Source organism: Silvanigrella paludirubra (assembly GCF_009208775.1).
In the GTDB taxonomy this organism is placed as follows: Bacteria; Bdellovibrionota_B; Oligoflexia; order Silvanigrellales; family Silvanigrellaceae; genus Silvanigrella; species Silvanigrella paludirubra.
The window spans coordinates 466,667-524,337 of sequence record NZ_WFLM01000001.1 but is presented as its reverse complement, the minus strand read 5'-3'; the positions used below and the strand labels follow the sequence as shown (position 1 = coordinate 524,337).

Sequence of the window (57,671 nt, the reverse complement as noted above, 5' to 3'; positions counted from 1 at the left end):
ATTCAATTAAATTATTTGAAAGAAAACTTTGATGATATATCAATATTTTTTAAAAATGTAGGACATGCTGTTTTTTGGGATAAACCTGAAGAAGTAAAAAAAATTATTTATACCTTCTTTAATGTCATTTTCTATATATAGTTTAAAAAAAGTTTATTTTTTTTCAAATAAATTTTAAATTTTTAACCAAATTATGGCATAATAAGTTTTATAAAAATGTATAAAATAGAATTTTGAAGAAACATTTTCAATTTTCTTCTTTTAAGTATTACTTATTTATTATAAGGAGAGTTTTAAAAATGAATATTTCATTTATAGGTTCAGGTAATGTAGGAGGTACTCTTGCAAAAAAACTTTTCCAAAAAGGTCATAAAGTATTTTTTGGAGTAAGAGATGTAAATTCAGATAAAAATATAAATTTAAAGAAAGAATTAGGAAGCTCTATAGAAATTAACAGTATTATTGATTCTATAATAAAAGCCGATATCATTTATTTAGCAACACCCTGGAGTGCTGTTGAAGAGTTGATAAAATCTATTTCAAGTCATCTTAAAAATAAAATTTTAATTGATTGCACAAATCCATTAAAAAAAGATTTGAGTGGATTAGAAGTAGGACACAATACATCTGGATCTGAAATAATTCAAAATTTAGCACCTGAATGCCTTGTATATAAATCATTTAATACAACTGGATTTAATATAATGGAAGATCCTATTTTGGAAAATAGAAAATCAATTATGTTTTTTTGTAGTAACGATCAAAAAAACAGAAGTGTTGTTGCAAAATTAATAGAAGATATTGGCTTTGAATCTTTAGATGTAGGTCCATTATCTAGTGCTCGATTATTAGAACCTTTTGCCTTATTATGGATACAATCTGCATATAAATTTGGAATGGGCAGAGATTTTTCTTTTGGAATTCTTAGAAGAAAATGAATTTAAAAAAAATAACATAAAGCCCAAACAATCTACAAATAAAAAAATGAAATCTACTCGTAGTTTAAAACTCTTTAAACTTGTTCAAACTTAAAACTTGATCAACTGAAAACCGTGGTTTGCGAGGCCAATTTCCAGGAGCTTCAGGGCCAACTGCAATTAACATTACAGGCACATAGCGATCTGAAATTCCAAGAACCTTTTTAACTCCTTCAGGATCAAAGCCCACCATTGCGCCACTGACAAAACCTTTTGCTTGAGCTGCAATCATAAGATTCATTCCAGCTAAAGAGGCTGAACGAATAGCTTCATCACGAACTAATTGTGGATTATCTTTATACATTCCCGTTGCCATTCCAAGCCAACCATCATGAGCTTTTTGATCTATAGCACCAGATTTAAGCATGGGAGAAATTGCTTCAGAAAGTTTATCTATTCCTTTGAGATCTCCCAACACCGCAAATGTAACAGCAGCATCAGATATTTTTTGTTGACCAAACGCAACAGCTTTTAATTTTTCCTTAACATCCTTTTCAGTTACTGCAACAAATCTCCAGTGTTGAATATTAAAAGAAGAGGGGGCTTCACAGGCATAACTAATAAGTTCTCGGATATCTGATTCGCTTATTTGTTTTGTATTATTAAAATTATTTGCTGATGTGCGTTTTTTTAAAATTTCTAATGTAGATGACATGGCAATCTCCTTTATTTCAAATTACGTAAAATATGATACCACTATTTTTTTTAAATTCTATTTTAGCCAATTAAATTTTAAAATATTTTGTATGCTTGAAATTATAAGCCTATTTTAAAAAATATTTTATTATTTATTAATGATGATTTGTTACTATAAGTTAAAATAACATTCAAATTATTAAGGATCAGCTCTATTTAAAATTTTAATTGCTGTTGAAGAATTTGCAGTAGATTTAGCAACCCCCAAAAAGTCATTGCTTGAGTTATTCCCCCAGCAATAGACATCATCATTAGATAATAAAACACAACTTACGGCATCACCAGAAGCAATATCAACAATGATTGCACCAGAAGGAAGTCCAACAACTTTTTGAGGAACACTATAGTTCGTTAAAGAAACACCAGCACCTAATTGTCCTGTCGAATTATCTCCCCAGCAATAAGCAGATTGATTATTGTTTGTAACAGCACACGTGTGATTATTTCCTGCAATAACCATACTCGCTCCAGTGAGATTTGACACAGTCACAGGGGTAGTGGAAGAGCCTCCTGTTGAACCATTTCCCAATTGTCCATTTGAATTGTTTCCAAAGCATTGGACGTTTTGAGCAGTGGTAATGAAACACATATGTCCTCCCTCTCCACTAGATACAAAAGTCGCATTTGATGAAACTAATGTTGGAGAAGTCGCAGATAAAATACCCCCCCAGCATTTTAATTGATTAGCAGTAGATACGGAGCAACTCGTAAAATCTGCGCATGAAAAAGAAAATGAAGTGCCACCCGTAACTGGAGTAACTCCACCTGATCTCACTGTTGTAGTCCCATCTCCTAATTGCCCGCTTGCATTATCACCCCAACATTTAATGCTACCATCATCAACAAAAAGCCCACATGAATGATTATCTCCAGCATTAAATTTCTTTAATTGCCTGCCAGATAAATTTGTTACGGAAACAGGTGTTAATTGATTTGTAGATGATGTAACGCCATTCCCTAGTTTACCATTTGTTTGATCACCCCAACATTTAAAACCTGTTTTAAAATAACCGCAAGAATGTTGATATTCAGAAGCAATAGCAACGGAAAAATCACCTCCCGTTACCGTAGTTGTTGGTAATGCTGAAGCAAGTGTAGGTGTTACTCTATTCACTAAATCACCTGTACCAAGTTGTCCATTTGCATTGTAGCCCCAGCATTTTACAGTTCCATTTCTCATAACAACACATCCACTCGTATCACCTAAACTAATTAAACCATATTCACCTCCATTTGTTGTATAGGAAGGAACATATCCAATTTTTATAGAATAGTTTACAAGTTCATCAAGAGAGTTAAATGTATTTTCTGATAACGGAATTGTAGGATCGTTTAAATCGTAAAGCTGATTGCAAGAAATGAAAACCACAAAAATATTTGAAAATATTAAAATACTTTTTATATTCACAGAAATTCCTTTATTTTAATATAACTTTATTTCATTTTAATATATTTTTAATAATATTTTAGCCAACTAAAAAACCTTCAATCTGATTTATAAAAATTTTATTTATATTAATATTATTATAGATTAAAAATTTTTAAATATTTTAAATTTGACAATTTAAATGCAATATTTTCCTAAAATTAAATCTTTTATTATGTCTATATTTTTATTATTTTTTATTTAAAATATTTGTATAATTAAAAATTATATTGTAATTATCTAATGGCTCAATTAAAATAAATCCTTTCATGGAATACTTATCAAATGATTTATAAACATACTATTGGTAATAAAATATTTCAATTTAAAGACTTAAAAACTTTACTTGCAAAAGCATCCCCTGAACGCTCTGGTGATAACCTTGCAGGTATTTCAGCAATTAATGCGGAAGAAAGAATGGCGGCTAAATTTGCTTTAGCTGAAATTCCATTAAAATATTTTTTAACTGAAAGTTTAGTTCCTTATGAAGAAGATGAGGTAACAAGACTGATAATAGATACCCATGATAAAAATTCATTTCAATATATTTCTCATTTGACTGTAGGTGACTTTCGAAATTGGTTATTATCTGACGAAGCAACATCAGAAAAATTAAACCATATTTCAAAAGGGATAACCCCTGAAATGGCTGCTGCCACTAGCAAACTTATGAGAAATCAGGATTTGATTACAGTAGCTAAAAAATGCCGCGTCGTTACAAAATTTAGAAATACGATTGGACTTCCAAATAGATTATCTGTTCGCTTGCAACCAAACCATCCTACAGATGATTTAAAAGGCATAACAGCTTCCCTTATTGACGGACTATTTTATGGAAGTGGAGATGCAGTTATTGGTATTAATCCTGTAAGTGATAACTTAACAACTTTAGCTACTATGAATGAATTATTAAACGATATAATTTTAAAATTTCAAATTCCAACTCAATCCTGTATTTTGACTCATGTAACAAATTCAATAAAATTAATAGAAAAAAATATTCCCATTGATCTTGTGTTTCAATCTATTGCTGGAACGCAAAAAGCAAATGAACATTTTGGAATTAATCTTTCTATTTTAAATGAGTCTTATCAAGCTGCTTTATCGCTAAATCGAGGATCGATTGGAAATAATGTAATGTATTTTGAAACAGGACAAGGTAGTGCACTTTCATCGGACGCTCATTTTGATATAGATCAGCAAACATGCGAAGCGAGAGCTTATGCAGTGGCAAGACATTTTTCACCTCTTTTGGTAAATACCGTTGTTGGATTTATAGGTCCTGAATATTTATTTGATGGAAAACAAATAATAAGAGCAGGTTTAGAAGATCATTTTTGTGGAAAATTACTAGGTCTCCCAATAGGTTGTGATATTTGTTACACAAATCATGCAGAAGCAGACCAAGATGATATGGATATTTTACTTACATTATTAGGGAATGCAGGCGTTACTTTTATCATGGGAATTCCGGGTGCTGATGATATTATGTTAAATTATCAGAGTACATCTTTTCATGATGCCCTCTATTTACGTGATCTTTTAAAGTTAAAAAGAGCTCCCGAATTTGAAAATTGGTTATCTAATATTGGTTTACTTGACACAATAGGTAACATTATTTCTCCTTCTTTAAAACATCCATTACTTCAAATATCATAAGGTAAAAATTGTGAATAAAAATAATATTATTAAAAAAGATGTTTGGAGTTCTTTTAAAGAACATACAGATGCAAGAATAGCTCTTGGTAGAACAGGAAATAGCATACCCACTGATGAATTATTAAAATTTGGCATGTCACACGCACTTGCAAAAGATGCAATATATAAAGAATTAGATATAAAAAATATTCAGAAATTATTATTAGAAAATAATTTTAAATCATTTATTGTAAATAGCAAAGCATTAAATAAAAAAGAATATTTAATGAATCCTAATTTAGGTAGACAGCTTTCAGAAAACTCATTGGAATTTTTAAAAGAAAAAAATATAGATAAAGGAAATATTACTATAATATTTGGTGATGGTCTTTCAGCAACAGCTATAAATATAAATGCTTGTCCCTTATTATTTGAATTAAATCATGCATTGAAAAATACAACATTTAAATTAAATCCTATTATTATTGCTCAACAGGCTCGAGTTGCATTAAGTGACGAAATAGGCGAAGCATTACAAAGTCAAGCCTCCATTATTTTTATTGGAGAGCGTCCTGGCCTTTCTTCTCCCGATAGTTTAGGAATTTATTTAACTTGGAATCCAAAAAAGGGAAAAAAAGAATCAGAAAGAAACTGCATTTCAAATGTTAGACTTCAAGGACTTTCATACAAAGAAGCTGCTTTTAAAACAGCATGGCTTTTAATTGAAGCTCAAAAAATAAATAGCAGTGGAGTTCTTTTAAAAGATGAAAGTATATTTATTGAAGATTCTGGGATTGTTACTTTAGAAACTTGATACATTTTTATCAACAAAAGCAGGAAAAAGACAATTAGAAATTTATTTTAATTGCCTTTTTTAAGTAAATTATCTTACTTCATTCCAAGAAGAAATTACTTTTGTAATTAGTCCATACTCTAGGGCTTCTTGAGCTGTCATCCAATAATCACGCTCTATATCTTTACGAACTCGCTCTATCGGTTGTTTTGTTTCTTTTGTATAAAGTTCCGCTATTTTTTCACGAGTTTTTAAAATTTCTTTTGCATGAATTTCAATATCAGATGCTTGGCCTTGGATACTTCCACCTATTAAAGGTTGATGAATTAATAGTCTTGAATTTGGCATAGAATAACGGTGTTTTGATTCTGCGGCAAGTAAAACAACAGTAGCAGCACTAGCGGCAAGCCCTGTTACAATAATTTTTACTTCTGGGCGCACAAAACGAATGGTATCATATATTCCAAAGCCTGAGTTGACTTCACCACCTGGGCTATTTAAGAATAACCAAATTTCCTTAGTTGCATCAGCGGCTTCTAAGGCAAATAATTGTTCAATAACTCTTTTTGCAGATGCTGCATGGATAGCTTCTGAAAGAATGACGATGCGCTGATCAAAAAGTTTTTTTTGAGTCGTGGCTTCAAAAATTGAGGTCAAATCATCATGGTTTGGCATTTGGGCTCCTTCTCATTTCAATTTTAGGAAATGATTTGATTTTAATTATAATTCAAACAAGAAAGTGGGACAAGCTTAGAAATGGCAAAAAAAATGCGCACAGGTAATGATCTGGTCCATATTCCTCGTTTTGAAAAATCGTTATCTGTAGGAAATTTCATTCAAAAAGTATTTCATCCCAATGAGATTGCCTACTGTGAAAGCAAACCCAAGGGCAGAACAGCGTCCTATGCCGCTCGTTTTGCTGCCAAAGAAGCTTTTGCTAAGGCTCTTGGTACTGGACTTTATGCAAATGGTGTAAGCCCAAAAGAAATATGGGTAGAAAATGAAACAAATGGAAGGCCTTTTATAAATATTACAGACAATATAAAAAAAATTTTAGCTTCCTTAGAGATAGAAGATTATGATGTTTCCTTAAGTCATCATGAAGAATATGCTATTGCCACAGTTATTCTTTTTAAAAATTGACTTCTTATAAAAGACAAATAGATTCTTATGTCAAAATTTTTTTTTGACTGTAAATTTTTAATTTAATATGATTTTCAAGAAAGACTTTTTTAAATATTAACATATATAAAATAAGTAATATGAATATTAAATTTCTTGAAGCAAAAATACCTCCTCCAATCATTTTCATTATTTCATTGTTAATAATGTATATATTAAATACATATTACTCAATAAAGAAGATTTTGATTTATCCTTGGAACTTATTAGGAATTATTTTTATTTTAAATGGTATTTTAATTATTTTTACCTCAATATTCCAACTCAAAAAAGCAAAAACTACAATAAGCCCAACAGAACTTGATTTGACAAGCAAGCTAGTCACTTCTGGTATTTTTCAATATACAAGAAATCCAATTTATTTAGGAAGTCTTGTTATTTTATTTGGATTCGCTTTTATTTTAGGAAATTTAAGTCCTTGGATCATGCCATTTATTTTTTATACTTATATAACTATTTTTCAAATAAAACCTGAAGAAAAGTTCTTATATTCAAAATTTGGTGACTTATACTCCGAATACAAAAAAAAAGTTCCAAGATGGGATATTACTATATTTCAAATTATCAAAATTTATAAAATAAAAAAGGATAAATAATGGTAAATTATATTTCTAAAATAATAAAACATAGAAATATAGTTTTAATTATGACAACTATTATTACATTATTTTTTATTTATCAACTAAAATCGCTAAATATTATAATAGATCCAGACTCAGTTCTTCCACAAACACATCCAATGATTGTAACGCAAAATTTAATAGAAAAAATTTTTGGTAACAAGGTTACAGTTGTTATTGGAATAAGACCTCAAAATGGTACTATTTTTCAAAAAAATGTTTTACAAAAAGTACAAAATATCACAAATAAAATTCAAAATTCGCCGCTTTCTGTAAGAACTAACATAACAAGTTTAACTTCTAAAAAAACAAAAAATATTGAAGGTAATTCTGAAGGTATGATCGTTAAACCTCTAATTCATAAAATTCCTACAAAGGATTCAGAATTTATTGAATTAAAAAAAGCAATCGATAATAATCCAGTTTATAAAAATCTTATTATTTCAAATGATGAAAAAACAACATTAATTATTGCTGAGTTTAAATTCCCAAAAAATGGCTTTTTAGAAATTAAAAATTTTGTAGAAGAAACTGTACAACCAGAGCGTGATGAAAATATTCAAATATATCTTTCAGGAATGGCGATGTATTTAGGTTTACTTGAAAAATATTCTTCGCGAATGATTTTTTTATTTCCCCTCTCTCTTTTTATTATTGGTTTGATCCACTATGAAGCTTTTCGAACAAAACAAGCTCTCATTTTACCTCTTGTTACAGCATTATTAGCAGTAGTTTGGTCTGCGGGTTTATTAGGAATGATGCATGAACCTTTTGATGTATTTAATGCCTGTACCCCAATTTTAATACTTGCCATTGCTGCAGGTCATGCTGTACAAATTTTAAAACGATATTATGAGGAATACTCTAAAATAAAAAATGATAAACCAAATAAAGATCCAAGAGAAATAAACAATATTGCTGTATTAAATTCACTATCAAAAGTAGGACCAACCATGTTTGTAGCTTGTTCTGTAGCTGCTCTTGGATTTTTTTCACTTACTATTTTTGAATTGCGATCCATAAGAACATTTGGAATATTTACAGGAGCAGGAATTATTTCAGCACTTATTCTAGAAATGACTTTTATTCCCGCACTTAGATCTTTATTAAAACCTCCAGGAGAGCGAGAACTTAGTAGAGAAGGATCTATTAGTATTTGGGATAATGCTACAGAATGGTTTTATAAAATTTCAATGTTTCATCGTAAATCTGTATTTTATTTTGTTGGAACACTTATTTTAATACTTTCTTTGGGTGGTTATTGGCTTAAAGTAGATAATTCACAAAAGCATGATATAGGTAAAAATGATCAATTTATTTTAGATGACAAAAAAATTAATGAATATATGGCGGGTACAAATCTATTTTATGCTGTTATTGAAGGTCCCACTCAAGATTCTATTAAAAGACCAGATGTGTTAGTAGCTATAGATAATTTACAAAATTATCTAAATAAAAATGAAAATATTGGAAAAACAATTTCTATTGTTGAATTTATTAAAAAAATGAACCAATCTATGAATAATAACAATTTAAAATATTTTAATATTCCAACAAGTCAAGATCTTGTTGCGCAATATTTGTTTCTTTATTCTAATTCAGGTGATCCTGGAGATTTTGATAGCTATGTAGATAATGATTACAAACGTGCACTTGTCACTGCTTTTGTTAAAACAGATTCCTCTCTTGTTCTTGCTGATCTTGTTAAAAATGTTAAAAAATTTGTTGCAGATAAATTTCCTAAGGACATTAAAATTTTATTTGGTGGAGGAAGTTTATCTACTGTAGCTATTAATGAGATTATTGTTCATGATAAAATTCTTAACATACTTCAAATTATCACCACTGTTTTTTTAATTACTTCCTTGGTTTTTCGTTCTTTTTTAGCAGGGTTTTTAATTTTAGTTCCACTTTTAGCAGCTGTTTTTGTTAACTTTGGAATTATGGGCTTATTTGGAATACCACTTGAAATATCTACTTCTTTAATTTCAGCAATGGCTGTTGGTATTGGCGCTGATTATGGTATTTATATGAGTTTTCGAATGCGAGAAGAATTGAGAAATTCAATAGATGAGTCTACAGCTATCAAAAAAGCATTTATGTCTGCTGGAAAAGCAGCACTTTTTGTATCTTCTGCTGTCGCAGGAGGATTTGGTGTTTTAATGTTATCTTATGGCTTTATGATTCATATTTGGATGGGTTTTTTAATTGCTACTGCGATGCTTGTAAGCTCTATCTCAACATTAACTATATTTCCATCACTAATATTTACTTTAAGACCAAAATTTATTTTTGAGGAAAGAAAATAATTTATGATTCAGAAAAATTCAATTTATTTTTTTATTTGTCTACATGGTATTTTTATAAACTCAAAAATAAGTGCACAAAATTTATCTGCAAATGATATTGCCAATCGGAATTATATTACCTCTAAAGTTATTGATTCTTCATCGGATTCAACATTTAAATTAATAAATAATTCAGGACAAGAGCGAATTAGAGATACAATTGGTCAAACTAAATTAATTAAAGGAACAAAAGACAATATGCGTTTAGTTACTTTTCTATCTCCAAGCGATGTGAAAGGAACAAAAACTTTAATGATTGAGCATACAGGAAAAGATGATGATATTTGGATTTACTTACCTGCTCTTAAAAAAGTAAGAAGACTTGTTTCAAATAATAAAAAAGATTCATTTGTGGGCACTGATTTTTCTTATGGTGATGTTATTGGTCATAAACCAGATAATTGGAATCATAAAATTTTAAAAGAAGAAAAGATAGATGATAAAAATTGTTGGGTAATTGAATCTACACCTAAAAATGAGGAAACAAAAGAAAACTCAGGTTATTCTAAGCAGATAAGTTGGATTGATAAAGAAAGTTTCGTTTCTATAAAAGGTGAATCTTATGATACTTCAGGCGAGCTATTAAAAAAATTTAAAGCAAAAGATATAAAAAAAGTAGATGATAAAAATTCAAAATGGCAACCTATGTATTTAGAAGCTGAAAATGTACAATCAAACCACAAAACTATCATTGAATTTAAAAATTATAAAGTAAATGTTGGGGTTTCTGATGACCTATTTACAACACGTTCTCTTGAAAAATAATATAAGAATTTTTCTTTTTTTAATTTCGTTGTTTCCTTTTTGTAATTTAAGTATTTTTGCTCAATCTATAGATAAAAGTTTATTAGATAAAATTGATTTAACTGGTTCTGTTCGTGGATCTTATTGGACTAATGATAAAAATTTTACAGACACAAGAAACTTTGCTGTAGGTTCTGCATGGTTAAATTTGCGTTCTGAAGAAATAATTGGAACAAAATTTTATTTAGAGACTTATTTACAAGATGAAAATATATTAGGAAATAAAATAAATAATATTGTTTTTAGAGAAGCTTATATTGATAATACTTTGGGAGACTTTGATTTTAGAAATGGTCGTCAGATTATTGTTTGGGGGAGAGCCGATAAAATAAATCCAACGGATAATCTTTCTGTTAAAAATTATAAAAAACTTTTTACAAATGATGATGATCAGCGTCTCGGGGTTTTTTCATCAAAAACTGTATTTAATTTGAATGGATTTCGATTTATTGGGATTTGGATTCCTGAATGGGTATCTCCTGTTTATCCTATTAAATCCCAACCTGGTATTTCTTTAAATAGTAAATCTCCATCTAATCCTGAAACCCAATTTGCATTAAAAATTGATAAATCAAGTGAAACTATTGATTATTCTTTTAGTTACTTTAATGGATTTTCAAAAATCCCTAATTTAACTCTTAGCTCAATTGATAGTAATGGATTAAATATTGATTTAACATTTGATCATATTCAATCTTTTGGTGGTGATTTTGCAATTAATTTAGGAGATTTTGGAATTCGCTCTGAGATAGCCTATACAATAACAACAAATAGCCAGGGAATTGATTATTTTAAACAAAATAATTTTTTATATGCTGTTATAGGAATTGATAGAAATATATTAGAAAATTTTAATTTAAATTTACAGGCTTTATATCGCCATATTTATAATTTTCAAGATCAAAATTCATTTACAAATTTATCTTTATTATCAATATTACAACAACAAAGAATACTTACACAACAAGAAGCACAAGATCAATATGGTTTTACATTTCGTCCAAACTATAAATTATGGAATCAATCGTTGGAAATTGAAGCTGCTATTGTTTATTGGTTTAATAAAAAAGATTATTTTATTAAACCTAAAGTAAACTATTCTATAAATGATAATTGGAAAGGGATTATCGGAGCAGAAATTTATGGAGGACCAAGTGACAGCTTTTTTGGAGAATTAAAAAATGCTTCCGCCTTTTTTACTGAAGTGCAGTACCTTTTTTAATTATAAAATAGATTTACTTTACAAATCCGGCACGTTCTAAAAAGCGAGTAGAATGTTTTCCTTGCATAAAGTCAGGATGTTTTAAAACTTCTAAATGAAAAGGAATATTTGTTCGTATTCCATCAATTATAAATTCTTTTAAAGCACATTCCATTTTTTTAATGGCAAGTTCTCTTGTATCAGCTGTAACAATTAATTTAGTTAACATGGAATCATAATAAGGTACCACAGTATATCCATGATAAACAAAACCATCTACACGTACACCTAATCCACCAGGGCTAGAATATGCTGTAATTTTTCCAGGCCATGGAGCAAAACTTTTTGGATCTTCCGCATTAATACGACATTCTATGGCATGGCCTTTAATTTGAATATCTTTTTGTGTAAAAGGAAGTTTTTCACCCATCGCAACAAGTATTTGTGTACGAACAAGATCGACACCCGTAATTTGTTCCGTTACTGGATGTTCAACTTGAATACGAGTATTCATTTCCATAAAATAAACGTTTTTATCGTCATCCATTAAAAATTCAACCGTACCCGCGCCATGATAACCAACTTCTTTGGCTAATGAAACAGCATAAGATCCAATTTTATTTCTTTCTTTTTCATTTAATAAATTACAAGGAGCTTCCTCGATCACCTTTTGATGACGGCGTTGAATACTACAATCACGTTCTCCCAAATGAACAATGTTGCCATGTTTATCTGCCATGATTTGAATTTCGACGTGTCTAGGGTTTTCAAGATATTTTTCTAAATATACTTCTGAATTTCCAAAGGCTGCAGCAGCTTCTTGGCGGCAAGTAAAATAGGCTTTTTCAAGGTCAGAGTCTTTGTGAACGATTTTCATGCCTCGTCCACCGCCCCCACCACTTGCTTTTAAAATAACAGGAAAACCAATTTCTTTTGCTGTTTTTTTGGCGACATCAATGCTTTCAATTGCAGATTTAGAACCTGGTAAAAAAGGAAGTCCTGCTTTACGCGCAACTTCGCGAGCTGCTACTTTTTCGCCAAGTTTTCTCATTTGCTCTGGAGTTGGTCCAATGAACTTAATATTACATTTTTCACAAACTTCAGCAAAATGTGCATTTTCAGATAAAAATCCATAACCAGGATGAATGGCATCGGCGCCACTTACTTCAGCCGCCGCAATAATAGCAGGGATATGAAGGTAACTTTTTTTGCTTTCTGCTGGTCCTATACAAATACTTTCATCAGCAAGTTTTGCGTGCAAACTATGTGCATCAGCTTGGGAGTAGATGGCAACACTTTTGATACCAAGCTCTCGACAAGCGCGGATAATTCGAACCGCAATTTCGCCTCTGTTAGCAATAAGAATTTTTTTCATGTTTATTTACTCACATTATTTTCTGTTTACTTAGCAGGAGCAACGATAAAAAGTGGAGTTCCAAATTCTACTGGTTTTGCGTTATCTACAAGAATCGCAACAATTTCACCGTCAATTTCAGATTCAATTTCATTCATGAGTTTCATTGCTTCTACAATGCAAAGTGATTGACCCTTTTTAATTCTTGAGCCTAACTCAACAAAAGGTGCTTGGTCAGGACCAGCGGAACGATAAAATGTACCTACAAAAGGACTTGTTATTGTTGTCCCTTCAGGTTGTTTTTTTGTTTCTTTTGGTGGTTCTGATTTTGAAGGAGCTGAAGAAGATACTTCATTTTCTTCAATGGACTCCATTGAAATATTTGCTGTATTTGAAGAACTTCTAGCATGAGAAATGTTTGGAGAATACCCAGCCACTTGTGGTTGAAATACTCCTGTATGAGAAACATTTCTTGCTAGTGATATTTTTTCGCCAGAAGATTCTGCCTGCACAACATCAAAACCATGCTTCGCCATTAAGGACATTAATTTTTCAATCTTATTTACATCAATCATTATTGTGGTTCCTCTAAATATATACCTTGTTTCACAATTTAGACAAAGGTACTTGTGTATAGATATACCCAAAAAAAGAACTTTTAAAGCTCTTAACTAAAACATCAACAGATTTCCATAATTCCTTAAGTAAAGTCAATACCTTGAAAAAGAAATCCCTTTTATTTTAAGAAAAAAACAAATTTTAATTCTTCAATGAATAATGAAAAAGCTGGTGGATTTAAATATCTACCAGCTTTAAAAACTCAATTCATTTATAAAAACTTATTTACGATTTACTCTATCTACATAAACAGCTTCTCTTGTATCTATGCGAAGAATATCACCCTCATTAATATGGAATGGCACGCTTACCACAAGCCCTGTTTCCAATTTTGCAGGTTTACTACCTCCCGTTGCGGTATCGCCACGAACTCCAGGAGATGTTTCTACAACTTTTAATTCAACAAATGTTTCTGTTTCAACACCAATAGGCTTGCTATTAAAAAACACGACCTTAATGATTGAATTTTCAATTAAGTAGTTTTTTGTGTCACCAACTTCGAGGTTGGTTAAAGATATTTGTTCATAATTTCCTGTATCCATAAAATGATAACCATCAGCATCATTATATAAAAACTGCATGTTTCTTTCTTCGACATCAGGTTTTTCGAGCTTGTCTCCACTTTTTATGTTGTGTTCGACAACTTGCCCTGTTCTTAAGTTTTTTACTTTTGTGCGCGTAAAAGCTGCGCCTTTTCCTGGACTAACATGTTGAAAATCAACAATAATCCAAGGATCATTATTCATAAGAACTTTTAGCCCACGGCGAAAGTCACGGGTATCGTACATACTACTCATAAAGAAAACTCCTTTTCATGCGAAATTGGAACTAACATCTTAATTATAAAATTGCAATGCAGCTTTTTCAGGATTTTGCTGATTATAAAGGAACGGAAAACAGGATTTTAGAGTTTTAGCCAACCTTTTAAGCCATAGCCTGCTATACCTATATATTCATTTAATAAACCAACAGTTGTTACAGCATTTGCAAAATTAAAAATCCCGCTTCCATTGGACTCAAAGGAGGTTACAGGAATAGGACAAACTTGAAAACCTTGTTTTTCAAAGGTACGTTTTGCTCTAAACATATGGGTACTACTTGTAAGCAGAATAATATTTTTATTATAATTATTTTTTTCAAATATTTCTCTTGAATATGCTGAATTTTGATAGGTATTTTTGCTTTCATTTTCAGTAATAATTTTATAATTTATTGCTGAATTTCCATAAGTATAATGTATAAACTCTTTCATAGCTTGAGCTTCACTTTGAGAAATATACTTATTTGTATAACCACCCGTAATAATTATTGGAGTTTTATTTGATTCCCATTGTTTTTTATAGTTTGACTCTTTTAATAATTCCGTTAATCCTAATAATCTTGTTTGTGAAATAATTGATGGCAAATCTTTTTGATATATACCAGCGCCAAGCACAATGATGGCATTCGCATTTTTTGCACAATTAGGAAGAGGATCAGGAATTAGCTCTATCTTTTGGCTTAAAAAATTTTGATTTTGCAGTTTTTTAGATTCAGGGGAAAGTAAAAAATTTGAAAGATAATCTGGGGTTTTTTTAAAGCATATTATGATAATAAAAAAACTTGCAAAGGTAAGTAAGATTTTCATTAATTTTCGAAAAATACAGAGCCATAATAACAAACAACACAAAAGCAGCATGATGCTAGGTAGTCCCGCATCAAAAGTGAATTCTTTTAAATAGTTTTTGAGATCTAAATTCCAATTCGAAATTTGTGTTGTTTCATTCATTTTCGAATTCCTTATTTTATTGATATAAACCTTTGAGCACTATTATTTGAAATATGTGCAAAAGGTTTATACCAAGTTTTTTTGTTTTTGCTAAGGAATTAAAATTGATTTTATTAATCACATTCTGTTAACTTATACTTTTTATCGTTTAAGTCATAACATTTTATATACGGTTGATTTACAGTATCACAAAATCCTGCATAAACTTTACGAAAATGCTCACAATGTTTTTTTGCCTCTGGCCCATAAAAAGATGCCAGTTTGTCTCTTCTTAATAACTCAGGTATATCTACCATTAAATCTACAGAGTCTTGTTTACTACAAGAACTCCACAAAAAGAAAGAAGCTATCATAATGAAAAAAGCTTTAATCAATTGGTTCCAATACATGTGATTAACCTCATTGAATTATTCTTCTTTAACGATAGCTTCTTTATTTATTTGGATCAATCTGTTAACTTATGTCATTTTTACCATTCTAAACCAAAACCTGTTTGATATTCTGTAACGCGTGTTTCAAAAAAGTTCTTTTCTTTTGGAAGATCCATAATTTCATTCATCCAAGGAAATGGAGTTTCTTCTTCACCATAAATGGGTTCTAAACCTATGCTTTCGATACGTCTATCTGCAATATAACGAATATATCTTGCAAATTGGGATCGAGAAAGCCCAAGAATATCACGAGGGAGAGAATCTGCAACAAACGCATCTTCTAACTCAACAACATGCTCAATATTTTTTCTTACTTCTTCTTTTAATTCTGGTGTCCAAATATCAATATTTTCTTCGATATATTGATTAATTAGTTTTGTACCAAATCGACAATGTAAGCTTTCATCACGAACAATATATTCTAGTTGTTCTGATGTACCAACAAGAAGATTACGACGTTTAAAGTTTAATAAAAGAACAAAGGCACTATAAAACTGCATACCTTCCATGCCAATATAATAAGCGCACAAATTCTTTAAAAACAGAGAACGGCCTTCAGCTGTTTTTGTAGAAAAGCTTTCATTTAAAATCCCTTCAAAAAACTGGGATTGAAAATCGTGTTTATCTTTAATTGTTCCTACTTTTTTAAATTCACCAAAAACTTCTTGTTGATCCATAGAGAGAGATTCCACAATATGGGAATAACTCCAAGAGTGGATACTTTCTTGAAATGCTTGTGCCGTTAAATACTGACGGCATTCTGGGTTGGTAATATGCTTATAAATTGCCATAATAATATTATCACCCACTAACACGTCTGTATTAGCAAAAAAACTTAATATTTTTTTAATAAGGTGACGCTCATCTTGAGTAAGGTAACCTTGATTTTTCCATTGAGCTATATCAGAAGCCATTGAAATTTCTTGTGGGAGCCAATGATTTTTACATAAATTTTTAAACTCATCCCATGCCCATGGGTATTTAAATGGCATAAGTTGAGGTCTAACTTCATTAATTAACATAAATGTTCTCCTTTAAGATGAAAGATTTTTATTGACAAGACTCACACTCTGGATTGTCTATCGAACAAGCTTTCACCTCGGGCGCTATAATTGCTTCTTTTTTTCTTGAAGATATACTTGATTTTTCTACACTTGTAGCTGCTTTTGTTCTTAAATAATAAGTTGTTTTCAAGCCAGAATGCCATGCATAGCGGTACATTTCATCAATTTTTTTCCCACTAGGAGCAGACATATATAAATTTAAGCTTTGAGCTTGATCTATATAAACTTGACGTAATGCGGCACAGCGAATCAATTGCTCTGGTTCAATATCAAAAGCTGTTTTATATAGCTCTTTGATGTTTTCAGGAATATTTAATTCACTCACAGCACCATCGCAAAGTTTTAATTCACGAGAAAGTTCTGTATTCCACAAGCCTAAGCTTTTAAGATCATCTATTAAATACTCATTAATAATTGTATATTCACCACCCATGTTACTTTTCACATAAAGATTTTTATAAGTCGGTTCAATAGATTGAGTACAATTTGAAATATTTGAAATTGTTGCCGTTGGTGCAACTGCTAAACAAAGACTATTTCTCATTCCTGCAGAAACAAGAGAACGAATTTCATCCCAGTCTAATAGAGTGTTAAAGCCATCTTGAGATAATAGCGTATCACAAGGTAACAACTCTCCCGATTTTGAGAGATAAGTTGAAGGCGCTTCTGGTACCTTAACATGTGAACCTAATTCGGTTATGGTGTCCTTTGGAACCTTACCCTTAGACCAAGTAGAGCCTTGAAAACTTGAGTAAGAGCCTCTTTCTTTTGCTAAAGTAGCAGATGCTTTAATTGCATGAAAACTTATTTGTTCTGCAATTTTTTCAGAAAGCCACATTGCTTCTGGTTTTGAATAAGGTATTTTTTTCATATATAAAACATCTTGAAAACCCATAAATCCCATTCCAACAGGACGATGGCGATGATTTGCCGTTTCTGCTGATTTTATAGGATAAAAATTTTCTGTGATCACATTGTCTAACATGCGCATTCCAACACGCACGGCATGCTCTAATGTTTTTCCAGGATTTTCAGATTGAAAGACTGCTTTTAAATTTATAGAACCTAAATTACAAACAGCTGTTTCTTCTGCATTTGTATTTAAAGTAATTTCTGTACATAAATTACTGCTATGAACTACGCCGATATGACGTTGTGCACTTCTTAAATTACAAGGATCTTTGAATGTAACCCAAGGATGTCCTGTTTCAAAAATCATCGTTAAAATTTTGCGCCACAGCTGAACAGCAGAAATTTTTCTGAAATTATGGATTTGACCGAGCGATGCTTTTTGCTCATAATCTTCATATAATTTTTTAAAGTGATCTCCATAGGCGTCATGAAGATCGGGAGTTTCTGAAGGACAAAATAGTGTCCATTCACTGTTACTTTCTACTCTTTCAAGAAAAAGATCAGGAATCCAATTTGCTGTATTCATATCATGAGTACGACGACGTTCATCGCCTGTATTTTTTCTTAATTCAAGAAAATCTTCAATGTCTAAATGCCATGTTTCTAAATAAGCACAAACAGCGCCTTTTCTTTTTCCACCTTGATTCACCGCTATTGTAGAGGAATCTTGTACCTTTATAAAAGGAATAACACCTTGAGAACGGCCGTTTGTTCCTTTAATCCAACTCCCACTTCCACGGATGTTACTCCAGTCGTTACCTAAACCTCCTGCATATTTTGATAACATCGCGTTATCAGAATACTGACGATAGATATCGAGAAGATCATCTTGTGTTGTTGTTAAAAAACACGAAGACATTTGAGAGTGGTTTGTACCTGAATTAAATAATGTTGGGGTACTTGGTACATAAAGCATTTGAGAAATGACTTCATAAAATTCTGCCGCATATTTTGTGGCTTCGGTTGCATTGCCTTCTGCTAAAGCAACACCCATAGCAACACGCATCCAAAAATGTTGCCAAGTTTCATATCTCATTCCCTTTTTATGCAAAAGGTAACGATCATAAAGAGTATGTGCGCCAATGTAATCAAATAAATAATTACGATCATGTTTTATGCAAGAATTTAAATATTCGAGATCTAATTCACGTAGACGATTCGATAATTGCCCTTGCTCTGTTCCATAGTGAACATATTGAGAAAGAGTGGGATAAACCTTTTCCTGCTCTGGTAAGTTTGAAACGGTAGCTTCTAACCCTATTGTTTTTAAGACTTCGAGCCTGAGTTGCTCAGAAAGTATACTTGCCGCTATGTAAGAATACTCTCTTCCTTGCTCTATAAGCGGACGGACATCGAGAATGATGTTCTGCAATGAAGAGTTAAAATCAACGCTAGAAAAATTTAACTCAGATAAATTCGCTTTAGGATGATGAGGTTTATAAGAGGACATCGCCATGAAATATTTCTCCAGATGGTGTACAAGTCGTTCCACTTTTTAAGTCAAGGAAAAGAGCAGTTAATACATAGCCATACAAATGAATGGTACCCAATGCCGCAAAAATTCATCTACCGCAAATCTTCTCTTAGCGAGGAATTGCGGCACTTCATTAAGTAGGATGAAAATGCCGACACTTGTTATATATAGTGTTAACGCATGTCAAAAGACGCTGTCAATAGTGTGAGCATAAAAGTTCCTGACACAAAAGTTATTCAAATTTTACGAGCATTAATACTTAAAAGCGTAGGAAATAAGCAGATAATTCAAATGAAAAAGATGTAATAAATGGCATCCAAGAAATGACAAGCTTTTGACAGCGCATATGGGCAAGGAGATAGGTCAATTGGATGACGAGGTCAAGCCTTGGGAAGAAGTTTTAGGACTCTGGGTATTTTTAGACCTTAGAAAAGCGATTAGATTATCACCTGCTTCATCTAAATCCTTTTTGGAAGACAAAAGAATACGTGTTTTTTTAACAACTGAAAAACTTTTCGGATCGACAAGTTGTGATTCCATATATTTATCGGAATGAGACCAATAGATAAGAATAATTGCAGAAGGCCTCAAAGATAAAATTTGCTCTTTAGGGAGAGAAGCGACGCTAGGCATTGAATAAAAAGAAGAAGGCATATAAGGGGAAATTTTGATACTTGAATATTTTTCCGCAATAAAAACTTGAGAAAAAGAACCATTTGAACAGCTAGCTGAAATTACACTTTGCATTTTAGGTGGTAACATAATTGCAGAAGATTTTAATTCTTGACCATCAATAAAAGTCGTACAATTTTTAGCATTTAAAATTTTTATTGATTTCTGTTTTGCAATATAGGGCATAGTTATTGATTTTAATTTATCAATTAATTTGGAATCAACCTGTGATTCTAAATTATCTTTAACACTAAAAGAAGAATATTTTTCATAAATAATTCCATAATCTCTAGCTAAAGAATTTGAAGTTTTTAAATTTGATATTGCAGACCAAAATGCTAGCGTTGCATAAGAAAAAGAAACAGAAGAAGGATTGTTTGATAATAATAAGACTGCATCTCTCATATAAATAACAGACAATTTTTGAGCTTTAGAAAAGTTTCCAGCCAAAATAAATCCACGCAATTTATTTGAATATAAAAGAAATTTATCTTCAACAAGAACATCTTCTTGATTACCTAAACTATTAATCATCCATTCTTTATTTAAATCACGATTTTGAACAGCATTATAGACTCCATCTTCAGAAATACGGCGTGTAAATGAATTGGAAAAATAAGGTAACCAAATGGGATCGTCAGAAGCGTAAAAAACGAGAGCTTTATCAAATTGAGATGACTTTTTTAATTTATTTTTATTTGTTGATTGGCAACCTATAAAAAAGAAAACAAATACAAAGAAAAAAATGATTTGTTTACTTAAGGAAAAAAGATACGGGACTTTAGGCATTGATTTAACCTCAATTATTATAATAAATCATTGAAAAATCTATTTTATAATAAAGAAAAAATCAATAAAAATATTACTTACTTCTTATACCACTTTCTTTTATAACTCTCTGATATTTTTCTTCTTTTTTCTTTTGGATGAGATCAACAACCTCACATGCTTTGAGATTCCCTTCATTACACATCTCATTGACAATCTCTTCGTCTGATTTTTTTGCTTGATCTTTAGAATCGCCGATGGATACTGTACAAGAGACTGCAAAAATACAAGTAATTAATATTAAAAGATTATTTTTCATATTTAGATGACTTTCATTAAAAATTTTACTTTAAACACTCTAAACTCAAAAAAAAAGGACTCTTCTTATTTAGTCTGAGATTCTTTAAGCTTCAACGACATTTCCTTAAATTTTTCAAGGGGGAATGAATAAGTGATATCATGTAAGATAAAAATGGTTCCACAACGTTTTTTATTGCTATCAAATATATAGCGTTTTCTTAGACGAAAAATTTTATCTGAATTATCTAAAACCGCCCAAAATAAAGATTCTTCTATATTTTCATTTCTTAAAAGATTTCTTAACTGCAAATAACTCAATGAAGATAAAGAAACATCATTCCAAGCTTGAAAGTTAAGAGAGTTCGGCTTCGCACCCACCAAATTTGCGAAAAATTTATTATGGTGCTCAATTTTTCCCAAATGATCTAAAACAACTATGGGATCTTCAATGGTATCTAAAACAACATCAAATTCATTTCTTTGAGCATTCAAACTTTTAACATTATTATTATTAATTTCACTTAGTCTTTTCCAAAGCTCATTTAGTTCTATTATTAAATTTTTGATTTCAAGATTTTCAGGTAGAGGGAATTTTAATTTTTGTCCAAAACTTGGTTTATTTTGTAAAACTTCAGATATTTTTTTTATAGGATAGGCTATTTTACCAGAAATTTTCTCAGAATAATAAACAGATACAATTAAAGATATTAAAAATATAATAACAGATAAAATTAAAACTTTTGTTGTAAAAGACTCTCTATCTACTATAATTTTTGAAGTTTTTTCTTGATAATTCTGAATTTGTTCTTTTAAAAGACTACGCAATATAAAATATTCATTATAACCCATTTTTTTTTCATTATTTTTATATTTTTCAAATAATTCTCTAATTTTTTTAAATGAATCTATATTAACTTTCTCATTCTCTAATTTAACTAAATTATCTTCAAAACTTTCTACCTCTTTTTTTCGAAGTTGAATTAAATTATTTTGAGCTAGGAACAAAGAATCAAGATTATCAGACATTATTAATAAACTATTTATAGATTGATAATTAAATATTAAAGTGTTTTTTGGATTTTTAGCGCTAAAATAAATAGATAATATTAAAAACAAAGAAAGAGCGCTAGATAAAAAAACAATCTTTAATACTTGAAATAAGATTTCTCGTCGCATAGGAGGTAAAACATTCATTTTTTTCTCGCTATTCTACACTAATAATATGAACATCAATTCCGACCGCATCATGAATAAATTCTAGTAAAATGGAACCACGAAGGCGTTCTCTCAAAGGTGTTAATCTTGATTTACCAAAGACAGCATGACGAATTTTATTTTCAAATGCAAAGTTAACTAAAACATCTGAAATATTTTCACCTTGTAAAATGCGAACAATCGCTCCTTGTTTCGTTGCTAATTCAAAATTTTGTTGTAATTTTCTTTGGAGTTGTGAATCAATATGAGAAGGATCTTCTGCTTTTTTTTGAACATAAGTAACATAAACACGGCTCGATAAACGAGCCGCCATTTTTGTTCCTTTACGAATAAGAGTTGGAGCATTTGTCGGATCGGAACTAAGCGCAACCATAACAGCTTCTTCAGCAAAAACTTTTCCTTCTCCAAAACTATTTTCTTGCATTTTTTGAAATTGATTTCCTGCTGCTTCTCTTAAACAAATTTCACGTAAAAAAGATAAATTATTGTAAGTAAAAAAATTTATAAGAGCATTATCTACCTTATCTTGATCATATATTTTTCCAAGACGGAGTCGTTCTCGAAGATCTTCCATACTAATATCGGCCATAACAATTTGATGAGCCAACTGTAAAATTTTATCTGGAATTCTTTCATGAACAGAAGCTTTTGTTGCAGAAGAAACTCTATCTGCAACAGATTCTAAATGCTGAACATTTAAAGTTGTTATTACATTAATTTGTGAGTTTAAAATATCGATCACATCCATATAACGCTTTTCATGCTTACTGCCACGCGCGTTTGTATGCGCTAATTCATCAACCAACACAATTTGAGGATTTCTTTTAATTATAGCGTCTACATCCATTTCATAATATTCCATATTACCAACGGAATATTTTTTTAAAGGAACTTGTTCTAAGCCAATAACAAGAGATTGTGTATCTGGCCTTCTATGGGGTTCCACATAACCAATGACAACATCAAAACCTCGCTGTTTTAAAGCCTGTGCCTCAGAAAGCATGGAATAGGTTTTACCTACACCAGCAGCATATCCCATAATAATTTTTAAAGATCCTCTTCTTTTACTTTCAAGAATTTCTTCAAATGTTTTCATATTAATTCTTCAATTTAGATGTTTCTTTATCTAATTCAATATTTAAAAGTAAAACATTCACTCTTTCCGTACCAATAAAACTTAAGGTTGGATTTTGAGTTAACTTATCAACTAATAAATTCAAATTATTTTCACTTATATTTCGAGCTTTCGCAATACGAGGAATTTGAATTTTTGCAGATTGAATTGAAATTTCAGGATCTAATCCACTTGCCGATGCGGTAACAAGATCTGTTGGAATTTCTTCCCTTTTGATAGATGGATTTTGTCTGAGAAATTCTTGAATAGATTTCTCTATTCTATCTATTAAATCTTTATTTGTTGTTGCTAAATTTGATGCTCCAGAGCTTGTTGCATCATATCCTTTTTCACCAGCTGCTGAAGGACGTCCCCAAAAATATTTTGCTTGAGAGAAATTTTGTCCTATCAATTCGGATCCCACAGGTATTCCATTTTGAAAAATAAGACTCCCCTTACTTTGTTTTGGAAATAAATTTAATCCTAAAAAATACGTCGCATAAGGATAACAAATACCAACTAAAAAATACATAAAAAGGGAGAAACTGATTGCTCGATAAAATGTCTTAAGCATAATTATTTTAATTCCTATATTAAATTAAATGCATTTATTATTAGATCGATCATTTTTATACCAATAAAAGGAACGATAACTCCACCAAGACCAAATACAACCAAGTTATAACGTAACAAACTCATTGCCGAACGTGGTCTATATTTAATTCCTTTTAAAGCTAGAGGAATTAAAATTATAATAATAATTGCATTAAAAATAACAGCAGATAAAATAGCACTTTCTGGGCTAGCAAGATGCATGATATTAAAAATACCTAAACTTGGAATGGATGCTAAAAATAGCGAAGGAATGATAGCAAAATATTTAGCAACATCATTTGCAATGCTAAAAGTTGTTAAAGCGCCGCGTGTTATTAATAATTGTTTTCCTATTTCAACTATTTCTATAACTTTTGTTGGATCGGAATCGAGATCGATCATGTTACCTGCTTCTCGAGCAGCTTGAGTCCCCGTATTCATTGCCAATCCTACGTCAGCTTGGGCTAATGCAGGAGCATCATTTGTCCCATCTCCTGTCATTGCCACCATCAATCCTTCTTTTTTAAAGGACTTTATTAAATCTAATTTATCTTCAGGTTTTGCTTCTGCAAGAAAATCATCGACACCCGCTTCAGAAGCAATTGCAGCGGCTGTTAATTTATTATCTCCTGTTATCATGATTGTTCGAATGCCCATTGCGCGAATTCGTTCAAATCTGGCGCTGATACCAGGTTTCACAACATCTTTTAAATATATAACGCCAAGAGCTTTTGATCCTTTTGCAACTACAAGAGGAGTGCCACCAAGTTTTGAAATTTTTGTTACATTAGCTAAAACTTCTTCAGGAAGTTTTGATCCCAATGAATTTACCCATGATGAAATGGATTCCATAGAGCCTTTTCGAAAAGACTCAGAAGGAGTATCCACACCACTCATTCTTGTTTCCGCAGTAAAAGGAATAGGAATTGAGTTGGCTGGCAATTGAAAATAGGCATGTAATTCATTTGCCAATTTAATGATAGAGCGACCTTCTGGAGTTTGATCAAACCAAGAAGCAGCGAGAGATGCTTTTGCAAGTTCATCTACCGTAACATTGGGACATGGAAAAAACTCCGTCGCCATACGATTCCCAACCGTTATTGTCCCCGTTTTATCCAATAATAAAATATCAACATCTCCAGCGGCTTCTACAGCTCTACCTGACATCGCAATCACATTTCTTTGCAAAACTCTATCCATTCCTGCAATCCCAATAGCAGATAACAACCCACCAATTGTTGTAGGAATTAAGCAAACTAATAAAGCAATTAATGAAACAATGGAAACAGATGTATTTTGAAAAAGAGCAAAAGGTTTTAACGTAACAACCGCTAATAAAAAGATAATTGTAAGCCCACACAATAATATATGAAGAGCAATCTCATTAGGAGTTTTTTTTCTTTCAGCCCCCTCTACCAAAGAAATCATTTTATCTAAGAAAGATTTACCAGGCTCAGCTGTTACCATTACAATAATTTTATCAGATAAAACCGTAGTCCCCCCTGTTACTGCAGAGCGATCCCCACCGCATTCACGAATCACAGGAGCAGATTCTCCTGTGATTGCAGATTCATCTACTGTGGCCATGCCTTCTACTACAGTTCCATCAGATGGAATAACTTCACCAACATTTACAACAACATGATCGCCCTTGACTAAAGTTGAAGCAGAAACGGTGCGCATGATTTTTGTTTTGAGATCGATAATACTTGCTTGCGTATCACGTCTGGTTTTTTTTAAACTTTCCGCTTGAGCTTTACCTCTTCCTTCTGCTAAAGCTTCCGCAAAATTAGCGAATAACACGGTAAACCATAACCAAATCGAAATTTGTAATGTAAAATTCAAATTCTCATAATTATTAGAAAACAAATCTGACAAAATAGATAAAGTCGTTATTAAACTTCCAACAGCAACAACAAACATAACAGGATTTTTATAAAGAATTTTCGGGTGAAGTTTTACAAAAGATTGTTTTATAGCTGGCAATAACAGTGGAGTAGAAAAAAGATTGGAATTTAATTTTGTCATTTTATTTAGCTCCTGAAGAAGAAAGAACAGAAGAGAATAATTGCAAATGTTCTAAAACAGGGCCTAGTGATAATGCGGGAAAATAAACCAAAGCACCAACAATAAGTATAGTACCTAAAAGCAAAATAATAAACACACCACCATGAATTGGAAATGAATTTTCAGACATGGGACGTGATTTCTTTTTCGACATAGAACCTGCTATGGCGAGTAAAGGTATTAAATTTAAATAACGACCAAAAATCATTAATATTGAAGTTAAATAATTCCAAAACGAAGTATTTGCATTTAAAGATCCAAAGGAACTTCCATTATTCTGAACAGTGGAAGTAACAGCATATAACATTTCACTAAAACCATGAGTTCCAGGGTTTCCAATTGATGATTTTGCTATTGTAGATACCGAAGCTATAGCTAAACCAACCAAAATTGCTACACTAATTCCAATTACAGGAAACATCGCTATTTTAATTTCATAGGATTCAATTTTTTTACCTAAATACTCTGGCGTTCTACCAACCATTAAACCAGCAATAAAGACAGCAATCACAACAAAAAGTAACATTCCATATAAACCAGAGCCTACTCCACCAAAAATAACTTCATTTAATAACATATTAACTAAAGCAACCATTCCTGCAATAGGAGTCAGACTGCTATGAGCAGACATTGTGGCACCACAGGAAGAATCCGTTGTTACTGTAGTAAAAAGTGAAGTCGCAAAAATACCAAAACGTGTTTCTTTACCTTCCATGTTTAAAGAAGAATTTAAGTGAAGTTGATTTACAAAATTTGGATTGCCTAAATATTCATAATAGGAAAAGACAAAAACTCCTACCAAAAATAAAATAGCCATCGTAATCCAAATAGAAACAGCGTGCTTCATATGTTTTGCCATTTTTCCAAACGTAAATACCAAAGCACTAGGAATTAAAATGATAGTTAAAATTTGAATAAAATTAATCATGGCGCTTGGATTCTCAAATGGATGAGCCGCATTTGCATTAAAGAAACCACCGCCATTTGTACCAAGAAGCTTAATAGCGGCCTGTGAAGCTACAGGCCCCTGGGCTATCACTTGATTTGCCCCTTCTAATGTTTTTATTTGTGTGTATGGAGAAAAATTTTGGATCATACCTTGAGAAATATAAATAAGAGCTAAAATAAAAGACAAAGGAAGTAACAAATAAAGAATAGATCTTGTTAAATCCACCCAAAAGTTACCAATTCCTTTTGTTTCGGAATGGCAAAAGCCTCTTATAATCGCAATGCATGCTGCAAAACCTGTCGCAGCAGATAAAAAATTATGGGAAGTTAAAGCAACCATTTGCGAAAAATAACTCATCGTACTTTCACCAGAATATGCTTGCCAATTTGTATTCGTTAAAAAACTAACCGCTGTATTAAAAGATAGCTCATTAGATAGCCCGGGAAAATTTTGTGGATTTAAAGGTAAAACATTCTGGAATTTTAAAAGAAAAAAAGTGAATAAAAATATAATTAAATTAAAAACAATTAAATCAAATGTATATTTCTGCCAAGATTGATTTTCATTTATATTTATTCCCGTTACTTTATAGATTAATTTTTCTAAGGGAGACAAAATCGGGATTAAGAAGACCTTTTCACCACTCATTAATTTATTGATATAAAGGCCTAAAGGATAAGATGCAGCAAGTAAAACCAAAACAAAAAAAATGAGTTGGTAAATATCTTGAATTTTCATTTTAAGTTAATCCTCTGAAAAAATTAGCATATAAAATAGATATAAAAAAACGATTATGGAAACAGCAATTAATCCATAGTCAACGAACTGTGAGTACATGTATATATTCCTTGATCAATAAGATTTATTCTAAATTTAAATGAGAAATATAAGGTACTATGCCTCCTTTGTGGTATGGTATTCAGAGGTATATATTCCTGCATTTTGGTAAATGCAACTTTTCCGAGGAACATTCGAATGTCTGAAACTCAAAATATGTTTGAACAGTTTGATAAAAAACAAAATAGAAATGAGATTCATACGTATGAAGAAAACATAGAGAGTTTTACAATAGGCGCAGAAGAAGCTGCTCAAATATTAGGTGTAAATCGATCGCGATTATCTCAATTAACGAGTAAAGGTGTTTTTACATATGAACGCCGCAAAATTGATACCAGAAATCGCCTATTTTATAAGCTAAGTGAAATTTTAAATCATCAAAGATCGCAATTACAAGGAAATCAATTTCATAACTCGTATTTAGAAAAAGCCGTAAAGTACCAAACAGAAGAAAATATTGAATTTCATGAAAACAATAATTATTCTGCCGAAACGGTTCAATTAAAAAAAAGAAATTTAAAAAATCAAACAAATTCAAAAGTCTTATTTTCAGCGAAAACAATTTTTTTAAGTGAGCAAAATAAAGAAGAAAAAATTGAAACAAAAAAAAATATTCATTTCATAAAAGAAAAGTCAATACAAAATGAAAACCTCATTCAATCTTTAAATCAATATAATTTAAAGAAAGAACACTTGTTACAAAAAATGATTCTCAACAATAAAGAAGTTATGAATCAAATTCAACTCTCTATTTTTCAATTAAACTCTGAAATAAAACAATTACAAGAAACATTAAAGGAATTAAATACTAAATTTGAAAATTCATTAAATAAACCAATAAAAAAATGGAAAATTAAAAAAACGAAATTTCTGCCAAAATCAACAGCGAGTCGCTAAGTAAAACTGAGTTCCCATTTGTCTGACAAGCTCAAGTTGTTGATCCATTAAACTCGCATATGATCTTTGCAATAAAGACATTTCTTCAAGAGTTTTACGAATTTCTATTTGGTGAGAAATTAGCGTAAGCTTTACAGCTAATTCTCCACATGATTCCGCCATAATTCGATCACTGACCAAAATTTCTTCAACTGTTTGGCCTATATTTAATTTATTTAAATTTTGAAGATCAAAAATATATTCTTCCTTTAGCATCATTGTAATTAGTTTGTCTAAATGACAACAAACTGAATCATTTTGAGTCAAAATGACAGCCGCTAATTTTTCATAGCCCCACAACTTACATATGTTTTTATGAATTCTGAGTTGTTGTAAAATTGTTCCATGTACTTGAACTAATGAAGAAAGCCCGCTAGAAATTTCACTCGATACTTTCATACACTCCCCTATATTTTATAATCTCGTTTCATATTTAAAAAATAACATAAAAAAAACCACATGATGATTATGATACCATTCATGCGGTTTTTCAAACTAAACGAGTATAAATGAAAATTATTTGTTTTCAGCAGCTCTTTTTGCTTTGTATTTTGCTATCATGTCGTCTTGAACATTACGTGGAACAGAAGCATATTTAGCAAATTCCATAGAGAACTCACCTTTACCTTGTGTACCAGAACGAAGATCTGTTGAGAAACCAAACATTTCTGTTAATGGAACTTCAGCTTCAATTTGGCAGTAGCCGCCGTTTCCAGCTGTACCCATAATAACACCACGACGTTGGTTGATAAGACCCATCATTGTTCCTTGGAACTCTTCAGGACCTTCAATACCAACCTTCATGATTGGCTCAAGAATAACAGGTTTTGCATTCATGTAAGATTCACGGAACCCTGTCATCGCACATGTTTTAAATGCCATTTCATTAGAGTCCACTGGGTGGTGTAAACCATCATTTACGATAAGTTTCACGCCAACAACTTGAGCTCCAATAAGAAGACCTGTTTTCATTTGCTCTACGAAACCTTTTTCACAAGCAGGGATAAATTGTCTTGGAATAGAACCACCAACAGTGTCGTCAGAAAATTCATAGATTTTATCACCAGCATCAACCAATGGTTCCATATAACCAACGATACGAGCAAACTGACCAGAACCACCAGATTGCTTTTTGTGTGTGTAGTTAATTTCAGCACGTTGTGTAAGTGCTTCACGGAAGTTAACTTGTGGTTTGCCAACAATGGTTTCACAGTTAAATTCACGTTTCATACGTTCAACATAAATTTCAAGGTGAAGTTCACCCATTCCAGCAATAATAGTTTCGCCAGATTCTTCATCACGGGAAACGCGGAAAGTTGGGTCTTCTTTTGTAAATTTATTTAATGCTTTTGAGAAATTTGTTTGTGCTGCTTTGTCTTTAGGAGCAACAGCCAAAGAAATTACCGCATTTGGAACATACATAGAAGCCATAGTTACGTTAATTTTGCCGTCTGTGAATGTATCACCAGATGCACAATCAACACCAAATAAAGCAACAATGTCGCCAGCAGAAGCTTCTTCAATATCTTCCATTTCGTCAGAGTGTAAGCGCACAATGCGAGGCACTTTAACGCGTTTTTCAGAAGCCATATTGATTAGCATATCGCCTTTTTTCACAGTACCTTGGTAGATACGCATGAAAGTAAGCTGCCCATAACGTGTTTCATCAAGTTTAAACGCAAGCATAACAAGAGGAAGATCTGGCTCAGATTTAAGAGGATATGGAGCCTCATTGTTAGATTGGTCAAGACCTTCGTTAGAAACTTCGTTTGGAGCTGGTAAATAAGAACCAACAGCGTCTAAAAGAAGTTGAACACCTTTATTCTTAAATGCGGAACCGCAGAATACAGGAGTAAATTGTAAGCTAATAACGGCTTTACGCATAACTTTTGCAGCTTCTTCAGCAGAAACGTATTCGTCGCCTAAGAATTTTTCAGCAAGAACATCGTCAAAGTCAGCCAGAGCTCCAATAAGATCACTACGACGAGTTTTTGCTTCTTCGATCATGTCTACTGGAATTTCTTCTTCACGAACGTTTTCACCATTCGCACCATCGAAATAAAATGCTTTCATAGTAAGAAGATCGACAACACCTTGGAAACGATCTTCTGCACCGATAGCCATTTGAGCCATCCAAGCATTATGATTTAATTTTTCGCGAAGCTGTTGACATACGCGGTATGGATTCGCGCCAGCGCGGTCCATTTTGTTTACAAATGCAATACGAGGAACACGGTAACGACGCATTTGGCGGTCAACTGTAATGGACTGAGACTGAACTCCAGCCACAGAACAAAGAACAAGAATAGCACCATCAAGAACGCGAAGGGAACGTTCCACTTCAACTGTAAAGTCAACGTGACCAGGAGTGTCAATAAGGTTGACCCATAGGTCTTTCCACTGGCAGAATGTAGCAGCGGACTGAATTGTTATTCCTTTTTCACGCTCAAGATCCATACTGTCCATTGTTGCGCCAACACCAGATTTTCCTTTTACTTCTTCAATCTTGTGGATTTTTCCAGTATAGAAAAGGATACGTTCGGAAAGAGTCGTCTTTCCTGAGTCGATATGGGCAGAAATACCAATATTTCTTACACGGGAGAGGTCTTTGATTGTCATGATTAATCCAACTCAACATAAAAATGGTTAAAACTTCAGTCCAAACCAGCGGACGGGAAACACGCCCTGTGTTATCTGATTTTTCATTGAATTTCAATAGCCATTTTTAGGCTTTTCTATTAGGAAGATACTAGATTGTTGCTTTTATACCATATTGGCTTTTATCAACACGTTTCTTCCGAAGATAAGCCTCTTCAATCACTTCTTCAATCCATTCCTTTCCTAAAACACCTTCATGCTCCCACAATTTGGGAAACATACTGATGGAAGTAAGGCCTGGTAATGTATTAATTTCATTAAATATAAAACGGTTGGTTTTTTTGCAATTCCAAAAATCTATCCGGCATAAACCAGAAATGCCTGTTACATTGGCAATTTTTTTTGCAGATTCTTGCAACTCAATCATTCTTTCATCTGATAAACGGGCAGGAATAAAAAGTTCCGCCTCTGAACTATTGGCATATTTTTCTTCATAAGAATAAAAATCTTTTGGCGCAATTTCACCCGCTTTTGTCACTTTAGGAGAATAAGCTGTACCTAAAAATGCACATTCTACCTCAGTTCCCACCATAGGCTCTTCAACTAATGCTTTTTGATCAAAAGCAAGAGCTTCTTTTACTAGTTTTTCTAATTCTAAACGATCTTTTGCCCTTCCTGTGCCAACCGCAGAACCTAGAGAGTTTGGTTTTACAAAACATGGATAGCCTATTGATTTTTCTATCCGTGATATTGTTTTTTCTTTTTCTTTTTCAAATCCTTCAGCCTCAATGAGCTCATATTTTGCAACAGAAACACCCGCATCTCTTGCAAGTCGTTTTTGAATGTCTTTATCAATTCCTACAACACTTGAACGCATATCGCAGCCTACATATGCTACTTCAGCTAATTCAAATAGACCTTGCAATCGACCATCTTCTCCATTTTGTCCATGTAAAACAGGAAAAAAACAAGATGCATCTAAATTTAAAATACGAAATTGATCTGTTTGGCCAGAATCAGAATAAGAAAATTGTAAAGGTTGTTTTTGAATTTCATCTTTTATATAAGGTAACAAAAGTGTTTTTAGATTTTTTCTTCCCGCTAATGAAACAGGAATACTTCCTTTGACAATAATTGCAAGATCTTCAACTGTAACATTTACAAAATCACTTGCTTTAAATGTACCTGACAAACTATAAAACATGCCATTTCGATTGATTCCAACAGGAATCATTTTATATTTTTCAGGAATATTTTTTAAAATAAAAAGAGCGGATCTTAATGAAATTTCATGTTCACTGGATCTTCCGCCAAACAATACAGCTACTACTTTTTCCTTATTTTCATCGCGTTCCATTTTTTCTCTCCCTCTTTTACAAAAATCATACACCCAAATTGGAAAATACACTTACCCCACTTGAATTGAAACTGAACAAGGGTTATGAAAAAATAGATAATACAAATGTATGGTATCCTTCCCAAAGGAAGCATACTACACAAGTACCTGGTTGCACGTTATCGAATACCTATCTATATCTAAGCATGTGCAATTTATCTTTGCAATAAAAGGAGAAGACCATGTCGGCTGTTGAATCGAATGCGAATAAATTTAAGGCTCTCGAAACCTTATTCCAATCTGTAGAAAAACAATTTGGGAAAGGCACGATCATGCGCCTTTCCGATGAATCAAAAATTGCTCAGGAAATACAGGTAATCCCTACAGGCTCTATTAGCCTTGATGTTGCCCTTGGCGTGGGCGGCATTCCAAAAGGGCGTATTGTCGAAATTTATGGGACGGAGTCCAGTGGTAAAACAACACTCACGCTACATGCCATTGCCGAATGCCAAAAAAAGGGAGGTATCGCTGCTTTTATTGATGCCGAACATGCTCTTGATGTTGGTTATGCACGTAAAATTGGTGTAAACACTTCTGATCTTCTTGTTTCCCAACCCGACAATGGAGAACAAGCACTTGAAATCGTTGATATGCTTGTTCGTAGTGGCGCAGTGGATCTCATTGTTGTCGACTCCGTTGCTGCTCTTACTCCAAGAGCAGAAATTGAAGGCGAAATGGGCGACAGCCACATGGGTCTTCAAGCACGTCTTATGAGCCAAGCACTTCGTAAGCTGACAGGAAGCATTTCTAAAACAAACTGCTGCGTTATTTTTATCAACCAAGTTCGTATGAAAATTGGAGTTGTATTTGGCAATCCCGAAACAACAACGGGTGGCCAAGCGCTTAAGTTTTATTCCTCTGTACGCCTAGAAGTCCGTAGAGCGGCTGCCATTAAAAATGGAAATGACACCACAGGGCATCGCACAAAAGTAAAAGTTGTAAAAAACAAAGTGGCAGCGCCATTTAAAGAAGTTGAGTTTGACATTATGTTTGGACAAGGAATTAGCAGAGAAGGAGATCTTCTTGATCTTGCTTCTTCACCTGATGCCGAAATCATTCAAAAAAGCGGAACTTGGTTTACTTACAATGGAGAACGCCTTGGACAAGGAAGAGAAAACGCAAAAGAATATTTGCGAGAACACCCAGAGACATTAGCAAAAATAGAAACAGCTGTTAGAGCGCGCGCTAATTTAATTAAAACAGCAACATCCTCTGACAGTGAAAGCTCTTCAGAAGAATCCGGTGTAAAATCCCTTCCAGGAGCAACACAAGTTCTTCCTTCTTCACAATCTACACCAGCAAAACCTGGACGCCGCGGTGCCGGGGCGACAGCAACTGCAGAATAAAAACTTATCCCACAGGCTCATAAAATTTTTAAAGGTAACAAGAATATACTTGTTACCTTTAAACATAAGCGCAATGTATAAGGGTTTTTATAAACAAGCCCTATTTTTTTCTAAATTTAATAATTTTATTTTTCTATCAACTCCACCAGCATAACCCCCCAAAGATCCGTCAGAAGCAATCACACGGTGACAAGGAATAATTATACTAAATGGATTTTTTCCATTTGCATTACCTACTGCTCGAAACGCTTTTTCATTGTCAATCTGTTTCGAAATTTCAAGATAAGAAAAAGTAGTTCCATAAGGAATCTTAAGCAATTGGTTCCAAACTTTTTTTTGGAAAGGGGTACCTACTATATCGAGATCTAAATTAAATTCACGACGATGACCCGAAAAATATTCCGATAGCTGTTTTTCTGTTTGAGATAAAATATAATTTATTTTTTCATTTTTATAATCATGAAATTGATAGGGTTGTTTTTGCCAATAAACACCTTTTAAACCTTTTTCTGAAGCAACAAGATAAAGATCTCCAATTAGGGAATTTATTTTTGTTTGCAATAAAATCATGTCATTAATCTCCTTCTTTCTGAAGATAGAACAGAAATTAATACAGGATTTCTATTTTATTTGCAAATATAAATTAAATATAATGAATTCATTTAAAAATAGAAAGAGAGAGGATTCAAAATAAATTAAAAGAACATTCCCACGGTAAAATTAGCTGTATATAAAGAATAAGACCCTTCACCTCCCGCATATTTGTTACCTTTACTATCTGTTGCATTTTGGTAAACCATATAAGCATTCGAATAATAACCGCTAGGACCAAGATATAATCCAGTGTTAGAATCAAACATAATTTTAAAAAGTAGACAAAGGCCAATCCCATAATTTAGATTATGGATAATATAAGGTGAATATGTCTGTTGGAAAGTTGCGGTTGTCGTTGTTTGAAGCCAAGTATCATAAAATGAGTAATAGGCATAGGGATTAATTAAAATGTCTAATAACGAAGTTGTGAATTTGTAACCAAAATCGAGTCCAGCTAAAAACGAGTCATATTGATGACTAAATGAAACTTGAGATTGAGTAGAAGGAGGATCAAATGTCGCATAATCATATTTAGCACCCAGACCAACATAAAAATCTTTTGAAGTCATAAACGGAACAAGCAACTTTATTCCAGCTTCGTAACCAGTGTATGTGTTACTTTGAATTTTAATTGCAGTATAACCGCCACTTACTAGTAAATCTATTTTGCCGCCACCAGAACTAGAAAATTCCTGAGAAAAGCAGATATTAGCACTAAAAAGCATATTAATGTATATAAATATTTTATGTAAATTAATAAAAAACCTCCATAAATTATCTTATTAAATTAATTTTACAGATCTAATTTTATATTAAAATACACCAGTTATAGGGAAATCAAATATGAAATTATTGCCTAATAATCAAATAAACAATGAAAAAATTTTTACCTATTTATAGTAAAATATATTTAATTCTAATTTTATTTTTACTTAAAAATAAATATTTTTCAAAAGATTATAGTTACTTAAGATTATTATAGAATGGCATCCTAACCACCATTAATCATTAAAAAGAATTTCTTATGTTTTTTATACAATTAAAACAAGCGATAAATTAACAATTTAACTTAAATAAACAAAAATAGAAATTATTATTACATGATATTATTGATATATTACAAATTTATTTAAAATAACACAAATTTTTAATTGATTTAATTAAAATATAAATATAAAATAGGAAAATTATATACTATTATATAATTATAAAGGAGAACTACATGATTAAATACTATATATTTTTATTAATTTGCTTAGCTTTTTTTGCATCTCATAAAAATACAAACTTCATACAAATAGATAAAAAAGAAATACAAAAATAAATTTTATTTCAAAATTTATTATCTATAAAAATAAAAACAAAGGAGATAAAAGTTTTATCCCCTTTGTTTCTTTTAACACCCAAAAAATCATACACTTAAAATCACAAAACAATATCATATAAATAAATTTGATTAAATCATCCATTTTATGTATTAGTTATAAAATAAAAATGAATTCTAATATCATTCATTTTTATTTTATAACTAATATTTAAACTTTAAGTTGATTATATGGAAAATAATAATTTAATAATAGCTACATTTCAAGGAAAAATTAAAGAAAAAAATTTAAATTATAATCAAAATAAAATTAAAGATTCTTTAATATTTTGCGAAAATAATCATGTAGATATTTTATGCATGCCTGAATGCTTTTTACAGGGTATTTTCGAAAATTTTAATGACGCTTCCCAAAATTCAATAAATTTGAGTGAAAAATATTTTAAAGATTTTTGTGAGAGTATTAAAAATTTTAAAACAACACTGATCCTAGGATTAATTGAAGAAGAAAATAATAAAATTTATAGCACAGCTGTTGTTATTGAAAGTGGATTATGTATTGGAAAATATAGAAAATCATATTCTCATCCACCTTTTGATTATTTTAGCTGCGGAATATCATTTCCTATATTTGAAAAAAAAGGAATCAAATATGGAATTATCATTTCTACAGATGCCTCTTTTATAGAACCTGCAAGAATACTTGCTCTACAAAATGCACAAATTATATTTTGTCTATCCTATAATAAGAACAAAAATTTTCAAACTATTTCTGAACATCTTGAAAAAAGAACGAATTACATCACAAGAGCCTACGAAAACAAAGTATGGCTTATTACAAGCGATATTATTTGGGATTTTGATGGCAAATATATTTGTTCAGGTTATGCTTCCATTTTTGATAGCCAAGGGAATTTAATTTTAAAGGGAAATAAATTTAAAGAAGAAATTTTAATTCAAAAAATTTCGTTTACTACATTAAATATTTATTCCAATGAAGTGTTTTTTTCTGGAAAATCATGCCTGATAAAGCTTATGAATTCTGCTTATAATAACTATTTTAATAATTATATAAAACAAATAAATTTAACAATCATTCAATTAAATTCACAAGATAATTTTAATAAATCTGAAATTAAATTTCACTTAAATAAGTCATTGCATTTTCATGATGAAGATAGACTCAATAAATTAATTGATAAATACACAAAAAATAAAGAATCTCCATTAAAAATGTATGCCATTTATTCTGAATTTAATTCACATATTTCATCTTCAGAAAAAGAACTTATTGGAATTCTTGCAGCACATATTCTAGATGATAAAATACTAATCAAGCATTTATCTATAAAAGAAGAACTAAGAGGAAGAAAAATAGGTTCCTATTTTTTAAACTATATTTATAACAAATTTAATAAAAAAATAGAAGTAGATACGGATGAAGAAAATGTAAATTTTTATTTAAAAAATAAATTTGAAATACACCCAATCGAAACTGAAGTCTATAACATTGTAAGATTCAAATGTATTAAAAAAATCAAATGACTAATTTCATAATTTTGAATTTTATAGCAAATAATAAAAAATTTATTATTCTCCTTAACCTATTGAAAAAATAAAAATTTAATAGTAAAACCTGAAAATTACTTTATATTAACTATTTCACTTAGGTTTTTTAAATGTTTAAAAATAAATTTATTTTAGCGATTATTGTAATTGAAATATTTATTTTTTCTGAATGTTTTTCTGAAACTAGAAAAATAAAAGAGATCGAATTTAAAGGCAATGAAAATACATCAATTGAAACTTTAAAAAGTATAACTCAATTGAAAAGTGGGGAAGAATACAATAAATCGAAAATAGATAATGCTATCCAAAATATAAAAAACACGACTGTTTTTACAAATGTAACTGCAGAAATTATTGAAGTTAAAGAAAGTAAAAATGAAATAAAAATCGTTTTTAACATGGAAAAAAAATGGACAATTATCCCTTATCTAATAGCAGGTTCTGGAGGGGGAACTTCATATTATTCTGTTGGTGTTTTTGATACCAATCTTTTTAATGAACTTTATATCGCTAATTTTAATATAAAAGTTGAAAACAATAAACCAAATTTATCGTTATCATTATTAGATAATTATGCCTTTGATAATAATGTTATAATGGGAATAATAGCTAATGTCATTAATAAAAAGGATATCTATTTTGACTCAAATAGCAAAGAAATAGGATACTTATCATTCAAAGGATCTTCTATTAATCCTTATTTTCTCTGGAAATTTACTGATTATTTTGATTATGGTGGAGGTATTTTATATCAAGAATCTAGTGAAATAAATGATATTTTAAGTACAGATGAAGTAAATATAAATCAACAAAATAATATTAAAACCCCTTATAGCTATACTACTGTTTCTTTGCAATCAAGACTAAACTTAGGCATTATTAACTTTAATGAATTAACTCAAAGTGGGGTTCAATTTACTTCATTGATAAATTCAACCGCAGGATTAAATTTAACAAATTCAAATAAAGAAGATTATAATGAAACAACAGCAACTATTTTAGGATTTTATCCTATCTCTTTCTTAAAAAGCACATATATTGCAACTCGCCTTGGATTTTATGGCACTGATTCTAATAACCCAATTAAACTCACATTCTTGGGAGGTTTAGATAAAGTTAGAGGATTTAATTATAGCCAATTTAATGGGAAAACAGCTTATTATCTCAATTTTGAATTCAGATATACTGCTTGGGAAGGTAATACTTTTGCTTTTCAAGTAGTTCCCTTTTTTGATATGGCAAATACAGGAAACGATGTGAATCAAATTATTTCCAAACAAAGCGCATCTAGTTATGGAATGGGAATTAGAATTCCATTTAAAAATATAAATAAAATAGCTGTAAGAATAGATTATGCACAAACTATTACTCCATTTAAGCTAAACGGATTAAGCTTTGGCTTAACTCAATTATTTTAAATTTTATTTTATCTTTTTGACCAAGAATTATATTATACATTAATTCCATAATATTCTTTAATTTATCACACTGTAAATCTATTTTTTTTGCAAATAAAATTAAGGTTTTCATTTCATCAAATGTTTGATTATTTATTTCACCTGCTGTATTTACCGAACTTACAACTTCAACAAAACTTGAGTTTTTTTTATTTGTATAGAGGTGTTTTATAATCGAATTCGTGCTGACTCTGCCCTTGATTATCATGCACCTTTAGAATATGAAGAAAATTATGTAATATAACAGCCTTCTTTTTAAGGATCGTATCACCTTTTCTTAGGAAAAAAGTATCATCTGTAAAGTTGGATCACGATCATAATATATAATATAAATCACTTTAAAATTTTACACTTAAACATTAATCTCATTTATCAATTGTTTATTTTTATTACATAATTTTTTCTTTTTTTAACTTTTTCAAATATTTTATTTACTAATCTTGCTCCTGGAATTTCTATAAAATTATATGAAAGATGGGATGCTACAATTAATATAAAATAATATAAACAAAGCAATAGAATCCAATGAAAATCAAAATATTTTTGAATCTTCCATGATAATACAATAATTAAAGGATGAATCAGAAATATTGAATATGCGATTTTTCCTAAATAAGATAGAAAATAAGTATTTATAATTTTACTAAGAATCGTTTTGTTATTAATACAAATACAAATTAATAAAGGATAAACAAATAAAGCATTAACAAAATCTGAACCTTCAAAATATAAGTTTTTGAAGGTCCAAATTGTTATAAGATATATCATTATTATAAGAGAAATAACATTTAAAATATAATTCGGAATCATATAAAACATTTTAAATCTAACACAGAAAAATCTATAAATTAACACTCCAATACAAAAATCCATTAAATATCTTAACATACCAGCATTAATATAAATTATACTAGGATTCGATGCAACATCAACAAAGCCTAAACCAAAAGATTTAATTATAATAAACATGCAGATTATAATTACAAACAAATATAAATATGATGATTTATTTTTCTTATACAAAAAATAAAACCAAATAGTTTCAATAATTATTTGAGCTGAAATTGACCAAGAAACATAATTCCAAGTAAGAGTCTCAGTTAATCCAATATTTTGAAGAAGAAAAAGATGAAGAAAAAAAGTAAAAATATTACTTTCAGGAGGAACCAAGTAAGATTTACCTGAAATAATATATAATATAAATAAAATTAATGTCAAAAATAATGTAATATAATGCAAAGGTAGCAATCTTGAGATTCTTTTTACAAAATAATCTTTAAAATTAATTTTTCCACTATATATTTTATCTTCATAAACTAGTGCCATTATAATCCCACTTAATATAAAGAAAATATCTAATCTAAAATTAGGGACATTAAAATTTAAACCAAAGGCAGAATTTGCATGAAAAAGAGCCATAATAATAGCTGCTATTCCTCTTAAAGAATCGATTCCGCTAATTCTTTGAGAAATTTTTATATCTTTAACTTCTTTGTTATACATTCATAATCTCATTTCATTAAAGGACACACTCTCATATACATTTTAACGACTACTGATTAATATCTTTTATTATAAATTTCAATAAATATATTGTTCTAATTTTTTTTATTAGATATTTCATTAAATTATATAATTTTTTCATTAAATTTAGTTTATCAAAAAATTAGTCTTTTTTTATTTGCTTACTTTTTCATTTCTATATTAGATATATAATTCAATTATAATCGGAGATTATATTATCAGAAAATTTTAATGCTTTTCACTTTTTAATTTTATCTTCTTTAATTTATTCAAAAATTTCTCAGAACTTCCTTATGAGTTTAAAAATAGATTTTGACAAACTCAACATTTCCATGTCTAAACAAAAATGCTGTTTTTAAATCCTCATTGAAATAATAGCTAAAGTAATTCCTTTTAGTGGACAATATGCTATAAACTTATGCGTTCATATAGAAGGGTTGTCCAATTTGATAGCTAAGGAGTTTGGAGTTTCTTATCCCTCTTTGAATAGTTGGAAACGCTGTAATGGCAAAAAGGATAACTTAAATTATTCTTTGCAAAGCAGCTCGATTAAAGTACGAGTTTATTTTGCTAGAGAAGCTTAATTATGCAATTTTTTAACTTTGTAAAGTAATGTGCATTTCTAAAAGTGGTTTTTATAAATGGTTTAAAACAACAACAAAAATTGATAAACAAGCATTAAATAGTCCAAATTTAATTTCAGGAGACTTTACCTCCTATAAACCAAATGAAATTTGAATAGCGATATTACTTATATTCCAACTAAAGAAGGCTGGATTTATTTTTGTGCATAATTTTAGATACTTTTTCAATATCCATAATAGGTTGGAGCATGCAAGATAATTTAAAAAGAGAACTTGGTTTGAATTCACTAAATATAGTATTCCAAGAATCTAGTGAAATAAACGATATATTAAATATAGATGAAATGATCTAAGCCAAAGTGGGCTTCAATTTACTTCATTAATAAACTCTACAGCAGGATTAAATTTAACAAATTCAAATAAAGAAGAGTATAATGAGACGATGTAAATCAATTTATTTCCAAACAAAGTGCCTCTAGTTATGAAATGGGAATTAGAATTCCATTTAAAAATATAAATAAAATAGCCGTAAGAATAGATTATGCACAAACTATAACTCCATTTAAGAGTGATATTTCAAGAGATGTGAGACATTCACTTTTGTTCTACCTATCATAAATATTTTGAATTTCTAGGTTTAATAATTTCATTCTTTTTCATATATTCAAAACTTATTTCAATCACAAAATGTAGCGTTTGTCATGAAACTTCACAATTTAAGCTAAACGGATTAAGCTTTGGCTTAACTCAATTATTTTAAATTTTATTTTATTTTATTTTATCTTTTTGACCAAGAATTATATTATTCATTAATTCCATAATATTCTTTAATTTATCACATTGTAAATCTATCTCTTTTGCAAATAAAATTAAAGATTTCATTTCATCAAATGTCTGATTATTTATTTCACCAGCTGTATTTACCGAACTTACAACTTCAACAATGCTTGAGTTTTGTTTATTTGTTGAATCTTGAATTTCTTTTGTATTACTTAAAATATTTGTTACTTCAGAAGCAATATCTTTAAATGAATTTGAAACATTTACTGAATTATTCTTAATTTCTCCGACACTATTATTCATTTCAAGAATTACAATTTCAGCCACTTTTTGGCTTTCAGATATTAATGTATCAATTTCATTGGCAGCTTTACCACTCATTTTCGCTAAATTACCAACTTCTTCAGCAACAACGGAAAAGCCTTTTCCTAATGCACCAGCTCGAGCAGACTCAATAGATGCATTTAAAGATAATAACTCGGTCTTAGATACAATATTATTAATTACTTTTGCTTTTGCCGAAATATCTCCTATCATTTTCGAGATATTTTGGAGATTTTCACTTGATTTACCAATCTTTCCTACAGATAGAGTCATTGTTTCTATAATTCTACTTCCCTCTTTTGTTTTATTATTTAAATGATCTACAATGCGAATACATTCATCTGCATTATTTTTAGTTTGCGCAATAATTTCTACCATTTGATCCATTTGGGATTGTATTTGAACAATCGAATCACTTTGAGATTTAGACAATCCTGATACCCTGATAAAAGAGCCACTTAGTTTTTTGTTTGTTGAATAAATATCATCGGATTGTTGCCCTATTTGAGTAGATAAAATTTGCAAAGGTTTTGATACTATTTTATTAATAATACTAAAAGACAATATCACAATTGAACAAACACAAAGAAATAAACCAAAAATTGCTGTATAGATCATTTTATTAATCTGTTTATTTAATTGGCTTAATTCTGCTTCGATTACAATAACACCATCAAAACGCGAGGTTTCTTTATCTACAATTGAAGAAATATAAACTCTCTTATTACTTTTACTTGTTAAAGCGATAACACCTTGAATCGATTTTAGATCAGAAATATTCGTATACTCAGATAAATTCAAATTTGAAGTTATTTCATTAAAATCCTTGTTATTTTTAATTTCAATACCTACAAATAGAGTCTTTTTTTCACCAAAAATAATTGCTTTAGAAATATTTTCATTTATAAATAAACCTTTAACAGAGTTAACAACATTTTGTTTCTCTAAATTATAAATATTTGCTGATAATGAAGGCTTTAAAATTAATACGGAATTACTTATAGATTTATCAAATTCATTTTGAAATTGAGATTTTGCTTCTAAAATTTCATAAATAAAATAAATACTAATTGAGACAATAACGATTGGAACAATTACAATTAGAATTTTTAAATTTAAAGATTTATTATTAAAATAATTCATCAATTAAAATTTCCTTAATTCAAAATGAATTTCTATATTTTTATCGGTATTTATAAGAAAAATATTAAGATTTTATTTTACTATTTAACTTTAAGATTTAGCTTTTTTAGAACCTGAAATAATATCATTCATAGATACTGTAATATTTGTTAACTTATTACATTGAGTGTCTATCTCTTTTGCATACACAACCAAACCATTCATTTCATTAAACGTTTCACTATTTAATGATGTTGCATTGTTTACTGAACTTAAAACTTCATTAATACTCGTTGTTTGCATAGAAGTAGAATTTTGAATATCTTTTGTATTATTAAAAATATTAATCACTTCATCAGAAATTTCTTTAAAAGAATGAGAGACATTAACTGAACTATTTTTAATATCTATTACACTATTATTCATTTGTAAAATAACACTTTCAGCTACTTTTTGACTTTCAAAAATAAGTGTTTGAATTTCTTTAGCTGCTTTTCCACTCATCTTAGCTAAATTACCAACCTCTTCAGCAACAACAGAAAATCCTTTTCCTAAAGCTCCTGCTCTAGCCGATTCAATGGAAGCATTTAAAGATAATAATTCTGTTTTAGATACAATATTATTTATGACCGCTGCTTTTGTTGATATATCTTTAATTATTTTTGAAATATCATGCAAATTTTCACTTGATTTATCTATTTTCTCAACAGCAGAAGTCATACTATGAACAATATTATTTCCTTCTTTTGTTTTTGTATTTAAATGATCTACAATGCGGTTACAATCTTCTGCATTTTTTTTGGTACTATCAACAGCATGGACCATTTGCTCCATTTGGCTTTGAATTTGATTCATACCATCACTTTGTTGTTTAGATAAATTAGAAACTTTTATAAATGAAGAATTTAACTTTTTATTTGTATCATAAATATCATCCGATTGATGGCCAACTTCAAAAGTTAAACTATTTAATGGTCTTGTAATAATTTTGTCAATTATATAGTAAGATAAAATAATAATTGATAAAATACAAATTAATGTGCCTATAATTGCACTAAAAATCATTTTTAAAATTTGTTTGTTAAGTTGATTAATGTCAGCCTCTACAACAATAACTCCATCAAATCTTTTAGACTCAACATCTATTATGCTAGACAAATATACTCTTTTATTTTGTTTATTTGTTGAAATCACAACACCTTGTATGTTTTTTAAATCATTTTCAGTTGTATAATCAGCTATATTTAAATCTAAAGGCATTTCAACTAATGTTTTATCTTCTTTAAGTGATAAGCCAATAAAAGGTGACTTTTTATCACTAAAAATTACTGATTTAATAATATTTTCATTTATAAAAAGTCCTTTTATAGAGTTTAGTACATTTTGTTTCTCTAAATTATATATATTTGCCGACAAAGATGGCTTTAATATTAAAACAGAGTTTATTATTGTTTTATCAAATTCATTTTGCAATTGTTTTTTTGTGTCTAATATTTGATAAACAAAATAAAGTCCAATCGTTACAATAGTAATAGGGATGATAACATATAAAATTTTTATATTTAAAGACTTGTTCTTTAAATCCATCCCTCTTTTATCCTTTCAAAACGATAGCGTCATATAAATATCGGTTTAAAAAATAAGATATTTATTTAATTTTATGAGTACTGGAATAAAAAATATTTATAATACAATAATATCATATATTTAAAAGGCATTGCTATTTATCATTGAACAGTTAAATAATCGGAGGTAGGTTATAATATTTTTAATACCTTTAAAAATAACTTTATTATAAAATATCATCATCTTATAAACAGTTAAAATAAAAAGATTATTTTAATATTATATCATAAAAATCAAGGATTTTTACCCGTATACTTTTTTATAATTGAATTATATTGAGCTGTTTTAGTAAATGAATCTATAGCTTTTTTTACTTTTTTGATAATTTTTGGATCCGTTGATTTTGCAGTTGCGATATAATTTTCTTCTGTTTCTATTTTTTTTCCAAAGTCAAACAAGGATAAATCTACTTTCTGATCTCTCAAAAAAGAATAGGCTCCAATAGATGTTGTATACCATGCATATATTGTTTTATCTTGAAGATCTTTTAAATTGATATAGTCATGTGGAGCCGATCGAATATCTGATTTATTTAATCCATTTTTAGGATTTAATAATGATAGTTCATATGATGTAGCCAATAAAACACCAATTTTTTTATTTTTAGCTTCACTAATTGAATTAATAATTTTAGAACCCTTATAAGTTACAAAGATAGTATCTGCATTATATAATTTTGCACTCCAAATATAATTATTTTCTCTCTCTTTGTTTCTAGTAAAAGGGATAATAAAAGTTTTTTTATCTAAATTTTCTAGACATGACTCTTGCGCTCTTTTCCAAGGCATCCAAATCACTTTAAAAGAAATATTATTTTCTTTTAAAGCTTTAGTTATAATTTCACCTGCAATTCCGCCAATCTCTTTTTCTCCCCATTTTTCTGTCTTAGCTGGAAATTCTTGGGTAATAATTGTAACATCTTCTGCATATATATTTTTAATTGATAAAAAATTTAAAACAAACAAATAAACTATAATTCTATTTATAAATTTATTATTTATTTTTTGTTTTAACATTTTTTAATCCTTTTCAATTATTTTAATTGATAATATTTAAGTTAATTTTTTTTATTTTAAATATTATCAAATATAATTAACTATTTTCCAGTATATTTTTTTATAATTGAAGAATATTCAGGAGTTTTCTTGAAACTATCAATTGCATCTTTTACTTTTTTTACTAAATTAGCGTCCGTATTTTTTGCTGTAGCAATATAGTTTTCTTCTACATCTACTTTATTTCCAAATTCAAATTTGGATTTATCAATTTTTTCAGATGAAAAAGTGGCAATTGCTCCAATTACACCAGTATACCAAGTATTAATTTTCCCAGCCTCTAATTTTTTAGCATTTGTCACATCATTTGGAACAGCTTCTATATCTGTACTATTAAAACCATTTTTTGTATTTAATATTGCAGTTTCATAAGATGAACCTAATAAAACTCCAATTTTTTTCCCTTTAGCATCAGCCATTGAATTTATTTTTGCTGATCCTTTTTGCGTAATAAAAATAGTTTCTGCATCATAAAGTTTAGAAACCCAATTATATTTGGGCTCTCTTTCTGCATTTCTTGTAAAAGGAATAATAAAAGATTTTTTATCTGAATTTTCTAAAGTTTCTTCTTGAGCTCTTTTCCAAGGGAGCCAAGACATTTTAAACGATATTTTTTTAGCTTCTAAAGCTTTTGTAATTATTTCTCCGCCAATACCTCCAACTTGATTTTCACCTAGTTTATCTGTTTTAGCTGGAAGAACTTGTGTACAAATTGTGATGTCCTCTGCCTTTGCTGATAGAGATAAAATAAAAGATACTGAAATAAATGTTTTAAAAATTGTTGCTTTATTAAGAAAAAAATATGTCATGTAAAATGTCCTTATAAATAAAAATAATCAAAACTATTTTCCTGCATATTTTTTTATAATTGCAGAATATTGTGGTGTCTTTTTAAAACTTTCAATGGCATCTTTTACTTTATTTGCAAGTTCTGCAGGTGTATCTTTTGCTGTCGCTATATAGTTTTCTTCACGATCTATATTTTTACCAATTTCAATTTTTGAAATTGAAATTTTTTCTGCTTTTAAAACAGCAATACCACCAATTACTCCCGTATACCAACCGTATATTTTACCAGCTTCTAATTTTTTTGCATTTGTCGCATCATTTGCCACTGCTTCAATATCCGATTTTGTTAACCCACTCTTTGCGTCTACTATTGTACCTTCATAAGAAGACCCAAGTAACACGCCAATTTTTTTCCCTTTTGCATCAGCTAAAGAATCTAATTTATTTGTTCCTTTTAACGTTAAAAATGCTGTATCGGCATCATAAATTTTAGCAACCCAATTATAACTAGATTCCCTTTCTGCATTGCGAGTTAAAGGAATAATAAATGATTTTTTATCGCTATTAGATTGTGTCTCTTGTTGAGCTCTTTTCCAGGGTGACCAAGCCATTTTAAATGTAATTTTTTTAGCTTCTAAAGCTTTTGTAATTATTTCTCCTGCTATCCCACCAATTTTGTTTTCACTTACTTTATCTGTTTCAGATGGAAAATTCTCTGTCATAATTGTTATGTCTTCTGCATAAGCTGCCACTGTAAAAAACAAAGATACTGACATCGAAATTTTCAAAAATAAATTTTTCTTGCTTGACATATTCAATACCCCTTTAAATTAAATTCCTTTACAATTTAACAGTTCTTTATTTAATTCAAAACTACGAAGTCAATATATTGTCTCAAAAATAGGATTCATAATTTTGTCTTATTATTTCAAATTATTTAGTAATATACTTCTCTACAATTTCAGAATATTTTTTTGTCTTTTTAAAATTTTCAATTGCATTTTTTACTTTATTAATAAGAAGCGAAGATGTGCTATTTGTTGTTGCAATATAATTATCTTCTTTATCTATCACATTTCCATATTCAAATTGATTTCTATCTAATTTTTCAGTTTTTATAAAAGCATTGCCACCAATAATGGCATCATACCAAGCATCTATTTCACCTGTTAAAAGTTTTTTAGCATTTAAATTATCATAAGGAACTGAAGAAATTTCATTTTTAAACGCAGCTCCTTTAGCATTTATTATTTTTTGTTCATAAGAACTTTCAAGAAGAACTCCTATTTTTTTCCCTTGAATTTCTTTTAAAGAGTTGATTTTTTTATTTCCTTTTTTTATAAAAAAAACGGTATTTACTTCATAAATTTTTGAAACCCAGTTGTATTTAGCTTCTCTTTCTGGATTTCTAGTGAGAGGAACGATAAAAGATTTTTTATCTTTATTTGCCTGAACCTGTTGTTGAGCAACTTTCCATCTTGACCATATCATTTTATAACTTATTTGATTCGTTTTTAAGGCTTCGGTTAAAATTTCTCCACCAACACCACCTATTCGATTTTCGCCTAAATTTTCTATTTCAGAAGGAACACTTTCGGCATAAATATTTATATCCTCCGATTTAGCTTCCAGAGAAACACAACTTAAAAAGGCAAACAGAATGACATTTACTGCTCGAGGTGTTTTTATCATAGTCTCTATTATCCTTAAAATATCGATTTTCAATGCTTATTTCATTTTACACTTTAAGAATTGAGACTATAGAAATACGGAGTCAATACATTGTCGTTTCTTTAAATGAATGAGGAAAGTTTTTCTAACACCTGATTTACAGTTGGCATTTCTCTAAATAAAAAACCGTGTTGTTTAAATATATTTGAATTTGTAATCGCTTTATTAATTTCTGTATCTTTTAAAAGATTTTTTGATACCGCTATTATTAAATGAATATTAGTAATATTTTCTATATTTTTTAACCTTCTGATTAATGATGACTTATGCCATTTATGAAAAACTTCTAAGTATATACTCTTACTTAAATTCACAAGTTTATAATCTGGAAAAAAAAACTCATTACCATCAAATAAAAAATCATCACATTCGTTAATAATTTTCCAATCAAGCGACTTTTCTAAAAATAACTTTTCAAAAATTTCTAATTCTTCTGGCATATAAGATGAATAATTAAAATCATATTTTGGAATAAAATTTTTATTATCGAGATTTAATATCCCTTTTTGTTTTTCTGATTTTCCTAATAAAACTTCAGCTTCTATTTCCCAATTTTTTAATATAGTGACAGTTGGAAAAAAAGACGCTAAATTAAACCCATATTTCTGATTTTGTACAAAAAGCGAAAGTGGACCATCAATATCAAATATAAGATTATCATTATCTTTTGAAATTTTATTTTCTAATTGAAAAAATTTTAATTTTCTTAAAACATATCTTAGATCGCTTTTATGAACATCTTTTGTTAATATTTTAATTTTTATTTTTTCAGTATGAAATAATAAACCCTGAACTAAAGAAATATTATATTTTCGTAAAAGTTCAATCGCATTAATTTCTTTAAATTTAAATATTGTATTATAATTAGGCAAATCAGAATATATTTTATCATAAATATTTTGAAAAGAAATTTTTGAATAATTTGATATATTGATTTTGTAGTTTTCTAAAGTTAGACATTTATCAGACTGAATATATAAGCTTGATTCTGTAAATATAAATTCTCTGAAATCGGAAATATCTGAAGTTTCATTTAAATCAAATTCGAGTCTGTCATTTAATAGCTTTATCAATCCATTTTTAATTTTGATATCAATATCTACTACGGAAGATAAATTTTTAACGTCTTCCTCTAAAATAATCTTTGAATTACCAATTGAATTATTATATATTTCTAACATATTTTGACAAAATAGATTCAATTGTTCATCATGAATATCTATAAATATAGGCTTTATTTTTCCTTTATATTTTTTATAATTAAGAAGTTCTTTTTTGGTAAGCACTATGCATTTTCCTTCTTTTATTGACAAAATACTCGCCTGTTCCAGCTGAAATTAATTCATACAAATAAGCTTTTTTACCTTCTTTTGCTCTTAAAATTCTTCCGAGTCTTTGAACGTGCTCTCTTACAGCTCCACTACCTGAGACAATAATTGCCACATTTGCATCTGGTACATCTACTCCTTCATTTAAAACTTTAGATGTAACTAAAATACAAAATTTCCCTTCGCGAAATGAATTTAAAAAATATTCTCTTTCTTTTACTCTTGTATGATGAGTTATAACGGGCAATAAAAATTTTTTACCAATATTATAAGCAGTTTCATTATCTTGAGTAAAAATTATAATTTTATCGTATCTATGCTTCGTTATGATTGACCAAACTTCATTAAATTTATTTTCCGTTGTTAATGATATTTTTTTTTGTTTCATATATGCATTAAAAGCGGCTTTACCTTCTTCTGATTTACAAGACATTCTTAAAAAATTTTGCCAAGCATTTGGTATACTAAAGTTGATATTATTTTTTTTCAAAAATTTTAAATAAATCGCTCTTGCCTCATCATAAATTAATTTTTCATTTAATGACATTTCAACTTCAATTGTTATTACTTCATATGGAGATAATGTGACTCCTTCTAAACTTTTAATATCTATTTGATAACAAAGAGGACCGCATAACTCATACATTCTCTTATCTCTGCCATCACTCCTTTCAGGAGTTGCTGTTAGGCCCAATCTAAATGGAGCTATTGAGCTTATTGCTGTATATTGCATTTGTTCACTTGGTAAATGATGGCATTCATCAAAAATTAAAAAACCAAATTTGTTACCTTTTTGTGTTACATGAATTAAAGCGGAATCATATGTAGCGACGGTAATATCTTCAATAATATTATAGCCACCCCCTAATAAACCAATTGGTCTATTAAAATATTTTTTTAAAACTTCGAACCATTGTGTCATTAAATCTATTGTAGGCACATGAATTAATGTCGGTCTTTGGATTTTAGAAATGGCCAAAATTCCCAAAATTGTTTTACCAGCACCTGTTGGTAAAGTAATAACACCTAAAGAACCATAAGAAATCCATGAATTTAAGGCTTCATTTTGATAATTTCTTGGATTAAGATATGTAACAATTGGAAATTCTGTTGGAATAAAATCTTTTGCATTATCTAAATATGAGATCTTATTCTCCCGCAAGGATAAAATAAATTTACGATAATGATAAGCTGGCGCTCGATAAGCAAGTATACGATCATCCCACTTGAAAAATAATAAATATTTGTTAAATTCACAATTGTATTGTTTAACAATAAGAGTTCCTTTGTCAAAAAAAATTTCAAGCAAGACATTACCTCCAAAATAGGTGTGTTAGCATGAATTATGATTAAACTAAAGAAAAGGCGAATCTATGATAGAGTTCAAAGGTATTCATAAGTGGTATAATAAAAAACTCCATGTATTAAATGACGTTAACTTATTTGTTAAAAAAGGGGAAGTTGTTGTTGTATGTGGTCCTTCAGGATCTGGTAAATCAACTTTAATCCGTACTGTTAATGGACTTGAATCGATAAGTGAAGGTACTTTAATAGTTGATGGAATTAATATTTCAGACCCCAAAACGAATATCAATAAATTGCGTAGTGAAGTAGGATTTGTTTTTCAGCAATTTAATCTTTATCCCCATTTATCTGTTTTGGATAACATTACACTTGCCCCTATTAAAGTAAAAAAAATAAAAAAAAGTGAAGCAGAATCGATTGCTCTTGATCTCCTAAATAAAGTTGGACTTTTAAATAAAAAAGATTCATTTCCCGCACAATTATCTGGTGGGCAACAACAACGTGTTGCCATTGCAAGAGGTCTTGCAATGCAACCTAAAATTATGCTTTTTGATGAACCCACTTCGGCACTGGATCCAGAAATGATAGGAGAAGTTCTTAAGGTAATGAAAGATCTAGCAAAAGGTGACATAACAATGATGGTCGTCACTCATGAAATGGGTTTTGCAAGAGAAGTTGCAGATAGAGTTGTTTTTATTGATTTTGGTAAAATAATTGAAGAAGCGACTCCCGAAGAATTTTTTAATAATCCAAAATCGGAACGAGCAAAACAATTTTTAAAACAAGTATTAACACCAATGCAGGCTTAGTTTTTTATTTTATTTTTTAAGGAGTTTTTATATGAAAAATTTTTCTAGAAGAATTGTTATTTCCTTAATCTCAGCAATTCCTTTATTATCAATTATTTCTGTTTCAAAAGCAGATGTTGCTGAAATTAAGAAAAAAAATGTGCTTGTTGTTGGAGTAAAAGATTCTCTTTATCCATTTGGTTTTATAAATGAAAAATCAAGAACCTTAGAAGGATATGATATTGATTTTGCAAAAAATATTGCGGATAAATTAGGAGTAAAATTAGAACTAAAACCAGTTACTTCAGCAAACCGTATTCCATTATTATCAGAAGGTAACGTTGATCTATTAGCCTGCACAATGACAATTACTCCTGAAAGAGCTCAACAAATTAATTTTAGTTATCCTTATTTTGTATCAAAACAAAAGTTTATTGTTAAAAAAGGAACAATTAAAAGTTTAAAAGATCTTGAAAATAAAAAAATTGGTACTACAAAAGGTTCTACTTCTGAAATTAACGTAGCAAAAGCAATTCCAACTGCAAAAGTACTTTCATTTGATGACTATCCTCAAGCTTTTCTTGCTTTACAACAAGGAAAAGTAGCTGCAATTACAACTGATGAATCTATTCTTGCAGGTATACTTTCAAAGGCAACAAAAAAAGAAGATTATGAATTACCTACATTCGACATCTCAAAAGAACCTTATGGTTTAGGAGTGAATAAACAAAATCCTGAATTGTTAAAAATTGTAAATCAAACCATTTTAGAAATGGAAAAAAATGGGAAAGCAGCTGAAACTTTTAATAAATGGTTTGGCCCAAAATCTTCTGTTCCGCTTTCAAGAGACTTTAAAATCAGCCCATAAAAATGCAATAGCATTTCATAGCGATTTTTGACTTTTTAATGCGGGAAAATCTATGTCTTCATATCAATTTGATTTATCCATAATTACCAATGGTAAGTTTGCTCAAATGTTACTTGATGGTTTAATAACCACAATCCAGTTATCAAGTGTATCTTGTGTTCTGGCATTTATTATAGGGTTGAATATTGCTGTAATGCGATTGACTTCTTTCACACCCATTCGTATTTTTGCGCAATGTTATCTTGAGTTTTTTAGAAATACACCCTTAATTGTTCAACTTTTCTTTTGGTACTTTGGATCTTTCCAAATATTGCCTACTTTTATAAATGATTGGTTAAATAATTTAAATTTTGAATTTGCAGCTGCTGTCATTGCCCTTACTTTTTATACTTCTGCATTTATTGCCGAAGATATTCGATCCGGTATTTTAGCAATCCCAAAAGAACAAATGGAAGCTTCCCGAAGCAGTGGTTTTTCATATATTAGATCAATGCATTATATTATTTTACCACAAGCTGTTCGGCTTACCATTCCTCCATTAATAAATCAATTTTTAAACTTAGCTAAAAACTCATCAATGGCAATGGTAATTGGAGTGGGTGAATTAACCTACCAAGCAAGACAAATTGAGAGCCAATCTTTTAAAAGTTTTGAAGCCTTTTTTGCCGCAACTTTTATTTATGTTTGTATTTCCTTTATTATATCGGGAATTATAAATATTTATGATAAAAAAGTTCTAAATCCAATGGGCAAAGGAACTCACTAAAATGGAAAGTATTTTCGATTTTTCTGTTATATCCAATAATTTTCTTCAATTTATGATCGGTCGTTACCCTAATGGACCTTTAGGTGGCTTAGCGCTTACTCTCATTCTTGCTTTTATTTCTGTTATTTTATCAATTATTTTTGGACTTATATTAGGGCTTTTATGCATTTCAAGAAATTCATTTATTCGTATTCCTGTTAGCTTTTTTGTAAACTTAATAAGAGCAATGCCTTTATTAATGGTTATTTTTTGGATGTTTTTTTTACTTCCAGCTTTAACTGGAGGAAAGTTTCCTGAAAATGGAACCGTTGTTTTTGCATTAACTATTTTTACTTCTTGTTATATTTCTCAAATTGTAAAAGCAGGAATTGCTAGTATTCCTAAGGGACAAACAGAAGCATCCCTTTCTAGTGGCTTAACTTATTGGCAGACAATGCGTTATGTCGTTTTGCCACAAGGTTTAAGAAATATGATTCCTTCATTTGTGAATCAGTTTGTTTCTTTAATCAAAGATACATCACTTGGATATATTGTTGGGGTTTCTGAACTAACCCAAGTAGCACAACAAATTAACAATAGAACTCAAAACTATGCTGCTGAAATTTTTATTTTCTTAGCAATCATTTATTTTATCATCTGTTTTGCATTTACTACACTCAGTAGATGGCTTGAAAAAAACTTAGCATGGCGAAAATCTATTTAAAATTTAAATTAAAAAAGAGCGAATCTAAATAATTCGCTCTTTTTATTTGTAAATAATATAAACTTTATTTAGATTCTGGAGTTAAAAACTTTGTAATTTCAAAATTATCTTCCACAAGATTCCATTTATGATTTATTTTTACCCATTTTTCCAATGTAATGATTCCTTGAAATAAATTCATAGACCAAGTTGCACTTAAAAGAGCTGTTTTATCATCTAAAACAAGGATATTTTTAGAATGATAAATCATATCACTTGCGCCACCATCCAATGCAGATTGCCAAAATTTTCTAATGTTATTTTTACCCTGAAATGTTCCAAAGGAGGCAGGCATAGCTTGAAGTAAAGCATTTTCTGCATAAACATCGACGATCTTTTTTGCTTTTTTATTTTTAGCCTCTAAAGAAAAATCTTTTTCCCATTTTGAAGTTATTAAATTAATTTCTTTAGTTACTTTTTGCTTAACTTTATTTGTTAATTTATTATTTTCAATTTTTTGGATCATGACTAAAATATCGGCTACTTTAGTTGGATTTGACAAATTTGGAGCATGACTTGAATCAATTGTAAATACCTGCTTTACGGGAGTTTCTGTGTACATTTTTCTTTGTAAACTTTGAGGAATAGCTTTATCTTTTAAAGCTTGAATATAATAGCGCGGTATTTTTCCAAAATTTTCATTAGTTAAATTAATTTTATAACTTAATGGATCAAGAGGTTCTGGAACAACATATTTTTCAGCCCCTTTGAAAACATCTAAAGGAATATCTTCAACATAAGCTTCATATGTTTTGTCGTTACCAATGGTAACAAAACCTTTTTCTTTATCTATTACTAAATTCTCTGTTAAAATAGATTTCACGTCTTTTAAATTATCCATAAAAGAAGTTCCATTTGGAATTAAGGCACCTGCTAAATAAACAAGTGACTTTACTTTTTCTGGTCTTTGTTCTGCAACTTCACTAATAATTGTTCCTCCAAAGCTATGCCCTAATAAAATTACTTTACCATTTTGTTTATCTAATTCATTAATAATCGTAATAACATAATCAGAAAAATGAACATCTTTTGCTGGTGTTTTATCATTACCATGAGCAGGTAATTCAGGTATTATAACGTTAAAGCCTTTTTTACGTAAATTTTGTGCAACACTTTCCATAGCCCATGGACCAGTAAATGCTGAATGGACAAGAACATAAGTAGATTTATTTAATTCATCTTTTTTTATTTCTTGTGGTTTTGCTATTGCCACGACTGAAGAAGTAGTTAAGAATAAAGATAAACCGTTTCTGATAGATGCTTTAATTGCTTTTTTCATAAAAAAGAACTCCAAGTGAATGTTTCAAAAATACCGAACCGAACGATCGGTTTATTTTTTCTATAAAAAAAATCACAGAGAGTCAAGCTTTTTTGTACCAATCATTCGGTACAAATTTAGTTTTATTTTTTATATATTATTTCAATTAGTTAAAAAGAAGTAAAAATAACTAAATTTATACAGGAATCCCTGTCTCTCTCAGAATATGGTTTAAACTTACTTTCGTATCTGTTTTTGGGCTTCTAAAAGCGATAATATAGGCGCATTGAATAGGAACCTCTCCACCAGCAAATTCCTTCATTCTAGTTCCTGCAACCACAACAGCATTTGGAGGTACAATTCCTCTATATTCTTTTTTATCTTGTGTAGTTACATCATATATTGGCGTTGAAGAAGTTAAAGAAACATTGGCAGCAAGAATAGCACCCTCACCTACAATAGTCCCTTCAACAACGATTACACGACTTCCCAAAAAGGCATTATCACCAATGATAACGGGTCTTGCATTTTCAGGTTCAAGCACACCACCAATGCCAACACCTCCTGCCACATGCACATTTTTTCCAATTTGTGCACAACTTCCCGCAGTTGCCCAAGTATCAATCATGGTTCCTAAACCTACCCAAGCACCTATATTTACAAAACTAGGCATTAAAATAACACCCTTAGATATAAAAGCACCCTCACGTACAACAGAACCATAAACAGAACGAACACCGAATGATGCTAAATCTTTTCTTACGTCTAATTTATCGTGATATCCTAAAACCCCAGCATGGATACGATCTTGAAAAGAGCTTGTTACATTTCCATTTAATTCCCATTTAAATGTCTCGGCTGTTCTCATTCTCATTGCTAAAAGGATTGCTTGTTTCACCCAAACATGGACTTCCCAATTTTGGAGATCTTTCATTTCTACTTCACCACAATTAGGACCTTCTCCTTCAGGAGAAGAAACTCTTAAAGTACCATCTTCTAAATACCTTAAGCATTGAGTAATACATTCTTGTGATTCTTTTCTTTTTAACAACTCTGGAGTTGAAAAAATTTCAGAAATATTATCTTGTAAATTATTTAAGTCTTGCAAAGAAATTGATTTCATAATTTAAATTCTCCTGAATCTATTTTTAATTGCCATTTTTGAAGACATTCTTGTATTTTTTCAACAGTAGGTACCAATGCCATTCTAAAGTTTCTGTTACAAGACTCTCCAAAAATGGAACCAGGTGTAACCATAATACCAGTAGCATTTAATAAAGCATCTGAAAATTCTTTATCTGTTTTATAGGAATTTGGTACATCACCCCAAACATAAAAAGTAGCATTGCTTGGTAAAGCAGAAATTTTATTTTTTTCAAAAAATTGATCGATTACTTTTCTTTTATTTGCAAATATACGACTTCTCTCAACAACATGTTCTGTATCATCCCAGGCAGCAACAGCTGCTTTTTGAATAAAATCAGGAGTTCCTAATCCTACATTGAGACGGTATTTTGCAAAAAGAGAGATTACTTCTTTTTCTCCGGCAACAAAACCAGAGCGATAACCTGTCATTCCACTTCGTTTACTTAGTGAAAAAAAGCTCAAAACATTTTTAAAATTATTTTTATATGAAATTTCTAAAAAAGAAGGAGGAATTTCTTGTCCTTCATAGTACATATCTAAGTAACATTCATCAGAAAGAATAAAAATATTATATTTAAGAGCCCAGTCGTATATTTTTTCCATTTGATTTTTAGAGATAATAGCGCCCGTTGGATTATGTGGATAACATAACCAAACAGCAGCAATTTTATTTGCAATTTCATTAGGAATTTCTGCAGGATCAAAGACATAATTTTTCGATTTTTTTAATGGATTTGCATAAGGAATTCCACCTGCTAAAATAGTTCCCGCTTTATAAACGGGATAACCAGGTTCTGGAAAAATGACAATACGCTTATCAGATGCCGAATTTAACAATACCTGGGGTATATGAAATACAGCTTCTTTGCTTCCATTTGAAGAAATAATATGTT

Annotated in this window: 54 protein-coding genes (2 of these 54 running past the window's edge); 19 read left to right on the top strand and 35 right to left on the bottom strand. The window is 29.9% G+C overall.

Features of this window, described 5'->3' with window-relative positions:
- Both GCL60_RS02430 and GCL60_RS02425 read left to right on the top strand, forming a co-directional pair.
- Positions 1–141, top strand: partial view of an alpha/beta fold hydrolase gene (locus GCL60_RS02430; protein ID WP_153418273.1) — the end only. Its footprint begins 681 nt before the window's first position; the window shows 141 of its 822 coding nt (coding positions 682–822); its start codon lies off the left edge, out of view; its stop codon occupies positions 139–141.
- A 158-nt stretch (positions 142–299) separates the two neighbouring features.
- On the top strand, positions 300–938 hold the full coding sequence (locus GCL60_RS02425) for an NADPH-dependent F420 reductase (RefSeq protein WP_153418272.1): 639 nt from the start codon (positions 300–302) through the stop codon (positions 936–938).
- Positions 939–1,002: 64 nt separating this feature from the next.
- Here GCL60_RS02425 and GCL60_RS02420 read toward each other — a convergent pair whose 3' ends face one another.
- Entirely contained in the window at positions 1,003–1,632 is a 630-nt protein-coding gene (locus tag GCL60_RS02420) for a nitroreductase family protein (protein ID WP_153418271.1), read from the bottom strand.
- Between the two features lie 180 nt (positions 1,633–1,812).
- Positions 1,813–3,081 (bottom strand): RCC1 domain-containing protein, encoded by a 1,269-nt coding sequence (locus GCL60_RS02415; RefSeq protein ID WP_153418270.1) that lies wholly within the window; start codon positions 3,079–3,081, stop codon positions 1,813–1,815.
- Positions 3,082–3,387: 306 nt separating this feature from the next.
- Between GCL60_RS02415 and GCL60_RS02410 the strand changes: the two genes are divergently transcribed.
- Both GCL60_RS02410 and eutC read left to right on the top strand, forming a co-directional pair.
- Positions 3,388–4,758, top strand: a complete 1,371-nt coding sequence (locus tag GCL60_RS02410; protein WP_153418648.1) for an ethanolamine ammonia-lyase subunit EutB — start codon at positions 3,388–3,390, stop codon at positions 4,756–4,758.
- 10 nt (positions 4,759–4,768) lie between these two features.
- A complete protein-coding gene (eutC, locus tag GCL60_RS02405; RefSeq protein ID WP_153418269.1) occupies positions 4,769–5,551 on the top strand; it encodes an ethanolamine ammonia-lyase subunit EutC in 783 nt (260 codons plus the stop codon).
- Positions 5,552–5,620: 69 nt separating this feature from the next.
- On the opposite strand, the gene GCL60_RS02400 is transcribed toward eutC, so the two are convergent.
- Complete coding sequence (locus tag GCL60_RS02400; protein ID WP_153418268.1) at positions 5,621–6,205, bottom strand: ATP-dependent Clp protease proteolytic subunit; 585 nt, start codon at positions 6,203–6,205, stop codon at positions 5,621–5,623.
- An 81-nt stretch (positions 6,206–6,286) separates the two neighbouring features.
- On the opposite strand from GCL60_RS02400, the gene acpS reads away from it, so the two are divergent.
- The 5 genes from acpS (at position 6,287) to GCL60_RS02375 (ending at position 11,706) form a co-directional block, all read left to right on the top strand.
- Positions 6,287–6,673: a holo-ACP synthase gene (gene acpS / locus GCL60_RS02395; protein WP_153418267.1), complete on the top strand. Its 387-nt coding sequence runs from the start codon at positions 6,287–6,289 to the stop codon at positions 6,671–6,673.
- A 119-nt stretch (positions 6,674–6,792) separates the two neighbouring features.
- The gene (locus GCL60_RS02390) at positions 6,793–7,308 is read left to right on the top strand and encodes a methyltransferase family protein (RefSeq protein ID WP_153418266.1); all 516 of its coding nucleotides are present in this window, start codon (positions 6,793–6,795) and stop codon (positions 7,306–7,308) included.
- Positions 7,308–9,641, top strand: a complete 2,334-nt coding sequence (locus tag GCL60_RS02385; protein ID WP_153418265.1) for an efflux RND transporter permease subunit — start codon at positions 7,308–7,310, stop codon at positions 9,639–9,641. The genes GCL60_RS02390 and GCL60_RS02385 overlap by 1 nt, the downstream gene beginning before the upstream one ends.
- Before the next feature lie 3 nt (positions 9,642–9,644).
- A complete protein-coding gene (locus tag GCL60_RS02380) occupies positions 9,645–10,445 on the top strand; it encodes an outer membrane lipoprotein-sorting protein (protein WP_153418264.1) in 801 nt (266 codons plus the stop codon).
- Entirely contained in the window at positions 10,411–11,706 is a 1,296-nt protein-coding gene (locus GCL60_RS02375; RefSeq protein WP_153418263.1) for a DUF1302 family protein, read from the top strand. The genes GCL60_RS02380 and GCL60_RS02375 overlap by 35 nt, the downstream gene beginning before the upstream one ends.
- A 13-nt stretch (positions 11,707–11,719) precedes the next feature.
- Here GCL60_RS02375 and accC read toward each other — a convergent pair whose 3' ends face one another.
- The 14 genes from accC to kdpA form a co-directional block, all read right to left on the bottom strand.
- Positions 11,720–13,060 (bottom strand): acetyl-CoA carboxylase biotin carboxylase subunit, encoded by a 1,341-nt coding sequence (gene accC, locus GCL60_RS02370; protein ID WP_153418262.1) that lies wholly within the window; start codon positions 13,058–13,060, stop codon positions 11,720–11,722.
- Positions 13,061–13,086: 26 nt separating this feature from the next.
- Positions 13,087–13,614 carry an acetyl-CoA carboxylase biotin carboxyl carrier protein gene (gene accB / locus GCL60_RS02365; RefSeq protein WP_153418261.1) on the bottom strand — a complete coding sequence of 176 codons (528 nt, stop codon included), beginning with the start codon at positions 13,612–13,614 and terminating at the stop codon, positions 13,087–13,089.
- Positions 13,615–13,878: 264 nt separating this feature from the next.
- Entirely contained in the window at positions 13,879–14,445 is a 567-nt protein-coding gene (efp, locus tag GCL60_RS02360) for an elongation factor P (protein WP_397601567.1), read from the bottom strand.
- A 116-nt stretch (positions 14,446–14,561) separates the two neighbouring features.
- Positions 14,562–15,425 carry a YdcF family protein gene (locus tag GCL60_RS02355; RefSeq protein WP_153418259.1) on the bottom strand — a complete coding sequence of 288 codons (864 nt, stop codon included), beginning with the start codon at positions 15,423–15,425 and terminating at the stop codon, positions 14,562–14,564.
- A gap of 113 nt (positions 15,426–15,538) precedes the next feature.
- Positions 15,539–15,814: a hypothetical protein gene (locus tag GCL60_RS02350; protein WP_153418258.1), complete on the bottom strand. Its 276-nt coding sequence runs from the start codon at positions 15,812–15,814 to the stop codon at positions 15,539–15,541.
- 80 nt (positions 15,815–15,894) lie between these two features.
- Positions 15,895–16,878, bottom strand: a complete 984-nt coding sequence (locus tag GCL60_RS02345; protein WP_153418257.1) for a ribonucleotide-diphosphate reductase subunit beta — start codon at positions 16,876–16,878, stop codon at positions 15,895–15,897.
- A gap of 28 nt (positions 16,879–16,906) precedes the next feature.
- Positions 16,907–19,288, bottom strand: coding sequence for a ribonucleoside-diphosphate reductase subunit alpha (locus GCL60_RS02340; RefSeq protein WP_153418256.1), 2,382 nt, complete (start codon positions 19,286–19,288; stop codon positions 16,907–16,909).
- Positions 19,289–19,669: 381 nt separating this feature from the next.
- Entirely contained in the window at positions 19,670–20,767 is a 1,098-nt protein-coding gene (locus GCL60_RS02335; protein ID WP_153418255.1) for a hypothetical protein, read from the bottom strand.
- 73 nt (positions 20,768–20,840) lie between these two features.
- A complete protein-coding gene (locus tag GCL60_RS02330; protein ID WP_153418254.1) occupies positions 20,841–21,065 on the bottom strand; it encodes a hypothetical protein in 225 nt (74 codons plus the stop codon).
- 65 nt (positions 21,066–21,130) lie between these two features.
- On the bottom strand, positions 21,131–22,240 hold the full coding sequence (locus tag GCL60_RS02325; protein ID WP_153418253.1) for a PAS domain-containing protein: 1,110 nt from the start codon (positions 22,238–22,240) through the stop codon (positions 21,131–21,133).
- 10 nt (positions 22,241–22,250) lie between these two features.
- On the bottom strand, positions 22,251–23,357 hold the full coding sequence (locus GCL60_RS02320; RefSeq protein ID WP_153418252.1) for a kinase: 1,107 nt from the start codon (positions 23,355–23,357) through the stop codon (positions 22,251–22,253).
- Position 23,358: 1 nt separating this feature from the next.
- A complete protein-coding gene (gene kdpC, locus GCL60_RS02315; protein WP_153418251.1) occupies positions 23,359–23,949 on the bottom strand; it encodes a potassium-transporting ATPase subunit KdpC in 591 nt (196 codons plus the stop codon).
- A 14-nt stretch (positions 23,950–23,963) separates the two neighbouring features.
- Positions 23,964–25,997 carry a potassium-transporting ATPase subunit KdpB gene (gene kdpB / locus GCL60_RS02310; RefSeq protein WP_153418250.1) on the bottom strand — a complete coding sequence of 678 codons (2,034 nt, stop codon included), beginning with the start codon at positions 25,995–25,997 and terminating at the stop codon, positions 23,964–23,966.
- A 1-nt stretch (position 25,998) separates the two neighbouring features.
- A complete protein-coding gene (kdpA, locus tag GCL60_RS02305) occupies positions 25,999–27,723 on the bottom strand; it encodes a potassium-transporting ATPase subunit KdpA (RefSeq protein WP_153418249.1) in 1,725 nt (574 codons plus the stop codon).
- Between the two features lie 237 nt (positions 27,724–27,960).
- On the opposite strand from kdpA, the gene GCL60_RS02300 reads away from it, so the two are divergent.
- Positions 27,961–28,719 carry a hypothetical protein gene (locus tag GCL60_RS02300; protein ID WP_153418248.1) on the top strand — a complete coding sequence of 253 codons (759 nt, stop codon included), beginning with the start codon at positions 27,961–27,963 and terminating at the stop codon, positions 28,717–28,719.
- Here GCL60_RS02300 and GCL60_RS02295 read toward each other — a convergent pair.
- From GCL60_RS02295 to GCL60_RS02285, 3 genes are all read right to left on the bottom strand, one after another.
- Positions 28,702–29,157 (bottom strand): hypothetical protein, encoded by a 456-nt coding sequence (locus GCL60_RS02295; protein ID WP_153418247.1) that lies wholly within the window; start codon positions 29,155–29,157, stop codon positions 28,702–28,704. The genes GCL60_RS02300 and GCL60_RS02295 overlap by 18 nt on opposite strands.
- A 117-nt stretch (positions 29,158–29,274) precedes the next feature.
- The gene (gene fusA / locus GCL60_RS02290) at positions 29,275–31,377 is read right to left on the bottom strand and encodes an elongation factor G (protein ID WP_153418246.1); all 2,103 of its coding nucleotides are present in this window, start codon (positions 31,375–31,377) and stop codon (positions 29,275–29,277) included.
- A 130-nt stretch (positions 31,378–31,507) separates the two neighbouring features.
- Complete coding sequence (locus GCL60_RS02285; RefSeq protein WP_153418245.1) at positions 31,508–32,713, bottom strand: D-alanine--D-alanine ligase family protein; 1,206 nt, start codon at positions 32,711–32,713, stop codon at positions 31,508–31,510.
- A gap of 221 nt (positions 32,714–32,934) precedes the next feature.
- Here GCL60_RS02285 and recA point away from each other — a divergent pair, with 221 nt between their 5' ends.
- The gene (recA, locus tag GCL60_RS02280) at positions 32,935–34,098 is read left to right on the top strand and encodes a recombinase RecA (protein WP_153418244.1); all 1,164 of its coding nucleotides are present in this window, start codon (positions 32,935–32,937) and stop codon (positions 34,096–34,098) included.
- Positions 34,099–34,185: 87 nt separating this feature from the next.
- On the opposite strand, the gene GCL60_RS02275 is transcribed toward recA, so the two are convergent.
- Positions 34,186–34,668, bottom strand: coding sequence for a methylated-DNA--[protein]-cysteine S-methyltransferase (locus GCL60_RS02275; RefSeq protein WP_153418243.1), 483 nt, complete (start codon positions 34,666–34,668; stop codon positions 34,186–34,188).
- A gap of 125 nt (positions 34,669–34,793) precedes the next feature.
- Complete coding sequence (locus GCL60_RS02270) at positions 34,794–35,417, bottom strand: hypothetical protein (protein ID WP_153418242.1); 624 nt, start codon at positions 35,415–35,417, stop codon at positions 34,794–34,796.
- A gap of 830 nt (positions 35,418–36,247) precedes the next feature.
- On the opposite strand from GCL60_RS02270, the gene GCL60_RS02265 reads away from it, so the two are divergent.
- Together GCL60_RS02265 and GCL60_RS02260 are read left to right on the top strand one after the other, a co-directional pair.
- Entirely contained in the window at positions 36,248–37,561 is a 1,314-nt protein-coding gene (locus GCL60_RS02265; RefSeq protein ID WP_153418241.1) for a nitrilase-related carbon-nitrogen hydrolase, read from the top strand.
- A gap of 134 nt (positions 37,562–37,695) precedes the next feature.
- Entirely contained in the window at positions 37,696–39,003 is a 1,308-nt protein-coding gene (locus tag GCL60_RS02260; protein WP_153418240.1) for a POTRA domain-containing protein, read from the top strand.
- Here GCL60_RS02260 and GCL60_RS02255 read toward each other — a convergent pair.
- The gene (locus tag GCL60_RS02255; RefSeq protein ID WP_153418239.1) at positions 38,960–39,250 is read right to left on the bottom strand and encodes a hypothetical protein; all 291 of its coding nucleotides are present in this window, start codon (positions 39,248–39,250) and stop codon (positions 38,960–38,962) included. The two genes, GCL60_RS02260 and GCL60_RS02255, sit on opposite strands and share 44 nt — an antisense overlap.
- Positions 39,251–39,414: 164 nt before the next feature.
- Positions 39,415–40,545: an acyltransferase family protein gene (locus GCL60_RS02250; protein ID WP_153418238.1), complete on the bottom strand. Its 1,131-nt coding sequence runs from the start codon at positions 40,543–40,545 to the stop codon at positions 39,415–39,417.
- Between the two features lie 467 nt (positions 40,546–41,012).
- Here GCL60_RS02250 and GCL60_RS02245 point away from each other — a divergent pair, with 467 nt between their 5' ends.
- Positions 41,013–41,150, top strand: a complete 138-nt coding sequence (locus tag GCL60_RS02245) for a hypothetical protein (RefSeq protein ID WP_153418237.1) — start codon at positions 41,013–41,015, stop codon at positions 41,148–41,150.
- A gap of 200 nt (positions 41,151–41,350) precedes the next feature.
- Positions 41,351–41,503, top strand: coding sequence for a hypothetical protein (locus tag GCL60_RS02240; protein WP_153418236.1), 153 nt, complete (start codon positions 41,351–41,353; stop codon positions 41,501–41,503).
- A gap of 415 nt (positions 41,504–41,918) precedes the next feature.
- Here the strand turns inward: GCL60_RS02240 and GCL60_RS02235 are convergent, their stop codons facing one another.
- The 8 genes from GCL60_RS02235 to GCL60_RS02200 all read right to left on the bottom strand — a co-directional run bounded on the left by GCL60_RS02235 (position 41,919) and on the right by GCL60_RS02200 (position 51,214).
- Positions 41,919–43,397, bottom strand: a complete 1,479-nt coding sequence (locus GCL60_RS02235) for a methyl-accepting chemotaxis protein (RefSeq protein WP_153418235.1) — start codon at positions 43,395–43,397, stop codon at positions 41,919–41,921.
- Positions 43,398–43,487: 90 nt separating this feature from the next.
- Positions 43,488–44,963, bottom strand: a complete 1,476-nt coding sequence (locus GCL60_RS02230; protein ID WP_153418234.1) for a methyl-accepting chemotaxis protein — start codon at positions 44,961–44,963, stop codon at positions 43,488–43,490.
- Between the two features lie 272 nt (positions 44,964–45,235).
- Positions 45,236–46,018: a substrate-binding periplasmic protein gene (locus tag GCL60_RS02225; RefSeq protein WP_153418233.1), complete on the bottom strand. Its 783-nt coding sequence runs from the start codon at positions 46,016–46,018 to the stop codon at positions 45,236–45,238.
- Positions 46,019–46,098: 80 nt separating this feature from the next.
- On the bottom strand, positions 46,099–46,866 hold the full coding sequence (locus GCL60_RS02220) for a substrate-binding periplasmic protein (RefSeq protein WP_153418232.1): 768 nt from the start codon (positions 46,864–46,866) through the stop codon (positions 46,099–46,101).
- A 33-nt stretch (positions 46,867–46,899) separates the two neighbouring features.
- Complete coding sequence (locus GCL60_RS02215; protein WP_153418231.1) at positions 46,900–47,658, bottom strand: substrate-binding periplasmic protein; 759 nt, start codon at positions 47,656–47,658, stop codon at positions 46,900–46,902.
- A 121-nt stretch (positions 47,659–47,779) separates the two neighbouring features.
- Positions 47,780–48,538 carry a substrate-binding periplasmic protein gene (locus tag GCL60_RS02210; RefSeq protein WP_153418230.1) on the bottom strand — a complete coding sequence of 253 codons (759 nt, stop codon included), beginning with the start codon at positions 48,536–48,538 and terminating at the stop codon, positions 47,780–47,782.
- Positions 48,539–48,639: 101 nt separating this feature from the next.
- Positions 48,640–49,863, bottom strand: a complete 1,224-nt coding sequence (locus GCL60_RS02205) for a DUF790 family protein (RefSeq protein ID WP_161998045.1) — start codon at positions 49,861–49,863, stop codon at positions 48,640–48,642.
- A complete protein-coding gene (locus GCL60_RS02200) occupies positions 49,838–51,214 on the bottom strand; it encodes a DEAD/DEAH box helicase (protein ID WP_153418228.1) in 1,377 nt (458 codons plus the stop codon). Before GCL60_RS02200 ends, GCL60_RS02205 begins: the two co-directional genes overlap by 26 nt.
- 64 nt (positions 51,215–51,278) lie before the next feature.
- Between GCL60_RS02200 and GCL60_RS02195 the strand changes: the two genes are divergently transcribed.
- The 4 genes from GCL60_RS02195 to GCL60_RS02180 are packed head-to-tail and all read left to right on the top strand — an operon-like array spanning position 51,279 to position 54,335.
- A complete protein-coding gene (locus tag GCL60_RS02195) occupies positions 51,279–52,019 on the top strand; it encodes an amino acid ABC transporter ATP-binding protein (protein WP_153418227.1) in 741 nt (246 codons plus the stop codon).
- Positions 52,020–52,050: 31 nt separating this feature from the next.
- On the top strand, positions 52,051–52,866 hold the full coding sequence (locus GCL60_RS02190) for an ABC transporter substrate-binding protein (RefSeq protein ID WP_153418226.1): 816 nt from the start codon (positions 52,051–52,053) through the stop codon (positions 52,864–52,866).
- 52 nt (positions 52,867–52,918) lie between these two features.
- Complete coding sequence (locus GCL60_RS02185; protein ID WP_153418225.1) at positions 52,919–53,632, top strand: amino acid ABC transporter permease; 714 nt, start codon at positions 52,919–52,921, stop codon at positions 53,630–53,632.
- A 1-nt stretch (position 53,633) separates the two neighbouring features.
- Complete coding sequence (locus tag GCL60_RS02180; protein WP_153418224.1) at positions 53,634–54,335, top strand: amino acid ABC transporter permease; 702 nt, start codon at positions 53,634–53,636, stop codon at positions 54,333–54,335.
- Between the two features lie 64 nt (positions 54,336–54,399).
- Here the strand turns inward: GCL60_RS02180 and GCL60_RS02175 are convergent, their stop codons facing one another.
- The 3 genes from GCL60_RS02175 to GCL60_RS02165 form a co-directional block, all read right to left on the bottom strand.
- On the bottom strand, positions 54,400–55,653 hold the full coding sequence (locus GCL60_RS02175; protein WP_153418223.1) for an alpha/beta fold hydrolase: 1,254 nt from the start codon (positions 55,651–55,653) through the stop codon (positions 54,400–54,402).
- 175 nt (positions 55,654–55,828) lie between these two features.
- Positions 55,829–56,755, bottom strand: a complete 927-nt coding sequence (locus GCL60_RS02170; protein ID WP_153418222.1) for a 2,3,4,5-tetrahydropyridine-2,6-dicarboxylate N-succinyltransferase — start codon at positions 56,753–56,755, stop codon at positions 55,829–55,831.
- On the bottom strand, positions 56,752–57,671 hold the 3' portion of the coding sequence (locus tag GCL60_RS02165; RefSeq protein ID WP_153418221.1) for an aminotransferase class I/II-fold pyridoxal phosphate-dependent enzyme. The gene runs 283 nt beyond the window's last position; 920 of the gene's 1,203 nt are visible here — the last part of the coding sequence; its start codon lies beyond the right edge, outside the window; the stop codon is at positions 56,752–56,754. Before GCL60_RS02165 ends, GCL60_RS02170 begins: the two co-directional genes overlap by 4 nt.

What these genes read in the sequence shown, in the direction of transcription:
- GCL60_RS02425 (WP_153418272.1), top strand. Translation starts at nt 300, where the DNA reads ATGAATATTTCATTTATAGGTTCAGGTAATGTAGGAGGTACTCTTGCA.
- GCL60_RS02420 (WP_153418271.1), bottom strand. Translation starts at nt 1,632, where the DNA reads ATGTCATCTACATTAGAAATTTTAAAAAAACGCACATCAGCAAATAAT.
- GCL60_RS02400 (WP_153418268.1), bottom strand. Translation starts at nt 6,205, where the DNA reads ATGCCAAACCATGATGATTTGACCTCAATTTTTGAAGCCACGACTCAA.
- acpS (WP_153418267.1), top strand. Translation starts at nt 6,287, where the DNA reads ATGGCAAAAAAAATGCGCACAGGTAATGATCTGGTCCATATTCCTCGT.
- GCL60_RS02390 (WP_153418266.1), top strand. Translation starts at nt 6,793, where the DNA reads ATGAATATTAAATTTCTTGAAGCAAAAATACCTCCTCCAATCATTTTC.
- GCL60_RS02385 (WP_153418265.1), top strand. Translation starts at nt 7,308, where the DNA reads ATGGTAAATTATATTTCTAAAATAATAAAACATAGAAATATAGTTTTA.
- GCL60_RS02380 (WP_153418264.1), top strand. Translation starts at nt 9,645, where the DNA reads ATGATTCAGAAAAATTCAATTTATTTTTTTATTTGTCTACATGGTATT.
- GCL60_RS02375 (WP_153418263.1), top strand. Translation starts at nt 10,411, where the DNA reads ATGACCTATTTACAACACGTTCTCTTGAAAAATAATATAAGAATTTTT.
- accC (WP_153418262.1), bottom strand. Translation starts at nt 13,060, where the DNA reads ATGAAAAAAATTCTTATTGCTAACAGAGGCGAAATTGCGGTTCGAATT.
- accB (WP_153418261.1), bottom strand. Translation starts at nt 13,614, where the DNA reads ATGATTGATGTAAATAAGATTGAAAAATTAATGTCCTTAATGGCGAAG.
- efp (WP_397601567.1), bottom strand. Translation starts at nt 14,445, where the DNA reads ATGTACGATACCCGTGACTTTCGCCGTGGGCTAAAAGTTCTTATGAAT.
- GCL60_RS02355 (WP_153418259.1), bottom strand. Translation starts at nt 15,425, where the DNA reads ATGAATGAAACAACACAAATTTCGAATTGGAATTTAGATCTCAAAAAC.
- GCL60_RS02350 (WP_153418258.1), bottom strand. Translation starts at nt 15,814, where the DNA reads ATGTATTGGAACCAATTGATTAAAGCTTTTTTCATTATGATAGCTTCT.
- GCL60_RS02345 (WP_153418257.1), bottom strand. Translation starts at nt 16,878, where the DNA reads ATGTTAATTAATGAAGTTAGACCTCAACTTATGCCATTTAAATACCCA.
- GCL60_RS02340 (WP_153418256.1), bottom strand. Translation starts at nt 19,288, where the DNA reads ATGGCGATGTCCTCTTATAAACCTCATCATCCTAAAGCGAATTTATCT.
- GCL60_RS02335 (WP_153418255.1), bottom strand. Translation starts at nt 20,767, where the DNA reads ATGCCTAAAGTCCCGTATCTTTTTTCCTTAAGTAAACAAATCATTTTT.
- GCL60_RS02330 (WP_153418254.1), bottom strand. Translation starts at nt 21,065, where the DNA reads ATGAAAAATAATCTTTTAATATTAATTACTTGTATTTTTGCAGTCTCT.
- GCL60_RS02325 (WP_153418253.1), bottom strand. Translation starts at nt 22,240, where the DNA reads ATGAATGTTTTACCTCCTATGCGACGAGAAATCTTATTTCAAGTATTA.
- GCL60_RS02320 (WP_153418252.1), bottom strand. Translation starts at nt 23,357, where the DNA reads ATGAAAACATTTGAAGAAATTCTTGAAAGTAAAAGAAGAGGATCTTTA.
- kdpC (WP_153418251.1), bottom strand. Translation starts at nt 23,949, where the DNA reads ATGCTTAAGACATTTTATCGAGCAATCAGTTTCTCCCTTTTTATGTAT.
- kdpB (WP_153418250.1), bottom strand. Translation starts at nt 25,997, where the DNA reads ATGACAAAATTAAATTCCAATCTTTTTTCTACTCCACTGTTATTGCCA.
- kdpA (WP_153418249.1), bottom strand. Translation starts at nt 27,723, where the DNA reads ATGAAAATTCAAGATATTTACCAACTCATTTTTTTTGTTTTGGTTTTA.
- GCL60_RS02300 (WP_153418248.1), top strand. Translation starts at nt 27,961, where the DNA reads ATGTCTGAAACTCAAAATATGTTTGAACAGTTTGATAAAAAACAAAAT.
- GCL60_RS02295 (WP_153418247.1), bottom strand. Translation starts at nt 29,157, where the DNA reads ATGAAAGTATCGAGTGAAATTTCTAGCGGGCTTTCTTCATTAGTTCAA.
- fusA (WP_153418246.1), bottom strand. Translation starts at nt 31,377, where the DNA reads ATGACAATCAAAGACCTCTCCCGTGTAAGAAATATTGGTATTTCTGCC.
- GCL60_RS02285 (WP_153418245.1), bottom strand. Translation starts at nt 32,713, where the DNA reads ATGGAACGCGATGAAAATAAGGAAAAAGTAGTAGCTGTATTGTTTGGC.
- recA (WP_153418244.1), top strand. Translation starts at nt 32,935, where the DNA reads ATGTCGGCTGTTGAATCGAATGCGAATAAATTTAAGGCTCTCGAAACC.
- GCL60_RS02275 (WP_153418243.1), bottom strand. Translation starts at nt 34,668, where the DNA reads ATGATTTTATTGCAAACAAAAATAAATTCCCTAATTGGAGATCTTTAT.
- GCL60_RS02270 (WP_153418242.1), bottom strand. Translation starts at nt 35,417, where the DNA reads ATGCTTTTTAGTGCTAATATCTGCTTTTCTCAGGAATTTTCTAGTTCT.
- GCL60_RS02265 (WP_153418241.1), top strand. Translation starts at nt 36,248, where the DNA reads ATGGAAAATAATAATTTAATAATAGCTACATTTCAAGGAAAAATTAAA.
- GCL60_RS02260 (WP_153418240.1), top strand. Translation starts at nt 37,696, where the DNA reads ATGTTTAAAAATAAATTTATTTTAGCGATTATTGTAATTGAAATATTT.
- GCL60_RS02255 (WP_153418239.1), bottom strand. Translation starts at nt 39,250, where the DNA reads ATGATAATCAAGGGCAGAGTCAGCACGAATTCGATTATAAAACACCTC.
- GCL60_RS02250 (WP_153418238.1), bottom strand. Translation starts at nt 40,545, where the DNA reads ATGTATAACAAAGAAGTTAAAGATATAAAAATTTCTCAAAGAATTAGC.
- GCL60_RS02235 (WP_153418235.1), bottom strand. Translation starts at nt 43,397, where the DNA reads ATGAATTATTTTAATAATAAATCTTTAAATTTAAAAATTCTAATTGTA.
- GCL60_RS02230 (WP_153418234.1), bottom strand. Translation starts at nt 44,963, where the DNA reads ATGGATTTAAAGAACAAGTCTTTAAATATAAAAATTTTATATGTTATC.
- GCL60_RS02225 (WP_153418233.1), bottom strand. Translation starts at nt 46,018, where the DNA reads ATGTTAAAACAAAAAATAAATAATAAATTTATAAATAGAATTATAGTT.
- GCL60_RS02220 (WP_153418232.1), bottom strand. Translation starts at nt 46,866, where the DNA reads ATGACATATTTTTTTCTTAATAAAGCAACAATTTTTAAAACATTTATT.
- GCL60_RS02215 (WP_153418231.1), bottom strand. Translation starts at nt 47,658, where the DNA reads ATGTCAAGCAAGAAAAATTTATTTTTGAAAATTTCGATGTCAGTATCT.
- GCL60_RS02210 (WP_153418230.1), bottom strand. Translation starts at nt 48,538, where the DNA reads ATGATAAAAACACCTCGAGCAGTAAATGTCATTCTGTTTGCCTTTTTA.
- GCL60_RS02195 (WP_153418227.1), top strand. Translation starts at nt 51,279, where the DNA reads ATGATAGAGTTCAAAGGTATTCATAAGTGGTATAATAAAAAACTCCAT.
- GCL60_RS02190 (WP_153418226.1), top strand. Translation starts at nt 52,051, where the DNA reads ATGAAAAATTTTTCTAGAAGAATTGTTATTTCCTTAATCTCAGCAATT.
- GCL60_RS02185 (WP_153418225.1), top strand. Translation starts at nt 52,919, where the DNA reads ATGTCTTCATATCAATTTGATTTATCCATAATTACCAATGGTAAGTTT.
- GCL60_RS02180 (WP_153418224.1), top strand. Translation starts at nt 53,634, where the DNA reads ATGGAAAGTATTTTCGATTTTTCTGTTATATCCAATAATTTTCTTCAA.
- GCL60_RS02175 (WP_153418223.1), bottom strand. Translation starts at nt 55,653, where the DNA reads ATGAAAAAAGCAATTAAAGCATCTATCAGAAACGGTTTATCTTTATTC.
- GCL60_RS02170 (WP_153418222.1), bottom strand. Translation starts at nt 56,755, where the DNA reads ATGAAATCAATTTCTTTGCAAGACTTAAATAATTTACAAGATAATATT.